Annotated in this window: 46 protein-coding genes and 2 riboswitches (1 of these 48 running past the window's edge); of the genes, 30 read left to right on the forward strand and 16 right to left on the reverse strand. The window is 41.0% G+C overall.

What is annotated here, in order from left to right; genetic code table 11:
* Positions 1-277 precede the first annotated feature (277 nt).
* The gene (locus CSV69_RS07845) at positions 278-1711 is read left to right on the forward strand and encodes a YfcC family protein (RefSeq protein ID WP_233192347.1); all 1434 of its coding nucleotides are present in this window, start codon (positions 278-280) and stop codon (positions 1709-1711) included.
* Between the two features lie 64 nt (positions 1712-1775).
* Here CSV69_RS07845 and CSV69_RS07850 read toward each other — a convergent pair whose 3' ends face one another.
* The 5 genes from CSV69_RS07850 to CSV69_RS07870 all read right to left on the reverse strand — a co-directional run bounded on the left by CSV69_RS07850 (position 1776) and on the right by CSV69_RS07870 (position 7663).
* Positions 1776-2003 carry a hypothetical protein gene (locus CSV69_RS07850; RefSeq protein WP_085428234.1) on the reverse strand — a complete coding sequence of 76 codons (228 nt, stop codon included), beginning with the start codon at positions 2001-2003 and terminating at the stop codon, positions 1776-1778.
* A 554-nt stretch (positions 2004-2557) separates the two neighbouring features.
* Positions 2558-3667, reverse strand: coding sequence for a mandelate racemase/muconate lactonizing enzyme family protein (locus CSV69_RS07855; protein WP_099693106.1), 1110 nt, complete (start codon positions 3665-3667; stop codon positions 2558-2560).
* Positions 3664-4815: a M20 metallopeptidase family protein gene (locus tag CSV69_RS07860; protein ID WP_099693107.1), complete on the reverse strand. Its 1152-nt coding sequence runs from the start codon at positions 4813-4815 to the stop codon at positions 3664-3666. Before CSV69_RS07860 ends, CSV69_RS07855 begins: the two co-directional genes overlap by 4 nt.
* 21 nt (positions 4816-4836) lie before the next feature.
* On the reverse strand, positions 4837-6228 hold the full coding sequence (locus CSV69_RS07865; protein ID WP_233192348.1) for a YfcC family protein: 1392 nt from the start codon (positions 6226-6228) through the stop codon (positions 4837-4839).
* 127 nt (positions 6229-6355) lie between these two features.
* The gene (locus tag CSV69_RS07870; protein WP_099693109.1) at positions 6356-7663 is read right to left on the reverse strand and encodes a hypothetical protein; all 1308 of its coding nucleotides are present in this window, start codon (positions 7661-7663) and stop codon (positions 6356-6358) included.
* Positions 7664-7944: 281 nt separating this feature from the next.
* Between CSV69_RS07870 and CSV69_RS07875 the strand changes: the two genes are divergently transcribed.
* Both CSV69_RS07875 and CSV69_RS07880 read left to right on the forward strand, forming a co-directional pair.
* Positions 7945-9132, forward strand: a complete 1188-nt coding sequence (locus CSV69_RS07875) for a hypothetical protein (RefSeq protein WP_099693110.1) — start codon at positions 7945-7947, stop codon at positions 9130-9132.
* 15 nt (positions 9133-9147) lie between these two features.
* A complete protein-coding gene (locus CSV69_RS07880; RefSeq protein ID WP_099693111.1) occupies positions 9148-10374 on the forward strand; it encodes a Zn-dependent hydrolase in 1227 nt (408 codons plus the stop codon).
* A gap of 69 nt (positions 10375-10443) precedes the next feature.
* On the opposite strand, the gene CSV69_RS07885 is transcribed toward CSV69_RS07880, so the two are convergent.
* The gene (locus CSV69_RS07885) at positions 10444-11055 is read right to left on the reverse strand and encodes a TetR/AcrR family transcriptional regulator (protein WP_099693112.1); all 612 of its coding nucleotides are present in this window, start codon (positions 11053-11055) and stop codon (positions 10444-10446) included.
* 246 nt (positions 11056-11301) lie between these two features.
* On the opposite strand from CSV69_RS07885, the gene CSV69_RS07890 reads away from it, so the two are divergent.
* From CSV69_RS07890 to CSV69_RS07900, 3 genes are all read left to right on the forward strand, one after another.
* Positions 11302-12210 carry an NAD(P)-dependent oxidoreductase gene (locus tag CSV69_RS07890; RefSeq protein WP_099693113.1) on the forward strand — a complete coding sequence of 303 codons (909 nt, stop codon included), beginning with the start codon at positions 11302-11304 and terminating at the stop codon, positions 12208-12210.
* 33 nt (positions 12211-12243) lie between these two features.
* Positions 12244-13758, forward strand: coding sequence for a CoA-acylating methylmalonate-semialdehyde dehydrogenase (locus CSV69_RS07895; protein ID WP_099693114.1), 1515 nt, complete (start codon positions 12244-12246; stop codon positions 13756-13758).
* 126 nt (positions 13759-13884) lie between these two features.
* Entirely contained in the window at positions 13885-15168 is a 1284-nt protein-coding gene (locus tag CSV69_RS07900) for a GntP family permease (protein WP_085428240.1), read from the forward strand.
* Positions 15169-15321: 153 nt separating this feature from the next.
* Here the strand turns inward: CSV69_RS07900 and CSV69_RS07905 are convergent, their stop codons facing one another.
* The 4 genes from CSV69_RS07905 to dapA form a co-directional block, all read right to left on the reverse strand.
* The gene (locus CSV69_RS07905; RefSeq protein WP_099693115.1) at positions 15322-16779 is read right to left on the reverse strand and encodes a CoA-acylating methylmalonate-semialdehyde dehydrogenase; all 1458 of its coding nucleotides are present in this window, start codon (positions 16777-16779) and stop codon (positions 15322-15324) included.
* A gap of 33 nt (positions 16780-16812) precedes the next feature.
* On the reverse strand, positions 16813-17988 hold the full coding sequence (locus CSV69_RS07910) for an iron-containing alcohol dehydrogenase (RefSeq protein ID WP_099693116.1): 1176 nt from the start codon (positions 17986-17988) through the stop codon (positions 16813-16815).
* Positions 17989-18110: 122 nt separating this feature from the next.
* Positions 18111-19832 (reverse strand): sigma 54-interacting transcriptional regulator, encoded by a 1722-nt coding sequence (locus tag CSV69_RS07915; RefSeq protein ID WP_158232631.1) that lies wholly within the window; start codon positions 19830-19832, stop codon positions 18111-18113.
* A 193-nt stretch (positions 19833-20025) separates the two neighbouring features.
* Positions 20026-20919 (reverse strand): 4-hydroxy-tetrahydrodipicolinate synthase, encoded by an 894-nt coding sequence (gene dapA, locus CSV69_RS07920; RefSeq protein WP_099693118.1) that lies wholly within the window; start codon positions 20917-20919, stop codon positions 20026-20028.
* A gap of 117 nt (positions 20920-21036) precedes the next feature.
* A riboswitch (Lysine riboswitch) is annotated at positions 21037-21214 on the reverse strand.
* Between the two features lie 237 nt (positions 21215-21451).
* Here dapA and CSV69_RS07925 point away from each other — a divergent pair.
* The 3 genes from CSV69_RS07925 to CSV69_RS07935 all read left to right on the forward strand — a co-directional run bounded on the left by CSV69_RS07925 (position 21452) and on the right by CSV69_RS07935 (position 26059).
* On the forward strand, positions 21452-23929 hold the full coding sequence (locus CSV69_RS07925) for a S8 family serine peptidase (protein ID WP_099693119.1): 2478 nt from the start codon (positions 21452-21454) through the stop codon (positions 23927-23929).
* A 237-nt stretch (positions 23930-24166) separates the two neighbouring features.
* Entirely contained in the window at positions 24167-24757 is a 591-nt protein-coding gene (grpE, locus tag CSV69_RS07930; protein ID WP_099693120.1) for a nucleotide exchange factor GrpE, read from the forward strand.
* Positions 24758-24841: 84 nt separating this feature from the next.
* Positions 24842-26059: a tetratricopeptide repeat protein gene (locus CSV69_RS07935; protein ID WP_099693121.1), complete on the forward strand. Its 1218-nt coding sequence runs from the start codon at positions 24842-24844 to the stop codon at positions 26057-26059.
* Positions 26060-26138: 79 nt separating this feature from the next.
* Here the strand turns inward: CSV69_RS07935 and CSV69_RS07940 are convergent, their stop codons facing one another.
* A complete protein-coding gene (locus tag CSV69_RS07940; RefSeq protein ID WP_099693122.1) occupies positions 26139-27218 on the reverse strand; it encodes a YARHG domain-containing protein in 1080 nt (359 codons plus the stop codon).
* Positions 27219-27551: 333 nt separating this feature from the next.
* On the opposite strand from CSV69_RS07940, the gene CSV69_RS07945 reads away from it, so the two are divergent.
* Positions 27552-29021 (forward strand): S8 family peptidase, encoded by a 1470-nt coding sequence (locus tag CSV69_RS07945; RefSeq protein ID WP_233192349.1) that lies wholly within the window; start codon positions 27552-27554, stop codon positions 29019-29021.
* Between the two features lie 62 nt (positions 29022-29083).
* On the opposite strand, the gene CSV69_RS07950 is transcribed toward CSV69_RS07945, so the two are convergent.
* From CSV69_RS07950 to CSV69_RS07960, 3 genes are read right to left on the reverse strand one after another with little or no spacing between them, the layout of a single operon-like run.
* Complete coding sequence (locus CSV69_RS07950) at positions 29084-30124, reverse strand: ABC transporter substrate-binding protein (RefSeq protein ID WP_099693124.1); 1041 nt, start codon at positions 30122-30124, stop codon at positions 29084-29086.
* Positions 30121-30873, reverse strand: coding sequence for an ABC transporter permease (locus CSV69_RS07955; protein ID WP_099693125.1), 753 nt, complete (start codon positions 30871-30873; stop codon positions 30121-30123). The genes CSV69_RS07950 and CSV69_RS07955 overlap by 4 nt, the downstream gene beginning before the upstream one ends.
* Positions 30870-31640, reverse strand: coding sequence for an ABC transporter ATP-binding protein (locus CSV69_RS07960; RefSeq protein ID WP_099693186.1), 771 nt, complete (start codon positions 31638-31640; stop codon positions 30870-30872). The genes CSV69_RS07955 and CSV69_RS07960 overlap by 4 nt, the downstream gene beginning before the upstream one ends.
* 84 nt (positions 31641-31724) lie before the next feature.
* A riboswitch (TPP riboswitch) is annotated at positions 31725-31823 on the reverse strand.
* Between the two features lie 185 nt (positions 31824-32008).
* Between CSV69_RS07960 and CSV69_RS07965 the strand changes: the two genes are divergently transcribed.
* Both CSV69_RS07965 and CSV69_RS07970 read left to right on the forward strand, forming a co-directional pair.
* Entirely contained in the window at positions 32009-32578 is a 570-nt protein-coding gene (locus CSV69_RS07965; protein WP_085428252.1) for a TetR/AcrR family transcriptional regulator, read from the forward strand.
* A gap of 39 nt (positions 32579-32617) precedes the next feature.
* The gene (locus CSV69_RS07970; RefSeq protein WP_099693126.1) at positions 32618-35674 is read left to right on the forward strand and encodes a YhgE/Pip family protein; all 3057 of its coding nucleotides are present in this window, start codon (positions 32618-32620) and stop codon (positions 35672-35674) included.
* Positions 35675-35802: 128 nt separating this feature from the next.
* Here the strand turns inward: CSV69_RS07970 and CSV69_RS07975 are convergent, their stop codons facing one another.
* Positions 35803-36132 (reverse strand): GRAM domain-containing protein, encoded by a 330-nt coding sequence (locus CSV69_RS07975; protein ID WP_099693127.1) that lies wholly within the window; start codon positions 36130-36132, stop codon positions 35803-35805.
* Positions 36133-36418: 286 nt separating this feature from the next.
* Between CSV69_RS07975 and CSV69_RS16640 the strand changes: the two genes are divergently transcribed.
* The 14 genes from CSV69_RS16640 (at position 36419) to CSV69_RS08040 (ending at position 50062) form a co-directional block, all read left to right on the forward strand.
* Positions 36419-37096 (forward strand): hypothetical protein, encoded by a 678-nt coding sequence (locus CSV69_RS16640; protein ID WP_158232633.1) that lies wholly within the window; start codon positions 36419-36421, stop codon positions 37094-37096.
* Positions 37051-38028, forward strand: coding sequence for a LacI family DNA-binding transcriptional regulator (locus CSV69_RS07985; protein WP_099693129.1), 978 nt, complete (start codon positions 37051-37053; stop codon positions 38026-38028). The genes CSV69_RS16640 and CSV69_RS07985 overlap by 46 nt, the downstream gene beginning before the upstream one ends.
* The gene (gene rbsK, locus CSV69_RS07990; protein ID WP_099693130.1) at positions 38028-38906 is read left to right on the forward strand and encodes a ribokinase; all 879 of its coding nucleotides are present in this window, start codon (positions 38028-38030) and stop codon (positions 38904-38906) included. The genes CSV69_RS07985 and rbsK overlap by 1 nt, the downstream gene beginning before the upstream one ends.
* Positions 38903-39292 (forward strand): D-ribose pyranase, encoded by a 390-nt coding sequence (gene rbsD, locus CSV69_RS07995; RefSeq protein WP_099693131.1) that lies wholly within the window; start codon positions 38903-38905, stop codon positions 39290-39292. Before rbsK ends, rbsD begins: the two co-directional genes overlap by 4 nt.
* 16 nt (positions 39293-39308) lie before the next feature.
* Positions 39309-40805 carry a sugar ABC transporter ATP-binding protein gene (locus CSV69_RS08000; RefSeq protein WP_085428259.1) on the forward strand — a complete coding sequence of 499 codons (1497 nt, stop codon included), beginning with the start codon at positions 39309-39311 and terminating at the stop codon, positions 40803-40805.
* Positions 40792-41733: a ribose ABC transporter permease gene (gene rbsC, locus CSV69_RS08005; RefSeq protein WP_085428260.1), complete on the forward strand. Its 942-nt coding sequence runs from the start codon at positions 40792-40794 to the stop codon at positions 41731-41733. Before CSV69_RS08000 ends, rbsC begins: the two co-directional genes overlap by 14 nt.
* A 15-nt stretch (positions 41734-41748) precedes the next feature.
* Entirely contained in the window at positions 41749-42684 is a 936-nt protein-coding gene (rbsB, locus tag CSV69_RS08010; RefSeq protein WP_099693132.1) for a ribose ABC transporter substrate-binding protein RbsB, read from the forward strand.
* 264 nt (positions 42685-42948) lie between these two features.
* Positions 42949-44202 carry a M20 family metallo-hydrolase gene (locus CSV69_RS08015; protein ID WP_099625104.1) on the forward strand — a complete coding sequence of 418 codons (1254 nt, stop codon included), beginning with the start codon at positions 42949-42951 and terminating at the stop codon, positions 44200-44202.
* 35 nt (positions 44203-44237) lie between these two features.
* Entirely contained in the window at positions 44238-44462 is a 225-nt protein-coding gene (locus CSV69_RS08020; protein WP_085428263.1) for a hypothetical protein, read from the forward strand.
* Positions 44462-45925 (forward strand): sodium:solute symporter family protein, encoded by a 1464-nt coding sequence (locus CSV69_RS08025; RefSeq protein WP_085428264.1) that lies wholly within the window; start codon positions 44462-44464, stop codon positions 45923-45925. Before CSV69_RS08020 ends, CSV69_RS08025 begins: the two co-directional genes overlap by 1 nt.
* A 39-nt stretch (positions 45926-45964) precedes the next feature.
* Positions 45965-47590 carry an amidohydrolase gene (locus tag CSV69_RS08030; protein WP_099693133.1) on the forward strand — a complete coding sequence of 542 codons (1626 nt, stop codon included), beginning with the start codon at positions 45965-45967 and terminating at the stop codon, positions 47588-47590.
* A 245-nt stretch (positions 47591-47835) separates the two neighbouring features.
* Entirely contained in the window at positions 47836-47991 is a 156-nt protein-coding gene (locus tag CSV69_RS17020) for a hypothetical protein (RefSeq protein WP_198166169.1), read from the forward strand.
* 15 nt (positions 47992-48006) lie between these two features.
* Complete coding sequence (locus CSV69_RS08035) at positions 48007-49605, forward strand: sodium/proline symporter (RefSeq protein ID WP_099693134.1); 1599 nt, start codon at positions 48007-48009, stop codon at positions 49603-49605.
* Positions 49577-50062, forward strand: coding sequence for a hypothetical protein (locus tag CSV69_RS08040; RefSeq protein WP_099693135.1), 486 nt, complete (start codon positions 49577-49579; stop codon positions 50060-50062). Before CSV69_RS08035 ends, CSV69_RS08040 begins: the two co-directional genes overlap by 29 nt.
* Before the next feature lie 126 nt (positions 50063-50188).
* On the opposite strand, the gene CSV69_RS08045 is transcribed toward CSV69_RS08040, so the two are convergent.
* Positions 50189-51817 (reverse strand): PucR family transcriptional regulator, encoded by a 1629-nt coding sequence (locus CSV69_RS08045; RefSeq protein WP_233192350.1) that lies wholly within the window; start codon positions 51815-51817, stop codon positions 50189-50191.
* Positions 51818-51962: 145 nt separating this feature from the next.
* Between CSV69_RS08045 and CSV69_RS08050 the strand changes: the two genes are divergently transcribed.
* The 4 genes from CSV69_RS08050 to CSV69_RS08065 all read left to right on the forward strand — a co-directional run.
* Positions 51963-53432 carry a CoA-acylating methylmalonate-semialdehyde dehydrogenase gene (locus tag CSV69_RS08050; RefSeq protein WP_099693136.1) on the forward strand — a complete coding sequence of 490 codons (1470 nt, stop codon included), beginning with the start codon at positions 51963-51965 and terminating at the stop codon, positions 53430-53432.
* The gene (locus CSV69_RS08055; RefSeq protein ID WP_099693137.1) at positions 53422-54822 is read left to right on the forward strand and encodes an aspartate aminotransferase family protein; all 1401 of its coding nucleotides are present in this window, start codon (positions 53422-53424) and stop codon (positions 54820-54822) included. The genes CSV69_RS08050 and CSV69_RS08055 overlap by 11 nt, the downstream gene beginning before the upstream one ends.
* A 163-nt stretch (positions 54823-54985) precedes the next feature.
* A complete protein-coding gene (gene ald / locus CSV69_RS08060; RefSeq protein ID WP_099625108.1) occupies positions 54986-56125 on the forward strand; it encodes an alanine dehydrogenase in 1140 nt (379 codons plus the stop codon).
* 209 nt (positions 56126-56334) lie between these two features.
* A protein-coding gene (locus CSV69_RS08065) for a glucosaminidase domain-containing protein (protein WP_158232634.1) crosses the window boundary here: on the forward strand, positions 56335-57671 show its 5' portion. The gene runs 328 nt beyond the window's last position; 1337 of the gene's 1665 nt are visible here — the first part of the coding sequence; its start codon is at positions 56335-56337; its stop codon lies off the right edge, out of view.

Consider the following 57671-nt stretch of genomic DNA (forward strand, 5'->3'; position numbering starts at 1 on the left):
GTACACTGCCAGGGAGGTAAACGTATAGAAATCATACAAGGATTTCTATACAAAAAGGGTTCGATCATCAAAAACCGATGATCGAACCCTTTTTTGGCTCACTTCTGGCTAATTATGTCCCAGCCTCTTTATTTAAATTTTACGGAATATTCATATTGCTATTATACTATTTTTATTATTTAAATAGAAAATTTAGAACATAGTGCACTATTGGTATGCAATATCAGATATACTGGACCAATACAATTTCAGTATAAGAAAGGAAGATCAACTGTATATGGTGACATCGAGAGAGAAAGAACATAACCCACATCCGAACGAGAGGAAAAAGTGGAAGCTGGAAATGCCAGATACATATGTAATTTTATTTTTAGTGTTACTAGTGGCAGTGGCCGCGACATACATAGTACCGGCGGGTTCATTTGAAAGAGAAACGATAGAGGGAGTGGAAAGGGTCATTCCTAATACGTACGCACAGGCTGACAAGGATCCTACTGGATTTATGGATATCTTTTTGGCGTTGCAAGAAGGAATGGTTCAATCTGGCGGCTTAATCTTTCTAGTATTATTCGCAGGGGGAGCATTTGAAGTAGTAGAGCGCTCGGGAGCGATTAAAGGTGGAATTTTGAGAGCGGTCGATAAAACGAAAGGTAAAGAGTTTTTATTGATTGCGCTCGTTTCGATTTTATTCGCGCTAGGTGGAGCAGTTGGTGCTGTTGCTAACTCTATCATTCCATTCGTTGCGATTGGTGTAATTATTGCAAGAGCACTAAAACTCGATGCGATTGTAGCGGTGGCGATTACATTTGGTGCTACATTTGCTGGATTTAACGTTGGGTTCCTAAACCCCTATACAGTAGGAATTGCACAAACTGTTGCGGATGTTCCACTGTTTTCAGGTATGCTGCTGCGCGTTGTAGCGTTTGTCGTAATTGTTGGTGTGACTATTTTATATACGTGGCGTTATGCAAAAAAGATTATAGATGATCCGTCGAAGAGTTTAATCGGTGTATTGGACGATAGTGATCCGAACGCCTCTGCAGAAGATTTGATAGCTCCTTTTACAGGAAGACATAAAGTAATCTTATCTTTTGTTGGCTTATGTTTAGCATTCTTTGTTTTCGCAACGATTAAATTCCAGTGGTCTATTGATCACATGGCTGCATTCTTCATTATTATCGGTATAGGCTCCGGTATCATTGCTAAAATGAATTACAATGAAATTACGATAACGTTTCTTGATGGGTGTAAAAATATTGTGTATGGTGCTTTAATTATTGGGGTTGCCAGAGCGATTTTGATCGTAATGGAAAATGCTCAGATTTTGGATACGTTTGTTCAAGCTCTTTCTGTGCCATTGGCAAGCTTATCTCCTGTATTTGGCGCACTTGGAATGTTTGTTGCCAATGGTGTGATGAATTTCTTCATACCTTCAGGAAGCGGACAAGCGATTATTGCAATGCCGATTCTATCACCTTTAGCGGACATGATTGGTGTAACTCGACAAGTCGCAGTTCAAGCTTATCAGTTTGGAGACGGATTCACGAATAGTATTTTTCCTACATCAGGCCCCCTAATGGCAAGTTTGGCTGTTGCGGGTGTGGCGTGGGTGAAATGGGCGAAGTGGATGTTGCCATTGTTGTTGATCTGGACAGTGATCGCTGTGATTATGTTGACGTTTGCGGTCATGATTGGATGGGGACCGGTGTAATATCGAGTAATAGATTCGATATATGTATAGACAGCCGCCATTTTTATAATGGCGGCTGTTTTCATTAGCGCTTACAAGAATAAAGCAGTCTTGAAAGTCCTTTTAAAATAATCGCCAAGGCAAATAATACGATGACGATGATTAAAATTCCCACAACGACTGTTAGTAACAAGTGTCCTGTGAGACATGCTAACAAAGTAGGGACGATTAAAAACAATCCCAATACTGCATATGCGGCTAAAATCCCAAAGAAAAATAGCCATTCATTACTTACGTTTACACATTTCGACATAAACTTCACCTCCATGCTGTACTGTATGTAGCAGCTCATGAGGCGATGTAATGCAATACACTCGGTTGTTGATGTAAAAGGGTATTTGTACATGGCAGATTTTGAAGTTATGTAAGTAATTGGATGTAGATGTGTAGTTTTTTATTAATATAGTAGTTTTACTTCTTTCTACTATTGTAGAGGACTAGATTGTTAACTATGGGAGAGAAAAAAGTGAGTTGTATTATATTACGTTTAGCAATATAAAACTAGCTCAACACAATAGTGTTGAGCACTTTGGTTAGTGAAGTGTTTATGATGAAGTGAAGAGCGCATTACTATGCGATGAATAATATTTATATAAGTAAGTCTTTCGTAAATATCAAAAGCAATATTAATAAATCCTCCAACTAAGTTAATAGCATTGGAGGATTTATTGCGTTTAAGCCTGATAATTATGGCTTTCACAATGGGAGCGCATGAAAAAACATGATTATTGGTACGAGGTATGATACATTAAAAAATGATAATATCGAAACATAAAAATTGCGAAAAAGTCTATTTTAAACAACACATCAATCAATTTTTAAATAGTTATAAGTAAGTTTTTTCAGAACTTCCTCATCAATATCAATTCCTAAACCCGGAACGTCGTGTAAATATACAAATGGAATCTGAAAGTCTAGCTTTGCCAAATCTTCACTGAACATGAGGGGACCTACTAGTTCATTACTCTTGATTCGTTTTTTTGCGAGTGAGATATGAAGCCCAGCTGCAGAGGCAATGGCGGATTCGACCATAGATCCTACCTGACAAGTGTAGCCGGATAGTTCAGCTTGATGAACGAGTTGTACGGCTGGAAAGAGACCTCCACACTTCATCAACTTAATGTTCATCATATCTACTGCCCGTTTCAATGTGATTTCATACATTTCTTTTGTTCCATGAAGACCTTCATCAATCATTACTGGGATATTTGTTTTTTGTTTAATTTCTAGTAACCCTTCGATATCAGAAGCTACAACGGGCTGTTCGATCCAATCAATTCTACAATCTTTGATTTGATCAAGAACATATAAAGAATCGGCACTTGTTTCCCATCCTTGATTAGCATCGACTTTAATAGCAACATCAGGACCCACTGCATCTCTTACTGCTTGTATTCTTTTAATATCCAGTTTTTTATCTGTTCCTACTTTTAGTTTCAGCATAGAATATCCTTCTTCGATAGCAGCTGTCGCTTGAGAAGCCATTATTTCAGGAGAAAGGATGCTGATTACCTTCGGAACTTCTAAATGATTATGATATCGTCCACCGAGCAAATTATACACTGGCTGTTGAGTTGCTTTACCCATGATGTCATAACAAGCAATGTCGATAGCAGCTTTTGCTGTAGTTGAGTTGATGATCGTTTTATTCATTACATCATGAATTTTCTCGATGTCAAATGGATTTCTGTGTAAAACGGCTGGTGCGATTGTTTTTGTGAGTACTTCAAAGACGCTTTCCCAAGTTTCACCTGTGACATGTTCGTCAGGAGTACCCTCGCCATAACCAATTAAACCATTGTCAGTATGCACTTTCACAATAATTGAAGGCATGTCATAGTAGGTGTGATAACTGATGATAAAAGGTATTTTCAAAGGAAGACGGATTGCAAATACTTCCACTGATGTGATTTTCATTTATGCCCCTCCTTCATATAATCTAATAGGCTTTCTGTAAAAAGTTTAACTCCTACAGCCAGCATATCCTCATTAATATCAAATTTCGGATGATGATGACCATATGGCGCATCTTCTTTACCAATCCCAAGAAATATATAAGAAGAGGGTATTTTATGTGAATAGTGAGCGAAGTCTTCACTACCCATAATACCGTCTATTCGTTTCACTTGATTTATTCCAACGTTATCTTGTGCATGCTTTTCTATGAATGATGTCAGTTTCGGATTGTTAAATAGTGGTGGATCTCCATGCTGATAATCCAATTTATAGGTAGCTCCATATGCGCTACAAATACCGTCTATAATAGCATTCATTCGTTTTTCAATCTCTTGTGAAGTATTTAGATTAAAATATCGTACTGTACCCGAAGCAAATGCTGTGTCGGGAATGATATTGTAATTTGATCCTGAGTGAAGTTCTCCTATACTTACTACAGCTTCGTCATTTGTTGCGAGACTTCTACTTACAATAGACTGTAATTGCATAATAACTGATGAGATGATAAGTGTGGGGTCAATCGTATCTTGTGGCATTGAGCCATGACCACCTTTTCCTTTGATGGTAATATTAAATTTGTCAGCACCAGCCATTGTTGCACCTTCACGTACACCAATAATTCCTGAAGGTATGGGTTGCCATAAGTGATAACCAAACATTGCTTCCACTCCATCTAAGAGATTGTGTGTGACCAATTCATTAGCTCCACCAGGTAATTCTTCTTCGGCATGCTGAAATACTAAAAGAATAGTTCCTGCTATTTCATTTGTCATTTTGATTAAGTTACGAGCAACTCCAAGAAGAATTGCCATATGACCGTCATGCCCACACGCATGCATTACATTAGCATTCGAAGACGCAAATGATAAACCTGTTTCTTCTTGAATAGGAAGTGCGTCCATATCGGAACGAATTGCTACTGTTTTCCCACGTTTTTCACCTTTAATAGTACCTATAACGTCTTTTCCAGTTAGAGAATGTGTGGGGATTCCTAATTCATTAAGTTGCTTTTCTATATAAGCTTTAGTTTTATATTCTTGATGCGAAAGTTCAGGGTGCTGATGAAGATAGCGTCTCTGTTTAATAACCCAATCGTTTATATGACTCATCACTCTGCACCTCCATTGATATTAGGAATAATTTATTAAATGAGCAATAGTGACAAAAATTGCTCCAAGCGTATAGTGTATTAGAATGAGTGGGAAAATCCATTTGACCCATTTAGACCATGGAATTCTTGCCAATGCTAGACCTGCCATGAAATATCCAGATGTAGGACTAAAGATATTTGAAATTCCATCCCCAAATTGAAACGCAAGTACGGCAGTCTGTCTTGTTACACCGACTAAGTCTGAAAGCGGTGCCATAATTGGCATTGTCAATGCTGCCTGACCACTACCTGAAGGAATTATGAAATTTAACACGCATTGAACCGCATACATTCCGACGGCCGCAAATACAGCAGGAAGTTCCCCAATTGCAGAAGAGAACGCATATAGAACAGTATCCATAATGCCACCCTCTTGCAATATAACTAAAATAGCATTTGCTACCCCTACGACAAGAGCCCCCATAACGAGAACCTTACAACCATCAATAAACGATTCTGCAATCTTATCGAAAGACATTTTTCCGACGAGCCCCATTGAGATGCCCATTAGTAAGAATAGGCCAGAGATCTCTGTCAGGTACCAACCATATTTGATAACGCCAATAGCTAATCCAATTAAAGAAGCCAAAAGTATGATGAAGATTATTTTATGGCGAGTATTCATTTCTTCTATAACTGCTGTTTTATCGAAGTCATGATCTTCGCCATATAAGGCACTTTTTGTTGGATCTTTTTTTATTTTAATTGCATAACGCATTACGTACCAGATGCTGATCCCAAGGAATATTGCCCAAAAAAGAATACGAAGTCCCATTCCTGAGAATATCGGCAAATCTGCAATGCCTTGTGCCACTCCAACAGTAAAAGGATTCATAAATGCTGCAGTGAATCCAGCAGATGTACCGAGTAGTACTACAGCCGCACCGACCATAGAGTCATAACCTATAAGCGCCATGAGAGGAACGAGGATTGTGATGTAAGGAATAGTTTCTTCAGCTAGTCCGAGCATCGCTCCTGATAAAGCAAAGAAAATCATCAGAATAGGAATCAACCAATATTCGCGCCCTGACATTTTCTTAGATATAGTACCGACTGCAGCTGAGATAGCACCGGTTGCATGTAGGATACCAAATGAACCGCCAACAATGAATATATAAAAGATGATGCCAGCGGTGTTCTGCATACCTTTATGAATAGACTGGAAGACTCCAAAGAAACTAGTTGGTGTTGATTCAACTTGATGATATGTACCATCTACAACTACTGTTCGATTATTTTCGTCAATAATTTCGTCGTACATTCCAGCAGGCACAATATAAGTAGCGATTGAAGCTAAAATAATAACAATAAAGAGAATGACGAAGACATGAGGAACATTAAACTTTCTTTTTCTATTTTTCATCTTTTCCATAAGTTGCCCCCTTGACATTATTAAGCGTCGCTATATAGACGCTAACTTAAATGATATATTAAAGGACGCTTTAGACAAAGTCAATGAAATTTTAGACTATTGGAAATCTATTAATAATTAATTGTATTTATTCTGGTAAATCTAATCGATATACGGAACGGGGACGACCATTCTGATAGGGTTGTTCTTCACCTATTACTTGTAACCAACCAACATCCATGTATTTTTTTAACATCCTCTCGGCGCTACGTCTGGTAATTTCAAAGTAGTCTGCCACGTCTTCAGAAGTGATTCGATTAACCGGTCTAGATTCTAATAACTGCTGCATCTTGACCAGATTAGTTACACTAACTTTCGCTATTTTTGACATATTGACAATCCGTTCATCTAAGGATGAGAGAGTTTGTCTTTTTAATCTTGCAATTGGATTCATCACCACTTTTTCCTCTGTCACAATAATGAATGAATTTCGATCTAATTCTTTATCAGTATAAGATAATGCAATGTTGGCGTTCTTTTTTGCTTCAACCATTGTCATTCCAAATCCCGATCCCACATGGATAATAACGGCATGTTGATTTGCAAGTATTATAAGTGATTCTAGTAAAAAAGGTCTATCTATAACGAATTGAATACTTCCTTTAGTGCCGAAGTATTCAAATTTTTCAGGGGTGATTTTCTGTATTTCTCCGTTTACTTTTTTAGCAAGATTCCGTAGTTCCAGCAATATCAAATGTGTAACTTCATCTGATATTAAACATTTTGCTTTCTTGGATTTCAGATTAATTATACTAACAGCGACTTGAGACAGCTGTGTTTTATTTAAGATACTGGCTTGTTTTGCAGATTGCAGAGAATCTATAATAGTTTTTTCAGCGTCAACCATTCGAATGCAAGGTATTCCAAGCTCGTTAAGTTGATCATAAACAGAGTGAATACTTGTGATTGCAAAATCTGTTTTTTGGGAACGGTAAAGGTCTATATGATATTGAAGGAGGGAGTCTATTTCAAAACTTTTCGTGTGTTCAGTTTTAATCCATGCGAAATCCTTTATAAACACCGGCTGAGGATCAATCTGTAACTGCTGAATAATTATATCCAGGTTCTTTCTGTCTGGAAGATCTACAGAGATCCTATCCAATGCAGCTAAATTATGATGTATTACAGTTAGTAAAGTTAGAGAAACATTTAATTCATTGTCCTGAATGTAGAGAGCAGGTTTATCGAAATTGCCTACTAAGTTTTTAGCGTGACTGTAAGATAAAATACCGGAAAATAAATAAACGTCACAATCCTTTGCGGTAGGAAGTAATTTTTTTATATCTAGTACGTCTGAATATTTGTAAGAGTGTAGTTGAATACCTTCGATTTTGCTCTCGTTTGATTTTACTAATTTTATAGTTTCTTCTGAACCAAACAATGCTATTTTAATCATAAGTGCTAACACCTCCAGTTGATTAGTATTTTAACATAAGCATACTTTGAAAAGATTTTTAATCTATATTATGTAAAACACTGTTTATGCTCACTTTTTATAATCTTACCATAAGTAGTGATATTGGTCTGAGTACAAAAAAACGTCCACAAAATATATAAGACTTTAACTTCTTTGATTGCTTCAACAAAAGTAAAAAGAATTATTTAAATAAATTAAATAATTAATAACTTATGTGATAAACTAGATAACGTCTATACAACTAGAGAGGAGTGGATGATATGCCACAGATGCTTGCTTTCGTTATTTTAGCAGGGATTTTATTCATCGGAGATTTTATTGCAGTTCGTACAAAAGCATGGATTCCATCAATTTTTGTCTGTGCGGTTTTAATGTTATTAGGATATTGGACATTTTTCCCCGAGGAAATGGTAGCTACTGCGGGTATACCGCCAGTCGTGGCTTCATTATTGATTTACTTGCTAATTACTAATATGGGGACATTGCTTTCTGTACAACAGTTGAAACAGCAATGGAAGACGATATTGATTTCGTTATCAGGAATAGTAGGTATTATCGTATTTCTTTTCACTATTGGATTATTATTATTTGATATAAAAACGATATTGGTCGCAATACCACCGTTAGTTGGAGGCATTGTTTCAGCCTTGATCATGTCTGAAGGTGCGACTGAAGCGGGCCTAGCTACTTTGTCAGTTTTTGCAGTAGTTATTTACGTCATGCAAGGTTTTGCCGGGTATCCTTTAACTTCAGTTGTGTTGAAAAAAGAAGGAAAGATGTTGCTTAGTAAATATCGTAATGGCGAACTAGAAATGAAGGAATATTCTCCTGGAGAAGAGCCGATTACGCATGCTGAACCGAAAATGTTCCGAAATATGCCGGAAAAGTATAATACTAATTATTTTAAGTTTTTCCGCTTAGCTTTTGTTGCCTTTCTCGCATACGGTACTTCTACACTTCTTGCGCCAATCGTCGTGATCAGTCCATATGTTCTTTGCTTATTATTCGGGATTCTTGCAACAAGTGTAGGTTTCTTGGAAAGACAAGTGCTTGAAAAAGGAAATGGATTTGGCTTTGCGATGCTTGCATTGATCTTGTATGTATTGGATGGCTTGAAGAAGGCAACACCTGAGATGATGATGGAGATTTTGTATCCGCTTGTTGGGTGTATCGCAATAGCCGTTGTCGGAATGTATATCTTCTCGTTCTTTATTGGAAAAGTACTAAAAGTGAGTAAGGAAATGGCGTTTGCCGTTTCACTAACCGCGTTGTATGGCTTTCCAGCAGACTATATTATCACCAATGAAGTCATTAATTCATTAACGGAGGATGAGAAAGAAAGAGAAGCATTAACGAGTCATATGTTGCCACCAATGCTTGTCGGAGGATTTGTCAGTGTGACGGTTGTTTCTGTTATCTTAGCCGGTCTATTCGTTGGATTCTTATAATATGGAGGGAATAGTATGACAGCAAATAAAGAACGAATCGAGCAACATATTGATGCGCTCAAACAATTTACAGCGACGCCTGGACAAGGTGTGACGAGATTGACATACAGTAAAGAAGATTTACAAGCACGGAATTATATTAAAGAAAAAATGACAGAGTATGGCCTTGTTGTGTCTGAGGATGGGTTTGGTAATATCTTCGGAAAGCTAGAAGGAACGTTATCAGATGCGCCTTCCGTTATAGTCGGATCACATTTTGATTCGGTTCCTAACGGGGGAGCGTATGACGGAACGGCGGGAGTGGTCGTTGGACTAGAAGTGGCGGCACTATTCCAAGAGTTGCAACTGAAGCCTACATATCCACTCGAAGTCATTGCGATGGTTGAAGAAGAAGGATCACGATTTGGCGGAGGTTTGATGGGCTCAAGGGGCATGACGGGCTTATTATCTGAAGAAGAATTTTATAAATTAGCTGATAAAGACGGCATTCTCGCTACGGATGCCATGTCCGCGATCGGGCTGGATTACTCTAAGGAGAAGGTGAGACCACCTGAAACCATTAAAGCGTTTCTTGAACTTCACATTGAACAAGGCCCGATTTTAGAAGAGAAGAAAATTTGCATCGGTGTTGTAGAAGCGATCGTTGGACTCAATCATCTAGAAGTAACTGTGCAGGGACGTGCGGGGCATGCCGGCACTACGCCAATGGATTATCGTTCGGATGCGCTTGTCGCTGCGGCCAAAATACTAGCAACGTTTCCGCAGATTGCAAAGGAAACAGGCAATGGAACAGTTATTACAACAGGTCGTCTACAAGTGTTTCCAAACGGCGCTAATGTAATTCCGGATAAAGTAGTCTTTTCAGTTGATATTCGCTCGGGTAAAGAAGAACAGATTAGCCAAGCGCGACAGCAAGTGGATGAATTATTATCTGCACATAATGGAGTGGATGGCATCACTATATCTGCTGAAGAGCAGCTGTTTATTGAGCCGAAAGAATTGGATCCTGAACTTCGTGGTTTGTTGAAAGAAGTGAGTGATGAGTTGTCGATCCCGTATTGTTCCATGAGTAGCGGAGCAGGGCATGATGCGATGGTTCTATCTGATTTCACAGCGTGTGGCATGCTATTTATTCCGAGTAAAGATGGACTCAGTCATTGTCCGGAAGAATGGTCAGATGCTGGCGATTTGGCGGATGGTACAGATGTTTTGTTTGAGACGATTAAGCGGTTAGTTATGTAAAGTTTTGCGTGGAAGTGATCTTGTGAATGATGAATGGACCTCAAACCTATAGTGGTTTGAGGTCTTGTTTTATTTAGTAGATTTTAATCCATCCAACACAGCAGAAGTCATACTTTGAATTTCTACTACCGGATCTAGACGATCTCTAAAAATAATCCAGTCATAAATCGTCCCGCGCATGCAACGTGTGATGAGCATGGATATATAATTAGCTGAAAAGTCTTGTCGGAATTCATTGCGTTCTATTCCTTCTTCGACAAAGGAGTGGATGATTTGATAAAGTTGTCGATTTTGATTCGTTAAATAGTGATCGTCGTCTATCGTTAAGGCGAGTGCGCTTGTGTAGATCGTTCGAATAAAGTCTTTTCCCAAGACATCCCGTAAATACGTCATTTGCCCTTGATAAAAGAGAATGATTTTTTCTGAAGCGCTTAATTCAGCTGGAATGCTAGGGACAAAAGATAAATAAAAATTATCGATGTCTTTAAATTTCTCCAGGAAAATGTCGTATTTCGAACTATAGTGAACGTAAAATGCCCCTTTTGAAACATTGCATGCTTTGGCAATACTTTCAACCGTTACGTTATCAAAACCTTTCTCATGGAAAAGCTCCAAGCCCTTTTCAAGGAGGCTTTTTTTAGTTTCTAATGCTTTTATTTGTCTAGCTGTTAGTTCTGTCAAATTCTATTCCTCCTCTACAATGCTTGTTAATTAGTACTATGATAGCATATTTAAAGAATTTCAATAAATTGGTTGACTATTTTGAAATTCATCGGTATTCTTAAGTGACTGCAGTATGTGACCGCGGTATGTGAAAGATCTATTCATACTGTACTAGAGATTTAAATATTGTCCAATACGTTTTTATATTTTTTTGCACTAAATGATAACGCTTTCATTTTCAGCAGACTAAAAGGAGGAGTATGTATGGCGAACGAAAAGAAGATTGGGTTTATCGGTCTCGGGAATATGGGTTTCCCGATGGCGGAAAATTTATTGAAAAATGGGTACACAGTATATGCATTGGATATTAATAAGGATTCCGAAAAACGATTTGCAGAACTGGGTGGGCATGTAGGGCTGACAACTGCTTCACTATTGGGAGAAGTAGATCTGGTTTTCACTAGTCTACCTACTCCTGCTATTGCTGAAAGTGTTTATTTAGGCGAGGACGGTATTGTACCTAACGGGACTAAGCCATTGGTCTTAGTAGATTTGAGTACGATCTCGCCTGAGTTAAATAGAACTATTGAGCAAGAAGCATTGAAGCGAGGGCTTGAATATTTAGGTGCTCCAGTTAGCGGTAGTGTCAGTGGAGCGGTGAATGCTACGTTATCGATCATGGTCGGTGGTAAAAAAGAAACCTTTGAATCGGTGTTGCCTTATCTACAAGCTATTGGGTCGAACGTATTCCATGTAGGCGAGGACTCTGGTGTCGGTACAATCGTCAAGCTCATTAATAATATGATGGCAGGTATTCACAATCAAGCCGTTGCAGAAGCACTGACACTAGCAAAGCTTGCGGGTGTGGATCAGGATATTGTCTATGACATTGTCAATGTGAGTTCAGGCGCAAGTACTATTCTTACTCGAAATTACAAAACGTATATTTCGCAAGATGAGTACAATAAAGGTGCATTCACCACTTCGTTATTATTAAAAGATTTGAAGCTTGCAAAGCATGTGTCCGACTCCCTTGAGGGCGAGTTACCGATTGCGTCACAGTTGATAGAGTACTATGAAGCAGAAGTAGAAAAAGGCCATGCACATGAAGATATGTCTTCTTGTTACTTGATGCTCCAGGATAAGTTAGCTAGACAAAAACAAAATTCATAATAAATTTGACTAAAAACTAGGAGGAATAGCGATATGCAAAAAACAAGTGTAAAGACGTTGACTCATTTTATTAACGGTGAAATGGTAGAAGGAAAGAGTGGAAGATTTGGTGATGTTTTTAATCCCTCTATCGGAGAGAAAATTGCTGAAGTACCATTGGCTTCGACAGAAGAAGTGAATGAAACGGTGCAATTGGCGAAAGAAGGATTTAAAAAGTGGTCTAAGATTTCAGTCGGCAAGCGAATGGAAGTTCTTCACAAGTTCCGAGCGCTACTTGTAGAAAACACGGATCGATTAACACGAGCGATAGGTGAAGAGAACGGGAAAACACTTTCTGATGCAGCGGGTGAAATTACACGTGGAATTGAGTCAGTAGACTTTGCGCTTGGAGCTCCACACTTGTTGAAAGGTGAGCACTCAGTGAATGTAGGAGGAGAAATCAATTCTTACTCTATGCACAAACCTTTAGGCGTTGTGACTTGTATATCTCCATTTAACTTCCCGGTAATGGTACCTGTAGCGATGAGTACGATGGCTGTCGCAGTCGGTAACTCGATGATCTTGAAACCTTCAGAAAAAGTTCCTCATTCTGCGTTGATTCTCTCGGAACTCTGGGCTGAAGCAGGATTGCCAGCGGGTGTTTGGAATGTGGTCAATGGTGATAAAGAAGCCGTAGATGCATTACTGACGAACAAAGACGTTATGGCAGTGAGCTTTGTCGGTTCGACGAGAGTGGCGGAAGCGGTTTATGAAAAAGGAACGAAACATCATAAGCGCGTACAGGCATTTGGTGGCGGAAAGAACAATATGGTTATCATGCCGGATGCAGATATCAATACAGCAGTAAATTCATTCCTAGGCGCAGCATATGGTGCTGCATCACAGAGATGTATGGCGATTTCCACTGCAATTCCTGTAGGTCAGAAGACGGCTGATGCATTTGTTGCGAAGTTGACGGAGAAAGTGAACGAACTGAAAGTCGGAAAGTTCGACGATCAAGACGCAGACTTTGGCCCGGTGATCAGTGCAGAAGCAAAGGCAAGTGTCATCAAGTCTATTGATTTGGCAGTGGAAGAGGGAGCTGTTGTTGCTGCGGACGGACGTAACCCTAAAGTAGACAATGAAAACGGCTATTACTTAGCGCCGACATTGCTAGATCATGTGACAACGGATATGAATGTGTATAAAGAAGAAGTGTTCGGACCAGCTCGAATTGTCGTTAGAGTAGATACGCTTGAAGAAGCTATTGATCTAATCAATGAGCATGAATATGGTAATGGTGTAACGATCTTTACGGACAGTGGTAAAGCAGCGCGAATGTTCACAGATCAAATTGAAGTAGGAATGGTAGGCGTCAATGTTCCGATTCCAATTCCAGTTGGTTATCACAACTTTGGTGGGTGGAAACGTTCAAGATTCGGAGAAGGGCAAATGTTTGGTCCAGATACTGTACGTTTCTTCACAAAAACAAAAACTATTTCTGAGAGATGGTTTGATACTGCTTATAATGATGAAAGCAAAACAGATTTCGACTTCCCAAGTAGCTAATTAACCATAAGCAGGATCGTAGTGAATAATAAACTCCGATCCTGCTTTCTTTCTAGAATGCATTCGTTATGAAAAGATAAGCCCGAAATTCTTGTAGAGTGTATAGCCTAATAGAGGAGGGGTAGGATGTTAGGGATATTCATAGGCTTAGTGTTACTTATGGTATTGGCTTATAGAGGTTGGTCGATCATCTGGATTGCACCTGTTTGTGCAGGGATCGTCGCGTTATTTGGTGGATTGAACTTATTGGATGCGTATACAGATACATATATGACCGGTTTCGTGAACTTCGCGAAGCAATGGTTCCCCGTGTTTATGTTAGGGGCGATTTTCGGAAAGTTAATGGAGTCTAGCGGCATGGCTCATTCTGTAGCTATTGGGATTTCACGCGTATTTGGTAAAGAGCGCGCAATTATCGGCGTAATTGTTGCAGCAAGTGTCTTGGCTTATGGTGGCGTTAGTGTATTTGTTGTAGTATTTGCTGTGTATCCATTGGCAGTGAACATGTTCAGGGAAGCCAATATTAGTAGACGACTCCTTCCAGGAACGATCGTAGCAGGGATGATGACGTTTGCTATGACGGCATTGCCGGGTACTCCACAAATCCAGAATTTGATTCCGACGCAGTATTTTAATACGACTGCTGCAGCTGCACCGATTATCGGTCTCGTTTCATCAGCTGTCATGATCGTTTGCTCCATACTGTACTTGAATAGACGTGTGCGCGTATTGAGAGAAGCGGGAGAAGGATTTGAAGAGCGTAAAGAAGATGCGAATATGGAAGAAAGAACTAGTTATCCACATGTCATTCTTTCTCTACTTCCTTTATTGGCTGTAATCGTGACGTTGAACTTTTTAAAGTGGGATATCGTTCTCGCGTTAGGTACAGGTATTGTTCTTATATTAATTATTTCTTTCAAGGAATTTAAAGGCTTTACGAAAGCGATCAATAGCGGGGCGAGTGATTCCGTTATGGCGATGATCAATACAAGTGCCGCTGTTGGTTTTGGAACTATTGTGCGATCTGTTCCAGGATTTGAAAAGTTGAGCGATGCTATTTTAGGCATTAACGCCAATCCTTTAATTTCTGAAGCGATAGCTGTAAACGTTCTTGCAGGGGCTACAGGTTCTGCTTCAGGTGGACTCGGTATTACGTTGGAAGCGCTAGGCTCGCATTATTATGAAATTGCGACAACTACTGGCCCGTCTCCAGAAGCCTTTCACCGGATAGCATCCATTGCTTCGGGCGGGTTAGATTCCCTGCCACATAATGGGGCGATTATAACGATTTTAATTGTAACGGGGATGACGCATAAGGAGTCTTACAAAGAGATGGGCGTCATCGCAATTGTATTCCCTATGTTATCGTTGATTCCTGCGATTGCGCTTGGGATTATGGGGATTAATTAATAGTAGTTCCTGAAGTATGGACAGAATAGGTTTCTGCATGATCGTTAACTAATTAACTAATACTATACAAAGCAAAAAGACTTCTAATCCAAATTGGGTTAGAAGTCTTTTTGGAGTTTTATTTCATTGTAGACGAATCAGGAAGTTTGTTGATTATTCCCAACGACCTGTAAGTACTTTCTGACGCGTATAGAAGTTCAATCCGTCTTTACCATTCGCATGAAGATCCCCGTAGAATGAATCTTTCCAACCAGAGAATGGGAAGAATGCCATCGGTGCTGGAACGCCGATATTTAGTCCGAGCATGCCTGCATCGATGTTTTCACGGAAGTTGCGTACATTTCCACCGTCTCTTGTGAAAATACAAGCTCCGTTACCGAAATTGGATTTATTGGATAGTTGGATTGCTTCATCTAAGTCTTTAACACGGCTAATAGAAAGGACAGGGGCGAAAATTTCGTCTTGCCAAATTTTCATTTCGCTCGTTACGTTGTCGAAGATTGTAGGCCCGACAAAGTATCCTTTATCTTTCGCAGCATCATCTGTACGTCCGTCGCGAATCATTGTAGCGCCTTCTTTTTCTCCAGTCGCAATGTATTGTTCTGTACGTTCTTTATGCGCATCACGAATGACAGGCCCTAGGAAGATTCCCTCGTCCAAACCGTTACCGATTGTCAGTTCATTTGCTCGATTAAGTAATAGCTCAACAAACTCGTCTGCGATATCGTCTTCTACTGCAACGACTGAACAAGCCATGCAACGTTCTCCAGCGGATCCGAATGCTGCGTTGATGATCTGTGTAGCCGCATTGTCTAAGTTTGCGTCTTTTAATACGATCGAGTGGTTTTTCGCTCCTGCCAGTGCTTGAACACGTTTTAGATTATCTGTACCGCGTTTATAGACATATTCTGCAACCGGCTGTGATCCTACGAATGAAATCGCTGCGATCTTTTCGTGATCAAGGATGCCGTTTACTACGTCATGCGCACCGTGTACGATATTGAATACACCTTTTGGCAAGCCGGCTTCTTCAAGTAGTTCAGCTAGGCGGTTTGCTAGCATCGGTGTACGCTCGGATGGTTTAAGTACGAACGTGTTTCCCGTTGCGATTGCCATCGGGAACATCCAGCATGGTACCATCATAGGGAAGTTGAACGGTGTGATGCCGCCGATCACTCCGATTGGGTAGCGATACGTTCCAGATTCTAGACCCGTTGCGACAGATGGCAAGTTATCTCCCATCATTAAAGTAGGTGCTCCAGCTGCGAATTCTACACATTCGATTCCACGCAATACTTCACCATGCGCTTCGGTAAAGTTTTTGCCGTTTTCAACTGTGATAATTCGAGCAAGTTCATCCCAATGTTCAACTAGTAGTTGCTGGTACTTGAATAGGATACGTGCGCGACGTGGAACCGGTACTTCCTTCCACGTTACGAATGCTTCACTCGCTGCTTGTATCGCAGTGTCTAAATCTTCTTTTGTTGAAATAGGAACATGTGCCACTACTTCTGCTGTAGCAGGATTGTATACAGGTTCTGTCTGGTCCGTCGTAGCGGATACCCATTCACCGTTAATATAGTTTTGTACTGTTTTAATAGCTGTTGTCATGTATATGACCTCCTAGTGTAATTACGTGTCAAATTAAAATTGGTATTCATAGCACACTTGATACAAGTCTGCTATTTTGTCTTCTGAAGGAACTTTTGGGTTGTTACCGGGACTTCCACTATCGACCGCGTCTTTAGACATTTTTTCGAGAGCGTTTACAAATTCTTCGCGCGGGATACCCCATGTTTCAAGATTCGGAATGTCTAGTGCTTTACATAAGTCCTTAACGGATTGTACAGCTACTTCTGCCGCTTCTTCATCTGACAATTGTGCCGCGTCGGAAGAGAAGATACGACCGATATCTGCCAGTCTATCGATACATGAATCTTTACTATACTCTAGAACGGCAGGTAAGAGCATCGCGTTAGAGAAGCCGTGCGGTACATTAAAGAGTGCACCGATTGGTCGAGACATGCCGTGGACTAGACAAACAGACGCGTTTGAAAATGCGCTTCCTGCTTGAAGGGCAGCGAGTGACATGCCTTCTCTTGCTTCGATGTCTTGACCGTCCGTGAATGCTCTATATAAGTTCTTTGAGATTAATTGAATGGCGGATAAAGCCATTATATCTGTCATAGGATGTGCTTTTTTGGATATGTAGGCTTCAATCGCGTGACTCAGTGCGTCTACACCTGTTGCAGCCGTTACTTTTTGTGGGGAAGACAGAGTGAGCAATGGATCAACAATCGCTACATTCGGCATGAAAGCAGGCTGTTTGATCATCATTTTCACTTTAGTTGCTGAATTCGTAATGACCGTTACGTCCGTTGCTTCTGAACCCGTACCTGCAGTAGTTGGAATGGCGATATGAGGAACAGGCGCAATTTGCGCAACTTTCTTCATGCCTACATAGTCTTCGATGTTCCCATCGTTCGTCGCGACTACTGCAACCGCTTTCGCCGTATCGATACAACTACCGCCACCCAATGAAATAATGAGGTCGCATTTTTCATCTGTATACAATTGAAGTGCTTCATCTACATATTGATCATTCGGTTCGGAAGCTACACCGAGAAAGATAGCGCTTTCGACAGAATGAGAAGATAATTTCTGTTGGCATTCTTCTACGTAACCGAGTTTTTGCATGATTTGGTCGCTAATGATCAGCGCTTTTTTACCGAGGAGTGTGGCTTTTTCCCCAATCCGTTCGAAAGAATGTTGTTGATACAGAATAGTAGGGGGCATTTGAAACGTTTTGCAAGTTTCCATTAGGTCAGCTCCTTAAATTGTATTTCCTGTACTAGATTGTGCTTTTACAATAGAACAAGAAAAAGTGTAGCGTTAAGGCTACACTTTTATTTTGTAACCTGAGTGTAGCATCCGCGCTACACTCAGGTCAAGATATTAAATTTTCTTAATTTTTTATATAATGTAGTTCTGTGTATGCCAAGCAGCTCGGCTGTCTTGGATTTATTACCTTCTGTTTGATCCAATAAATTTACTATAATCTTTTTTTCTTCCGCCTCTTGTTTTTCTCTGAAGTCTTCTAACGTACTTAAATTTTGTCCATCCAGAATATGTTGCGGCAAATCTGTCTCATCAATACTATCGGAGTCAACAATGCTTACTAAGTCTTCTAGCACATCTATCAATTCCTCAATATTGCCTTCCCATTGATAATTCATTAAATACGTTACAGCGGTAGTAGAGAATGACTTCTCGGGTATTTTATGTGCGAAACATATTTCCTGCATATAATGTGACAGTAGATAAGGGATGTCTTCGTTCCTGTTACGAAGCGCAGGAATAGAGAGTTGCAGTGGATTTAATTTGGCATATAACTCGGAACTAAATGCATCTCTTTCGGCTAATTCGTGTAAGTCTTGTGTAGACGAAATGATTAGTTGAACAGGGAAATCTTCTGGAGCTTGTTTTAGAAACTCCAATAATTTCATTTGTGTATTCATAGATAAAGCATCTATATCTTGTAAATAAAGCGTGCTTGGTTTTCCGGAATGGAGGATTCCATGTGGGCTGAAAAGTTGTTCTTCTATATTTTTCGATGCTTGGACTTTGCAATATATAGTTGTAAATGGTTTGGATGCGATCGGACTTAACTGATGGATACTTTCTGCAAATGCGTTTTTACCCGTTCCTTTTTCACCGGACAATAAAACGACAGCTTGTGTTCGAGCGGCAGTCCGAGCTTTTCTCTTTAAGTCGGATATCGCTTCGCTCGTCCCTATAATTTGATTGAGACTGGAAAAGCCTTCAGGAGATAGGGGAGGAAGTTCAGTATCAGCCATAATTTTCTGTAGTTGTAACCGCTCATAAATGCGATAAATGTCTGAAACGCCTTCGAAAATCAACATACCGATTGCTGCGACTACTTTCCCGTTTTTCCAAATGGGAATGCGGTGAACGACCATATCTTGCCCTTGAATATTTTGAAGAACGCCTCTTTCTGGCATGCCTTTCTGCACGGTTTCATGTAGATTTGTATTTTCAATTACTTCTGTGACATGTCGTCCAATTGCCTCTGATCTAGGGATACCGGTGAATTTACTATAAGCCTCATTGAATTCGATGATCGTACCCAATTCATCGACCACAGCAATTCCTTCATACGCTTTTTCCAGAATGACCGTTAAAATATCAGAGACCTTTTCATTTTTTATATAACTTTCCATCAATGCCGATAGCCCTTTGACGATTTCTTTTTGAGTTAACAAACCCATGAGGATGCCTTGTTTATTATTTACAACATAGACATTTGTATTGTCTGGATCGAAAGGGAGTTCATTCAATAATGTATGTTCGTCTATTGTAGCTACTTGCATAAGTACTATATGCTCTAGTGTTGTGTGCTTATTACGGCCATTGACGAATGCTTCGAGTATGTGTTCAGCAGTAATGATACCGACCGGCTTATATTGTGGATCAACGATAGGGAGAAACTCGATTTTCAATTCCTTCAGTACTTTAGCTGCTTCTAGCAACGTCTGATCTAGTTGGATAACTGGGGGATTTTCATTCATCCAATTCGCTACAGACATCCACTTTTTATCATTTTCCAACTGTATGAGTGTATTAATAAAAGAATCGTTAAACATAAAAGCCTCCATGATGTATCTATTTTCATCGATTATTACACAGTATAACGCATCTATTACATAGTTTGTACTGAGTTCGTTTTGAAGGGAGATACGTATCTTAAACAGGCTTTTACTTGTAGATGCAAAAAGCTGCCTCAGAAAATCTACAAGTAGTAGTTTTTTGAGGCAGCGTATTTTCTATTCGTTACTATTACAATCCAATCGTCGCATTGTCTTCAAGGGCTAACAATTCCTTCAAAGCCGCCACTTCGTTTTCAGGCAAAGCGATCATCGGTAAACGAACTCCGCCGACTGGTATGCCCAGTAAATTCAACGCAGCCTTTGTTGGAGAAGGGTTAGGTGCAGCAAACATCGCTTTCATGATTGGCAATAAACCACGGTAGATTTCCGCTGCTTGCTTTGTGTTACCCGTTTTAAAGTTCTGTACCATCTCTTGCATTTCGTTTCCTATAATATGCGCTGAAACCGACACAATGCCTGTTCCACCGATGGCTAATACAGGAAGTGTAGAAGCATCGTCACCTGTATAGACAAAGAACTCATCGCCCGTATGTTCAATTATGGCTGCAACGGCTTCTAGATCGCCGCTTGCTTCTTTAATGGACGTAATATTCGACACATCGTTAGCCAACCGAATAACGGTTTCTGGCAACATATTGACTGCACTACGACCCGGGATATTATATAGCATGACAGGTAATGTCGTAGTTTGCGCAATCGTCTTGAAGTGCTGGTAGAGTCCTTCCTGACAAGGCTTGTTGTAGTAAGGGACGACCAGCATAATTCCATCGACACCGGTTTCTTCCGCTTGGATCGTCAAATCGATAGATTCTCTCGTGCTATTCGTTCCGGTTCCAGCAATGACAGGTGCTCTGCCTGCTACGGTTTGGACAGTGAACTTGAATAGTTCCACTTTCTCTTCTGCTGTAAGCGTAGGCGATTCTCCTGTCGTGCCTGCAATGACTAATGCGTCTGTTCCATTGGCTAGTAAGTGATTGATTAGATTTTTCGTTGCTGGGTAATCGATGTCTCCTCTTTCATCAAACGGAGTTACCATCGCTGTCATAACTGATCCAAAATTCATTATTCTCCACATCCTATCATTTTATTAAAAAACATAGAGGTGGGGGCGATACGTAAGTGAACGCAAAAAGCAACAACGAGGGCTCGCTGTTGCGTTGAAATAATGAATTATTTCTTTGCACGAGATAGCCCACCATACAGTTTCCCATATGACAATCCTGCACTTGTTCAGTCCAGAATCAGCTTGGAGATCATGAGTGTCTCGCAGCTTCGGCAAATTCCCCTTTCAACAATCTTCACAGAACCTCATGATTCTCTGATTGTGTACTAATGGTTTTTGCGCCTCTATCCTTATTTCCGAATTATCGAAATAAGTGAAAGTTTAATTACCCCTACTGTACTTGGTATGTATGAAGAATGCAACCATTACTTTTCTATGGAGATAAGGAACATACGAATTTTGACTAATTTTATTAATATGGAATTACCTGTAGTCCTATTCGTTTCTAGGAGGTAGAATGGACTAAAGTCATCTATTCCATGCAACGATTGATGGATTGAAAATATGAACTTTATTAGGAAAGAGGGATGTTGTGAAGAAAAGTAGTTTACGTTGTCTACTGTTGGTACTGGTGTTTCTTGGATTCATTAATACTGAACCTATACATAGTAATGCGCAGTCACCGGTTACAGAGTTGTTGGTGGAATACGCAGAAGATGTCCGAATGACTTTTAGTGAAGAAGTGGAGATGCAAGTGGAAACGCGCAAGAGGATTTCTGATGAAGTGGAGTTATGGAGTTTGACAAAAGATGCGGACGTTGAAGCACTTCATCTCCAGTTGCAAGAGGATCCTGCTATCGCATATGTCGAGCTGAATGCAGAACGTGAAATGGCAGCAGACATCGTCGATCCTGGATTGAATGCTCAATGGTGGATATCACATGTTCGTCCGGAAATGATCTGGTCGCGTGTAGCAGAACAAAGGAAATCGATTAGTGTCGCAGTGATTGATTCAGGTATGGATACTAGACATATTGATTTGGAAAAAAGAGTTCTAACGGATGGCTATAACTTCTATGATAGTAGTACGGATGTTTTTGATGTAACTGGACACGGTACGAAAGTGGCAGGGGTAATTGCTGCTGAATATGGAAATGGCATAGGGGTCACAGGAATTGTAGGTCCATATGACGTGAAGATTTTACCTTTAAAAGTATTTGGCGAAGGAAATAAAACAAAGACTTCCTATATAGTGGCGGCCATTAATTATGCTGTTGCATATGATGTAGATGTCATTAACTTGAGCTTGGGTGGAGATTTGAAGTCAGATATAGAAAACAACGCGATCCAGCAAGCGATCAGGGCTGGAATAACGGTTGTGGCTGCGGCGGGAAATAAAGCAGAGGAAGGGAATCCACTGTTTTATCCCGCTTCCTACGACAATGTGATTTCTGTCGGTTCCGTGGATCAGTTGAATCAGCACGTGAAATCTTCTAATTACAATAACAGTCTAACTTTGGTGGCTCCAGGTACATCAATTTACACTACAAGCCCCAACCATGGATTTACTATGGGTGAGGGCACGTCGTTTTCCTCACCGATTGTGGCGGGAGCGGTGGCTATGTATAAATCGTTGCAACCAAATACCACACCGCAACAAATGAAAAACTTGCTGGAAGATACTGCGATGCCATTAGGTGGTTTGAATACACCTGCTTACTTCGGTTCAGGTTTACTGAATCTACGAGCATTGCATGACAGACTTCCGCCTAAAATAGTTCCAGTTGAACGAGTAGAATTGAATACGGAAGCTGTGACACTGGATTTGTCATTGGGCTATGCAACGAGTGAAGCAAAGGCTATTTCCGTAGAAAAAAAACAGTTAGCTGAGTTTGCTTCGTATGAAATGGAGCCGAACGATACAATTTCCCAAGCTAATCCTTTTTTAAATGAGAACTATGAAACTATGAGGGGAAGAATAAACAAAACTTCTAAGGACATAGATTTTTATGAATTAGTAAGGGATGAGCCAGGGATGCTTGATGTTGAAATATATTGGACAAAAGGTTATTCGCAAGATGGTTCTGATAATCAATTTTTAAATGTAGATTTATATGATGAAAAAAAGAAATGGGTTGCAAAAGCTGATTATCAAGAGTTGGCTAACGGTAGAAAAGGATTAGCTATGAAAGTAGAGTTGCAAGAAGGTTACTATTATATGAAGGTTCATCAAGAATCATCATATAACGAAAGATTTGTGGAACAGGAATATGAAATATCGAGTATCTTTATCCCGGAATATAGTGATGTAGAAATTCCTGATATTATATTGGACGAAGTGTCTATGAAAAGAGGAGATAGAGAATACTTTTTGAACGAAGAGGATAACCTCGTGGAGTGGAAATCATCTAATCCGGAAGTAGCTTACGTGGACTACGATGGGATGGTGGTAGCGAATTATCCGGGAAGTGCGACCATCACGCTTTATATTGGAAACGCTAGGAAAATCCTGCCCGTATATGTGGTAGATACAACGATCGAAGCAAAGTTTACAATTTCCGCAAAGGTTTTTCCTTATAACGCAAAGGATCAAAGAATTATATGGTCGTCATCAGACCCTTCCATAGCAGAAGTCGATCAGAATGGTGTAGTTACAGCGAAAAGTGTGGGTACCGTATTCGTCACAGCTAGAGCACGATTAGGTGGAGTGGCGGAAATTGCGACTGTACATGTTGTCAGAAACGGCAAAGGGTATGAATTTACAAGCGATTTTACAAATCCAGACGTCCCCATGGATAAAGTTTTCGGGGTCACCTTTACTCAGCCATTATCTCCGTTTAAAGATTATAGCCAAGATATTGTGATTTCCAGAAAATCAAATGGTGTAGGGCGTGTGAAAAGTTTTACTGCCAAAGTAAATCCCCTGAACTATAATCAACTACTGATTGAGCCAAATCAGTTCTGGCAGGAAGGTTATCATTATCTAACAGTGACAAAAAACGTTCAAAATACTAATTATCTTTCATTACGTAAGGAAAGTAGAATTATGTTTTATTCCTACTATAAGTAAATTAACGTTTATCAGAAGAGTCCTCCTACTGGGGGGCTCTTCTGTCTTTCCATGCCAAACCCTGTAAAAACCTGTCACCCCATGTATGCAAGACGTCCCATTCCTCCGACAATTCATGGCCCAGTATTGTGTTAGACCCCAAAAAGTGCTATCTTATCAGTATAATAGCCTGAGAGTAGACTGGGCTTTTCTTGCTTGATTGAGAATTACATATGTTTTTTCGAAAAGGGGAATTCGATGAGTACTATACATGAGTCCGCGGATAACAGGCCGGAAGAGTTGCAGCGTATATTGGATAAGGAATTATTGCAGCTAGAGAAAATAACTATTGAAGATTTTGAAGTAGATCCTATTGAGAAGCCGGTTACGCAAGAAGATTTGAAGCAGTTTCAGCAATTCACATCAACGAGTTTCCGGTCGCTAGAAGAATTGCTTGAGAGCAATCAAGCCGTCTTGCCGGTTGATGAAGCGATTACTCGTTTGCAGGATGAAGCGTTTGAAGACCGTGTACATATGGCGAAACGGGCAGTAGAGATCTTTACATTATTCGAAGACGTACGTCAGACGGTGGACCCGGAGTCGATCGATTTGATCGCGCAATTGGATACCGTAATCGATCAAGCGCATCATTTGCTTGAGGACATGGGTATACAAGAGTTACCGGTGTTTGATGAATATTTCGATGAAAGCTTTATGGAAGCGGTCGGCACTATACCTGCTGAAGAAGCGCCAGGAATTGAGCGATTTAAAGTAGCGGCTGTATTCCGCAGAGCCTTTTCAATAGAAGGACAAGTTATTCAAGATGCATTCGTGAAAACAGTTACGTAAAAGGGGGAACGTGTATGACAAGCATTACAATGGATCAATGGCTCAGTCACTGCGTCCGCCCATTAAGTAGGTGGAGGTGATTCGATGAGTTCATTCACTAACATTCCTATGTTGATTCAGCAAATGCAACAAGAGATACGCCAGAAGCGTTACACGATGGCGCTTGATACGATCCGAGAACTTGAAAAACTTAGTGTGAACCGAAAGCAGATACTGTGGCATAAAGCTTTGCTTGAGAGTAAAGTCGGCAATCTGCATGTAGCATTAGCGTACTTGAAGGAACTCGATAGCGAGGAGCCTCATTTCGCCAAGCTGGAAGAAGTGATTCTTAGTAATTGGGACACCTATACAAAGGTGATCGCTGAGTATAACTACGCTGTATCTGAAATTGAATTGGGCTATACCGGAAATATCCTACATATAGTAGATAACGCCATGGAAATGGCAGGAAAAATGCCGATTCCAATTGAATTATATCGTATGAAAACCATTCTGGTGGCACGTTATGAAGCAGGTACACTATCACGCTATACGGTTGGATTACCTTTGCATGTTCTCGACGATCCGACTATCAAACGTGTCGTGGCGGCAGAACCTCCACGTCCGGATATTGCGCGTCCAGTACCAAAACCGAAGCCGAAACGCAAGCTGAAAAAGGGTGCAGCGGCTTTATTCGCGGGCATTGCAACGGTTTTATTAGTCTTCGTAATATGGTTAATTGCCAACTTACTGGCACAGCCCGATACAGCTAGTGATTTGCCGACTACTGTGCCGGTTGAGAAACCAGCCATAACAGAGACTGAACCGGTGAAAGAAGAGCCAGTAGAAGTGCCTGATACAGAACCTGAAGAGGAAACTAAACCTGAATTCGTATCGAATGAAGAGGCGAGAATGTATTATAACGAAGGTTATAAACAGTATCTGAATGAAGATTTCCCTGCGGCAGTGGCCTATTTAGAGTATGCTGTGCGCACTGAAGAAAGTGATTACTTTACAGACGATGCGTCGTATTTTTTAGCATCAAGTTATTTACGCGAGCAGAAGTATGAAGAAGTCGTCAATACTGCGAAAGCTTTCTATAAAGAAGAAAGTGAGCATTATAAAGAGTCCCCTTATCGAGAAGGGATGCGCTTGCAAGAGAGTCGCGCATTATGGAAGCTAAATAAGAAAGCCGAGTCAACAGCGATTCTGGATGAATTGATTAGCAAACCGAATGTCGATTGGGTTACGTATGAAGCGAAAGCTATGAAGAAGTTAATAGAAGAAGGCGAGAGTAGTGAAGACGTGGAGCAAGCGAGCTAACTCGGCTTGTGTCCGCGCTTAACTACAGAAAACAGGAGCAATCAAGGAAGTCATTAGACTTTTTCGATTGCTCCTGTTTTTATTCATGCGACTTAATCAGTTCCACATTGTGTTTCTCCCACTTCGCCATCTTTCCGTTAAATGATGAATCGGGTGTATACCAAGATTGCGAACCAAAGTAGTCTTGCAATTCCTTTGATTCAAAGACATAGCCGTGTCGCGCGTATATTTCATTGCGCGCCAAACGTAAATCGTCTTTAGATAATCCTTTTAAATCGGATTTATCGAGGTACACGTCTCCGCTGTATGAAATAATGAAATGGTCCTTTGGAACGTCAGCTGGAACTTCTTTAATAATCTCTTTGACAATGACTGTCTCGACAGGTTCTTCTTTTACAATATCGTTTTGAACAACAGGTAGATCATTATCCTTTTCTACATCTGTGTTGGCCGCGGTAGCCAATTCTTTAATGGAATCAAAATCTAGATGAATAGTTTGTTTCGCCCCAAAGACATTCGCTTGAATTTCTTCACGTACTGTATCGTCATCGAGAGTCGTCGTCATTTTAATTGGATAGATTCCCGCCATGAAAGGGCCGAATTCAGCCTGTTCTTTCCGCTTTTTGATATAGCCCATTTCCGCATCATGGATGGACAGTACCGTTTCGTCCCCGATGGATTGTACTTTGACGATATAGCCTACTGGATTGATTGTGTAGCGCGGGAAAAGACCCAATCGTTTACCAGCTGCACGAATGGAAAACATGCCGTCTTCGGATTTTTCGTGTAAGTGGTTTTCCACTACTTGTACGATCGAAGGGTTTTTCTCAACCAACGTTAGCAGCGCTTGCAAACTATCTGCGTTAATCGCAATCCGACTGTCTTTCGGTACAATCAATTCTTGCAATGTGTCGCGATCCTGCTCGATCAAAGCGGTAATGAATTTCTCTGTTGTAGCATTCCGCCCGTATTTACTTTCAATAGTGTAGTAGCCAATGATCGCTACAAGCACGACAACAATTAATACAATTGGGTAGTGTGGTGTTTTCCATATAGAACGTTTTTTATTCAAACGACGTGACGCAAGAGATGCTTTACAGTTTGTACAAAACTCTTGCTGCTTATCATTCATTTCATTACAAATTGGACATTTTTTCATTTGAATTCTCCTACTTCATGCTATGGCTCTCTCTTTTGGAAACTAGAGTAGATACCAATGTAGTCAAAATTATACTATGAACAGCGGGATTATTCTAGATGTAAGGAAAGTTGTTATATAAGGATAATGAGTAAATGGTATGTTTGTGAAATTGAAATTTAAAATTATGTTTTTTACGTAGTACTATATTCAGTGTTTGCTGTATATAATTAGAAACGTACAAGCTATAATAGTATAAAAGAATCCTATGTTTCCAAGGTAGGGGCTAGGGAAGAGAAGAGGATGCATATGAGAGAGAAGCGGCATATCGTGTTGGTTTTTTGCATCGTATGGATGATGGTACTAGGATTTCAAGGAGTGGTCAATGCGGATGTAGTACCCAATGAACTATTGGTTGAGTATGAAGGAAATCGACAATCGTTTTCTATTGATGAAGGGCTACCAGGCGTTGAAAGCCGTGAAACTATATCAGATGAAGTGGAATTATGGAGTTTTACAGATTCGGCAGAGATGCTGTTAATGAAAGAACAACTACTTGAGGATCCAAACGTGTTACATGTTGAACCAAATTACGAGCGCTATTCGCATATCGTCCTCAATGATCCTATTTTCGTGAAGCAGTGGTGGATTCCGCAACTGAAGCCGCAGTTAATTTGGTCAAGAGTGACAGAACAAAAGAAGAATGCGGTTGTGGCAGTTATCGATTCAGGTATTGATATCCAGCATGAAGATCTACAAGGAAGAATTCAGCCAGGTGGCTATAACTTTTACGCTAACAACGCAAACGTTCAGGACGTCAATGGACACGGAACGGCAGTAGCGGGTGTCATTGCTGCGAGGGCAGGGAATCACATAGGTGTGGCAGGTCTAGCGGGAACATACGACACGAAAGTCTTGCCATTGAAAATTTCGCACTTGAATGGAACTAGCAAAGTATCGGATAGTATCAAAGCGATTGATTATGCGATAATGAAACAAGTCGATGTGATCAACATGAGTTATGGTAGTAGCCAGCCGTCCCAACTGGAAGAAAAAGAGATTCAACGAGCAATCGAGTCGGGAATCACCGTCGTGGCATCTGCAGGAAACGATGCGGTAAAAGGGAATTCCGTGATGTTTCCTGCATCCTATCCTTCCGTAATTTCAGTAGGGGCAACCGATAGCAAAAATCAACGCGCTTCGTTTTCAAATTTTAATTCTCAAGTCAGCTTAGTTGCACCAGGCGCGGTGATTTCTACCACGTACATTAATAACACGTATAAATCAGTGAGTGGAACTTCTTTCTCAGGGCCTATGGTGGCAAGTGCAGCAGCTTTGGTGAAGTCCTTGCAACCGGAAGCTAAGTCAACTGAAATTAGAGAGTTACTTGAAATGACTGCGACAGACTTAGGGCAACTCGGTAAAGACGATCATTTCGGTGCAGGACTACTAAATTTAGAACGACTTAGCTATGCGCTGCCAACTGCAGCCAATCCAAATCAGCCAAAGGATTTTGTTGGTGATTTCCCGGACTTAGTCGTGAAAAAGAACAAAGTATTCAAAATCAAATTTACTAATAAACTAGTACTTGGCAAAGACTACAGCGAGCATATTTATATTACACATCTACCAAATAGCACAGAACGCATAGAAGGATTTACCGCGAAATTGAATCCTTTAGATTCTCAGCAATTACTCGTCACACCTCATAATGAATGGCAACTAGGTGTTCATTACTTACGCGTGGATCAAGGATTGCAGAATACAAAAGGTGTGGCACTGAAGAAATCAGTTGTTGTGAAGTTTACGGTCGTGCCGGATTAATCCTATAGAACCAAAAAAGCTATTGCAATAAGTCATGTAGACTTACGCAATAGCTTTTTATATTACTTTGTTACGTTAGAAAATATTTCTTTAGAACTGATATCTATGATCATATCTTCCACTTGTGGTTTCGTCTTGATCAATTCCATCTCATGAAGCCAATCACGTACTTCTTCCCATGACTTTTCATCAAGCTGGCCAAAGGGTTCTCCACCTGTTTCCATCTTTGGCAATAAAATACTCAAGCTTTCCATCTCAATGGCTTTATCGAGTGGGAAGTTCGCTTGATCTTGGTTGCTAAGCAATAATTCCAGTGCTTCTTCAGGCTGTTCCACCATGAATTCATACCCTTTTTGTGCGGCTCTCCAAAAGGCCAAGATTGCGTCATGTTCCTTCTCCCACGTATCGTTACCCGTTAACAAAACAATTTCACTGTAGTTTGGAACGCCGTATTCTACGGGATTAAAATAGCGTGTTTTGAACCCTTTAGCATTCATAACAGGTACTTCATGATTAATGAATGTTCCCGTCACAGCGTCAACCCGTTCAGAAACTAATGAAGATTCTAGTTCGAATCCAACATCAATCATTTTCACTTTATCGTAATCGCCACCATCATTTGTGATCATGGTTTTGATCAAGGCTTCGTTGAGTGGAATGCCAGGATAACCAATCGTCAGATCTTCTAGATCTTTCGGCGATTGAATGGGACTGTCCTCCAGCATGACCGTGTAGTTCAGTGGTTCACGTACGACAGATGCGACCGCTTTGATAGGGATATCTTCATTCGCTTGAGCCAAAATGACATCGGGTTGGTAGTACAATCCAAGTGTCACTTTTCCTGCAGCAGTCAAATTCATTGGATCAGTTGGATTGGCAGGGAATTGAATATCAACTTCGACATCCTCATCATTGAAATAACCTTTTTCCTGTGCCACATAAATATAGCTATGTACTGCGTTTGGGTACCAGTCGAGCATAATACTAACTTTTTTCTTATCATCGTTCTGTGACTCTTCCGTATCTACTGCGGTTGCATCATTATTGCAGCCAGCGACTAACAAAAGAAGAAAGGTCACTCCAAGTAGCAAACGTTTTTTCATTCGTGGTTCCTCCATTGTAAAAAGTATTTTTCCAATAAAACGACAAGTAGAAAGAAGATAATGCCTACAGCAGATAGTAAGACGATCGGTGCAAATACAGCCGCACTATCGAATTGAGTCATCATTCTTCTGCTGAAATATCCAAGGCCCGCCTGTGCGCCAAGCCATTCTCCGATTGCAGCACCGATCACGCTGAGTGTGACCGCCACTTTAAGTCCAGAGAAAAAGGAAGGTAGGGCGGAAGGTAGATCCAGTTTAAAGAAAATATCTTTTGCAGACGCGCCCATCGTGAGCATTAATTCACGTAAGTTTTTATCCGATGAACGTAAACCATCGAACACACTGACAGTGATGGGGAAAAAGGTGATCAGTACAGTGACTGCAACTTTTCCCCAAATGCTGTAGCCGAACCACAGCACGAAAATCGGTGCAAGCGCAATGACGGGAATCGTCTGTGACGCAATCAAAAGTGGATAAAACGCTTGCTCGATAGGCTTCTTGCTATACATCGCGATCGCAAGCGCCGATCCGATAAGTATCGAAATAATTAGGCCGATTACTATTGTTGCAGCTGTCGGAGGTAAATGGTGGATAAACAGCTCCGACTTTAGTTCCCATAACTTGAGTAGAATCGCAGATGGAGACGGGAATAAGAAGCTTTTATCATAAAGACGCGCTCCGATTTCCCATATGCCAAGTAGGATCACGACGAAAAATATGGAACTACTATAAGAAGTAATCTTTTTCATAGTGGTGCCTCCGAACGTAGCTCCATGATGAGTTGTTGCTTTAATTCAACCAGTTCTGGGCGTGCCAAGTCTCTCATCGTACGTGGTCGATCAAGAGGAACGACTACTTCGCGGATTGTCCGCACAGGTTTTTCAGCAAGTACAAAGATACGATCAGATAGAAATAATGCTTCGTCGATATCATGGGTGATGAAGACAATGGTTTTATCGAGCCTCTTCCACTGATCAATTAGCCACTCTTGCATCGTCAAGCGGGTAATGGCGTCGAGCGCACTAAAAGGCTCGTCCAGCAATAAAATATCAGAGCCGGTTAGAATCGTTCGTAAAAAAGAAACACGTTGACGCATACCACCTGATAAGTTGCCAGGGTAAGAGTTTTCTTCACCAGCTAGCCCAAAATCTGCAAGGAGCTGGATCATCTCATCGGAAGTCGTTTTGGCACTTTGGAGTTCCACTGGCAATCGAACATTTTCTAGAATGGTTCGCCAAGGCATGAGTAAATCTTGCTGCGGCATGTAACCGACTTTTCCTAAACGCCTCGTTACGACTTCACCGTTCAATGAAATTTCTCCACTGTCAGGATTCTCAAGGCCAGTAACTAATCGGAACAACGTACTCTTCCCGTAACCACTTGGTCCAATGATGCTGACGAATTCGCCTTCATTTACATGCCAATCAACTTGGTCAAAAATAGCCGTCGGTTTTGAAGCTTTGGTTGCTTGATAATGAAAGGATACATCGGTAAATTCTAAAATTTTATTAGGCATATTCTTTTCACATCTCTTTTCTTCAAAAATCCACACAAAAAAACCACTTCTTTTGTGCGAAGCGGTTGCATAGTTCGGCCAAGACCGGTCATATGTCCACTTCCCTCCGCTAGCATTATCTAGAGCAGGTTTAAGGGTTAAGGCAAATAGCCTCTCTCAGCAAAAGCACCCCTAGTGTTTATCCATGTCTTATCGTTTCATATTCTAGTAAAGTAGTCAACTTTAATTCAGTAAATATTTTGAATGTCGATAAAACTATTCTTTTCACTCATTAATAGCAAGCATCTTGCATTTCATTGAAAATCTATGTAGTATAATGACTATCAGACCGAAATGGTATTACGGTCAATTTCGAAGGGTGTGGCAAAATGGATCGTAGGGAAGAAATCATGTTGGCGGCTGGAAAATCGTTTACGATGTTTGGCTATAAGGCGACGACAATGGACCAAGTAGCGAAAATAGCGAATGTGGGGAAAGGTACTATCTATACGTTTTTCTCGAATAAAGAAGAATTATTTCATTCGATCGTCTGGAATATGGTGAACGAAATGAAAGAGGCGTCGGAAAGAACGGCTATAGAAGGGGCATCGTTTCAAGAGAATGCCCATGCGCGTATTATGCAGTTATTGAAGTTTCGTGAGACGCATCAGTTATTCATTAAGCTGATTGAAGAGGAAAAAGAGTTACGCACACCAGCTGTCGGGGATGTGTTAACTTCTATAGAGAAGGAAATATTGCAGTTTATTGCTAGTAAGATTGAACGCGGTGTTGCCAAAGGTGAATTGAAGCCATGTAATAGTGAACTGATCGCGTATCTATTATTCAAATCTTATTTGGCGTTAGTAGTGGATTGGTCGAAAACGCATGATGACCAGCTGACTGAGGAGCAAATCACAGATGTGTTGAACTATACGATTTTCTCTAGTCTATTGGTGTGATATGCGAATGTCGGAATACAGAGCGAGGGTTTATACTAGATGAATAAAATATTGTTTATAGTCAAACGGGATCTCCGGAATATATTCAAGAATAAAGCGGCGCTCATCGTCATTGCAGCCATTGCATTTCTACCGTCGCTCTATGCCTGGATGAACATTTTGGCTTCGTGGGATCCATATTCCAATACGAAAGGCGTATCAGTAGCGATTGTTAGTGAAGATCAAGGCGCAGAAATTGAGGGTAAGGAATTCAATGTCGGAGACGAAGTAATCGTTTCGCTGACCAAGAATGATGATCTCGGTTGGCAGTTCGTGACGAAAGACGAAGCCTTAAAAGGTGTTAAGCACGGCGATTACTACGCTGCGATTATCATCCCCAAGAATTTCTCGGAAAATTTAAGCAGTATCGTTACAGACGATATTAAACAACCGACATTGGATTATTATATCAATGAAAAGATTAATGCGATTTCTCCAAAAGTAGCAGGCAAGGGCGCATCTGCTATAGTAGAGAATATCGATAGCACGTTCGTTGAAGAAGCGAACAAAGCAGTGATCAAGGTATTCAATAATCTAGGAGTGGAACTGGAAAACAATCGTGTCAATATTGAAAAACTACGCGATTTAGTTTATCAACTAGAATATGATATTCCCGACATTTATTCGAAATTGCAGCTAGTGGATAAAGGGTTAAATTTCGCGGATTCTTCTATTGATCGTGTGGATCTGGTATTGGACGATGTCAATTCGGTGCATGAGAATGCGAAAAAACTGAATGCACGATTGATCAGCAAGTTGCAAGAGAATGAAAAGACCGTGGATAATACATTGCGGGTCATTACATCCAACTTGGAGAGTGCGCAAACCGCATTCCGTAAAGTGCCTGATCTGACAAGTGAATTGTCAGGTAAAGGGGAAGATGTGGATCGTATCGTCGATTCACTGCGCGATAAGCAAGGTAAATTGGAAGATACAAATGCTAGGTTAGATGATATTTATGATTATTTGAAGAAGCAGGATCAGAATTTAAAAGATTCATCCAATATTAAAGACTTGCAGAGTTCTTTGAGTGACAGCGTGGCGGATTTAAGTCGTCTGAAGAAGAACTTGGAAACTATCATTTCAGATTTACAAAGTGGTAAGAATCCAGCGACGGATCTGATCACACAAACACAGGCGCTGTCAGACAAGCTTGCTGAAGATATGGATAAAATCAAAGGTAATTATGAAAATATATTGTCTCCTCAAACGGAAAAGTTGATGAAGCAGTTGAAAGAGCTTTCTGTGAATATTACAAGCTTGCTGGACCGTGCAACGGAAGTGAATACGAATGCGCAGAAAGTTGTGCAAGGCTTGATCGATAAGCGGGAGTCAATTGATTTCAGTCAATTCCAAGAACAGCTCGACAGTATGTCCACTGCCATTGAAGATCAAATCGGTAAAACGGATACAGTGATTTCAGTTCTTGAAGCCGCTGGAAAAGTAACCGGTAGTGACAAAATTGCTAGTTTGGGACAGAGATTTGTTTCGTTAAGAGAACAGTTAGTATCGACTAAACAAGTCATTGACAAAGTGCAAGCCGCCATCAATAAAGGCGAAAAGCCAAGTCTTGAGTTGTTGAATCAATTGAAAGGACAGTTGGAAGCTAGCGAGCAAAAGATTGTGGATGCGCGAAATCAATTTGATGCGAATAGCCAAAAGGCGATTACTGATGCAATTGAACAACTGCAGACTTTTGATGAGGGATTACGTGATCGATTCAATGAACTCCAAGCCTCAAAGACAGAAATTGATGAGAAGCTTGCAGGATTGTTAGGGACAGCAGAAGATCCAAAGGTTACGATTGGCGTACTTCAAACGATGGTAGATCGTATCGATAATGGGCTGTCAGCAATTGGATCGATTACAAGTGGACTAACAGATTTAGAGAAGTTCATTCATTCCGATAAGCTTTCTGGAGAGATTGAACGCATCAAAACGGTGCAAAATAGTTTATCATCTGCCAATTCATCTGTAGACGGATTAGTTGGTCGAATCAATGAATCAAAAGCAAATGGAAAGAAACATTTGGCTGAAGTCGATCGCGTATCCGGAGAATTGGATCGCTCGGTTGGGGAAGCTATTGATTTCGTCAACAGTGATTTGACAAGAAAGTATAAGTCGGCGATGCGTGACGCAACAAATGCTTTATATGATGTGTCCGACGTATTGGATGAAGTGAATGGACGGATTCCACGTTTGCGTATGGCACTTGAAAAGGCAGAAGCAGGGGTTGCGCTAGGGAAAACGGATTTAGCGAAAGCGGAGAAGTACTTCCCAGAAGCGCGTGAAACGATTGAAACGATGGCGGAGAAAATCCGCAAATTAGAAGAAGACGGCGACTTGGATAGATTATTGGATGTTCTCGCAACAGATCCTACTGGTGTTAGTAAGTTTTTCGCTGAACCGGTAGTATTGGATGAGCACCAGCTCTATCCGATTCCGAACTACGGTTCCGCAATGAGCCCGTTCTATACAACGCTATCATTATGGGTCGGTGCGTTGTTAATGGTCTCCACGTTAAAAGTGGACATTCGGGAGAAAACACGGTTCAAGAGTTACCAAACGTATATTGGACGGTTAATCATCTTCGCCGGGATCGGGACGATTCAATCATTGATCGTCACGCTAGGTGAGATATTTATCATGGACGTCTATGTGGTGAATAAGCTGCCATTTGTGATATTCGGTGTGATCATTAGTGTTGTATTCGTTACTATTGTCTACACACTCGTATCCGTATTTGGTAACACTGGAAAAGTCATCGCAATTATTTTGATGGTCATGCAGCTCGGTGCGTCAGGCGGAACATTCCCGATCCAGATGGCACCCGAATTCTTCCAACGCATTTCTGCATTCATGCCGTTCACCCATGCGATCACTTTATTGCGTGAATCCATTGGGGGCATTATTTGGGCAGTGGCTTGGAAACAAATTCTCTACCTGTTCATCTATTTCGCTTTATCGCTAGGTGTGGGAATAGGATTGAAGAAATTCTTTAATAAATCGAGTGATAAGTTTATTGAGAAAGCGAAGGAAAGTAATATTGTGATGTGATGAAATGGTAACCGCACGGAGAGTTGGTATTCTAACTTTTCGTGCGGTTTTTTGATATGAAAAAACCGCGCTACTTAGTAGCAACTACTTAAAAAGTTGTCCACTAATCGGCACGGCAATCTTCATGTTTATTTATTCTCCATTAAACTCCAAACGGTTTTGATAATATCATCACACTTGACGAACAATGTACTCTCCAAAACGAAGGTATTTATAGTGCCGTCATTCAACTCTACGGTAATGCCATTCGGTACGATGCCTAATACATATGACGAATCAATATTATTGATATCCTGAATAGTAAATTCCATCGCGTCTCTTTTGAAATGCATATTTCGTGGCTGGAAAAGAAAGCGTTGATCTGTAATAAATAAATCCCCACTAACGTAATCTATACTTTTGCGTAAATCTACCGGGATTTCATATAGGACATTTTCATTTTCATGAGAAACTATCATACCGATCTCTCCTTTATGGATAGTAACGAAGACTCCATTTCCATTTTACCTATATAAATATGTATAAACAAGTGATGTTGATTCTTTTAGCGAAGAGGTGAGTGGGGGTAGTCGCTCTATGCTGGCCCGGGTTCGCTCTATCATGCGCGCTATTCGCTCTATGTAAGTCTGTGATCGCTCTATCCACCGCGTTATCCGCTCTATGTGAGTCCGCATCCGCTCTATCAGCCGCGCTATCCGCTCAATGCGAGATCGCGCCCGCTCTATTGGCTGGGATATCCGCTCTATGCGAGCCCGCGCCCGCTCTATCGGCCGTGATATTCGCTCTAACAGGGTCCGCATCCGCTCTTATCGGCCGCGTTATCCGCTCTATGTGAGTCCGCGCCCGCTCTATCGGCTGGGATATCCGCTCTATGCGAGCCCGCATCCGCTCTATCATCCGCGCTATCCGCTCTATGCGAGCCCGCATCCGCTCTATCGGCCGCGCTATCCGCTCTATGCGAGCCCGCGCCCGCTCTATCGGCTGGGATATCCGCTCTATGCGAGCCCGCGACCGCTCTATCAGCCGCGCTATCCGCTCTATGCGAGCCGGCATCCGCTCTATCATCCGCGCTATCCGCTCTATGCGAGCCCGCGCCCGCTCTATCGGCTGGGATATCCGCTCTATGCGAGCCCGCGCCCGCTCTATCAGCCGCGTTATCCGCTCTATGCGAGCCCGCGACCGCTCTATCAGCCGCGCTACCCGCTCTATGCGATTCCGCGCCCGCTCTATCCACCGCGCTATCCGCTCTATGCCAGCCCACGACCGCTCTATTTCCCTATTGACACTAAAAAACCTTGTCTGTTATCATTATGTGTAACCGGTACCACATATGAATGTGATACCGGTTACATATCGAGAGATTGTAGGTGGAATAGTTGGCTAATATACGGGATGTCGCGCAACATGCAGGGGTTTCAGTAGCGACTGTTTCACGTTATTTAAATAATAAAGGATACATAAGTGAAGAAGCGAAACGAGTCATTGGCAAAGCCGTTGAGGAATTGAACTATGAGCCAAGCATGATCGCGCGTTCGCTCAGTACGAAGCAATCGACGTTTATTGGATTGATTGTGCCAGATATCGTCAATCCATTTTTTCCGGAACTTGCACGTGCGATAGAAGATATCGCGTTAGCTTATAGATACACTGTCATCCTATGCAATTCAGATGAAGACTTGGAAAAGGAAATTAATTATGTCCGAACGCTTCAGCAGAAATATGTAGCCGGTTTTATTGTGGCGACGAGTCATGTAGAGGCTGAACATTACACCGGTTTGGACGTTCCGATCGTAGCGATTGACCGCAGAATTCATTCGTCGATTCCGTATATTGCGACGGATAACCGCGAAGGTGCGCGCATTGGAACGGAGCATTTATTACAGAGTGGCTGTAAAAATATTCTTTGTATGCGAGGGCCATCGGGATTAGGTCCTGCAGATGATCGATTTGCTGGGTTCAATGATGCTGTGAACGGGAAAGATATAGAAACTCATATTATTGAATGTCCCTTCCATTTTGAAATAGCTGAGACGATGGTGAAGAAGGTGTTGCAAGACGTGCCGATCGATGGGATTTTTGCAAGTAGTGATGTCACCGCGGCAGGTGCAATGAAGGCTGCGTATTCTTTAGGCATACACGTACCGGATCGGCTTCAAATCGTAGGGTATGACGGAACGATGTTAGCGAGCCAATTAACGCCAGGCCTAACAACGGTTGCTCAGGACTTATACAAAATTGGTGCGATGGCAGCAAGAATGCTTATTAAATTAATTGAAGGGCACGAGCTGACGGAGCGTGAAGTACTAATTCCGGCAGAGTTGCTCATTCGTGAGACGACAAGGAGTGAGACGTGATGATAACGGTCATTGGCAGTGCCAATATGGATTTGGTAGTTGGCACGGAGAACTTTCCGGATCAAGGCGAGACGGTTCTTGGAAATGTGTTCGATACGGTGCCGGGTGGAAAAGGCGCGAATCAGGCAATTGCGGCAGCGCGACTAGGTAGCGAAACGCATATGGCGGCTTGTGTTGGGAATGATATGTTCGGTACGAGTATATTGAATAATCTAGAGCAAAACAAAGTCGGTGTCACAGGTGTTCGTGTGGTTGAAGGAGCTTCCGGTATTGCGAATATTTTACTTTCGGAGGGAGATAATCGGATTATCGTCGTTCCGGGTGCCAATTCTTCGTTGATGCCTAGTTATATTGACGAAATTGAGGAACTCATCAAGCGCAGTAAACTGGTGATGCTTCAATTGGAAATTCCTATTCCGACCGTTATCTATGCGTTGGCGAAATGCCAAGCACTCAATATTCCCGTGATGTTAAATCCTGCACCAGCAAGCGGCTTTGAGCTCGATATGATGCCATCGATCAAGTACTTGACGCCGAATGAAACGGAATGTGAGCAGATCTTCGGCATGGATATGGTAAGTGCATTAGAAAAGTATCCGAACCGTTTGATTATTACGCTAGGTAGCGATGGTGCGCGGTTCTTTGATGGAGAAAAGCATGTGATCGTAGAGAGCTTTAAGACAAATGTTGTGGATACAACAGGCGCAGGTGATACGTTTAACGGAGCGCTTGCACATGGTATTGTAACCGGCATGGAGTTGGAACAAGCAGTTCGTTTTGCGAATGCAGCGGCTTCGCTTTCCGTAGAGAAGTTTGGCGCACAAGGTGGCATGCCTTCATTTGAAGAAGTGGAAGCGCGTTTGGAGGAAAGACGATGAAAAAGCAAGGTATGATCAATCGTGATATTGCGGCGGTGCTCGCTAAGATGGGGCACACGGATCAACTAACGATAGCTGATTGCGGTCTACCAATTCCAGAAGGTGTTCCTTGTATCGATCTTTCGTATACACTCGGAAAACCTTCATTTACTGAAGTACTAACTGAACTATTACAAGACTTTCAAGCAGAAAAAGTATATATTGCTGGTGAAATAAAAGTAGAGAACCCGACAGTTTATAATGAAATCACACAAATAGAATGTCCGATAGATGAGCTGACACATGAGCAATTGAAAGAACAATCAAGTCGATCAAAAGTAATTATTCGTACAGGAGAAGCGACACCTTACGCCAATATTATCGTGCAGTCGGGCGTCATATTCTGAAAGTGGGTGAGCAGAGATGATTGCGATGAGCGGGATATCGAAAAGTTTTAATGGAAATAAAGTGCTCGACAATGTGGAGTTTAATGTGGTGAAAGGTGAAATCCATGCGCTTATGGGTGAGAATGGCGCAGGGAAATCGACGATGATGAAGATTTTGACAGGGATTTATACGCGTGATTCAGGTGAGATCTACGTCAAAGGTGAGAAAGTAGAGTTCAAAAGTGCTAAAGAAGCCGAGGCTGCAGGCATTGCGGTTATTCACCAAGAGCTTAATATTTTACCTGACTTAACCGTTGCGGAGAACTTTTATTTAGGTAAAGAAAAGACGTTCGGCAAGACTGGGATTTTGAAGACGAAGGAAATGAATCGTCAAGCAGAAGAGATTCTATCGAAGTTAGGATTGAATGTTGATGCACGTACCATCACGCGTGAATTATCTGTCGGCAAACAGCAGATTATTGAAATTGCAAAGGCGGTTTCTTCTAATGCCGAACTGATTGTGATGGATGAGCCGACTGCAGCACTGACGGATCGTGAAATCGAAACGTTATTTAAAACGGTTCGCGCATTGCAGGCAGAAGGCGTTTCATTCGTTTATATATCACACCGCATGGAAGAGATTTTCGCGATGTGCGACCGCATTACCATTTTGCGAGACGGTCAATACGTCGGTGTTCGAAATATTAAAGATACGACGTTTGAAGAAATCGTCCAGATGATGGTCGGACGTGAATTGGGTGAACGATTCCCAGCACGTGCTTGTGAAATAGGCGATGTGAAATTGAAAGTAGAAAACCTCTCGCGCAGTGACTATTTTGAAGATGTATCATTTGAAGTGCGAAAAGGTGAAATCGTCGGTATTGCCGGATTGATGGGTGCCGGGCGTACGGAAGTGATTCAATCTATTTTCGGCTTTAAGAAGCCAACTGCAGGTAAAGTTTTCATTGATGGAAAGCATGTAGTAATTTCGAATCCTTTACAAGCGAAAAAGCTTGGGATCGGATACGTTACGGAAGACCGGAAATCTGAAGGGTTAATTCTTGAATTTTCGGTACGAGAAAATATGTGCCTGACCAATTTCAATCGTATTTCTAACTCAGGAGTCATTCAACGAACGAAAGAAAATCAGTTGTATGACACGATGTCTCAACGTCTCGGTGTTCGCACATCTGGACCTGAACAAAGCGTCAAGTCGTTGAGCGGTGGTAACCAGCAAAAGGTAGTTATCGCGAAATGGCTTGGGATTGAGCCGGACATTCTATTCTTGGATGAACCGACAAGAGGCGTCGACGTTGGAGCGAAGAAAGAAATTTACAGCATCATCAATGAGTTGGCTGAGCGTGGAGTTGCGATTGTGATGATTTCATCTGAACTACCAGAAGTGATCGGTATGGCGGACCGCGTGCTCGTCATGCACGAAGGCCAGTTGATGGCCAACTTGCCAAAAGAAGAAATGACACAGGAACGGATTATGCATTTTGCAACAGGAGGTGACAAAGTTGTCCAAAACTAATATGAAATCGTCCATACAGAAATTGGGGCCGGTCATTGGTTTACTTTTGATCATTGTCATTATTTCAGTTATGAGTCCAAGCTTTTTAACGTTGAACAACTTGTTCAACGTATTGCGTCAAGTTTCAATTAACGCCTTGATTGCGTTCGGGATGACGTTTGTCATTTTGACAGGCGGAATCGATTTGTCGGTCGGATCGATTCTCGCGCTAACGGGTGCTGTAACAGCTGGCATGATGTCGGGCGGTATGGATCCAATTTTGGCTATGCTACTCGGTGTATTATTGGGTGTTCTGCTCGGTGCAATTAACGGATTGATCATTGCGAAAGGTAAGGTCGCACCATTTATTGCAACACTTGCGACTATGACCATTTTCCGCGGATTAACGTTGGTCTATACTGAAGGCCGACCGATTTCAGGACTTGGTGATTCATTCACTTTCCAAATGCTCGGTAAAGGATATATTCTAGGTATTCCCGTTCCGGTCGTTACGATGGCTATCTCCTTTGCGGTGCTGTACTTCATATTGAAGAAAACAACGTTTGGACGCCGCGTCTATGCGGTAGGTGGCAACGAAGAAGCGTCACGTCTTTCTGGAATCAACGTCGATCGAATCAAAATTTATGTGTATTCATTGGCGGGTGGATTGACGGCCATTGCTGCATTAATTTTGACGTCACGCTTGAATTCCGCGCAGCCGACAGCTGGTAATATGTTCGAACTCGATGCCATCGCTGCTGTAGTACTTGGTGGGACTAGCTTGACTGGCGGTCGTGGTTGGATTGTTGGTACGTTAGTCGGCGCATTGATTATTGGTGTATTGAACAATGGTTTGAATTTGATTGGCGTATCCTCTTTCTTCCAACAGGTCGTAAAGGGTGCAGTTATATTAATCGCAGTGCTCTTGGATCGCAAAAAAACAGCATAAGGAGATGAGAAGTGTATGAAGAATATTAAATGGTTATTGCTTATGGCAGTCGTGTTCGTAATGGCAGCTTGTTCGTTGGATCAGCCGGGTTCAGAATCTTCATCAGGTAACAACGGAGATGCAGCAAAAGACGAGGACAAAGCATATAAGATCGGTCTTTCTGTATCCACGTTGAACAACCCGTTCTTCGTAACATTGAGTGACGGAGTGAAGGAGCAAGCAAAAGATTCAGGTTCAGAAGTTATAGTAGTAGATGCACAAGATGACGCATCTAAACAAGCAAGTGATGTAGAAGATTTAATTCAACAAGGTGTAGATTTACTGATCATCAACCCGACAGATTCTGAAGCGGTTGTATCTGCAGTAGAATCAGCTAACAGCTCGAACATTCCGGTCATTACAGTAGACCGTAGTGCAGAAGGTGGAGAAGTGGTTTCCCACATCGCGTCGGATAATAAAGCAGGCGGCGTGTTGGCAGGAGAATATATGCTTGAGTTACTTGGCGAAGATAATGCACAAGTAGCAGAGCTTGAAGGTATCGCAGGGTCATCGGCAGCACGTGACCGTGGAGCCGGCTTTAACGAAGCGGTAGAAGGTAAAGTAAATATCGTTGCAAAACAAACAGCGAACTTTAACCGCGCAGAAGGATTGACGGTTATGGAAAATATTTTGCAAGCAAATCCAGACATCAAAGGTGTATTTGCACATAATGATGAGATGGCGCTAGGTGCATTGGAAGCGATTCAGTCGGCTGGTAAAGATATTCAAGTAATTGGATTCGACGCTACGGACGACGCAGTCAAGTCTGTTCAAGATGGCAAGTTGTCAGCGACGGTTGCACAGAAGCCTGAGGAAATCGGGAAGAAGGCAATGGAAGCGGCGGTTGCTACGCTAAATGGCGAGGACGTAGAAGCGGACATTCCAGTTGAGTTAGAGTTAATTAAAGAGTAAGTATAGTTTAGAGAAGCTCCCCAGCTATAATTATGGCTGGGGAGTTTTTTTGCGAAATAAAGTATTAATCCTGCTTTGACAACTCATTGTCTCAATGACTACTCTACTTGTAAAAACAGATTTAATTTAAAAGTAAAAAGATTAGACTATTTGTATGTCTTTATATTCGAAATATTTACACTATGTCAAGTGAGCATAGACAGATTTGAATATATAATCAATAATAGAGCTGGAATAGAATTATAAGGTTGAAGGAGTGTTGAAATGAAAGCGTTATCAAAATCGATTAATGCAGGTAGATTGAATGATAATCTTCAAAGTTTAGCAGAGATAGGTAAAATCGGTTCGACAGGGGTATCAAGACTCGCACATTCACCTGAAGATAAACAAGCTGTCTTACACGTTAAAAAGTATATGGATGGAATAGGATTGCATACAACAATTGATCATTTTGGAAACTTGATTGGCAGAATGGATGGATTAGCAAATGATGCGCCAGCATTAGTCATAGGCTCTCATATAGATTCACAGCCATACGGTGGAAGATATGATGGTGCGCTCGGCGTGATGGGGGCATTAGAAGTACTGGAATCTTTTTATGAAGATAAAATCATACCCGAGATCCCTATTATTTTAATTGCCTTTGCTGATGAAGAGGGTTCTCGTTTCAATAAAGGATTATTTGGTGTTAGAGGCATCCTAGATAAGCTAGAAGAAGGAGAACTAGATCGTCAGGATAAGACAGGTATGACTAGGCGTGAGGCACTCATTGAATTTGGAGCGGATCCATCAAAGTTTACAGAATGTCTAATAGATACTTCAAAGATCGCAGCATTTTTAGAACTACATATTGAACAAGGGCCTGTGCTAGAAGCAAAAGATGAGCCGATTGGTATTGTGACAGGCATCTCAGGTCCGTTATGGATGACGGTTGAAATGGAGGGGCTTGCAGGACATGCTGGATCTGTTCCTATGTCGATGCGGCAAGATGCATTAGTTGGCGCTGCTAAAGTCATTGTAAAATTAAATGAATTAGCACAAGAAATTCCTGAGGCACCGACCGTTAGTACTGTAGGAAGCTTGCAAGTATTTCCTGATTCCCGCAATATCATTCCCGAAAAAGTTACTTTCACTGTAGATCTTCGTGATATTGATGAGAATAGACGTGATAAAATCGAGAAAGTTTTACGACAGCATATAGATGAAATTGCAGAAGAACACGGCTTGACCTATAAAATCAGTGAAGATACGAGGAACGAGCCACGATTCTGCAACGAAAACATTATGCAAATCATGCGAGAAGAAAGTAGTGAAATGGGTTTAACACCACCTGAGTTAATGAGTGGACCATTTCATGATTCACTTCAAATGTCCTATGTATGTGATTATGGAATGATTTTTGTTCGCTCCAAAGATGGTATAAGTCACAATCCAAAGGAGTATAGTTCACCAGAAGATATTGCATTAGGAGCAGAATTACTCTATAAGACCGTATTTAGAATGGCTTGTCAAAAGTAATAGATTACAAAATAAAGTATTGATGGAGGAATTCAATGAGTAGGAAAAAGTTTAATACCATTTATGTTATTACTGTTACTATCCCTTTTCTATTGCTAATATTTCCGTTGTTTGAGCTAGCTAATCGAGCAACGCCAATAGTTATGGGACTTCCCTTTTCATTCTTCTATATTATCTTAGTTATACTACTTACGTTTGTTGCAATAATCATACTGCATCAATTTGATCCAGATCGCGCGTTGGAAGAAGGTGATGAATAATGGAAAATTGGCTAATCGCATTAATCATTATGGTGGGTTACTTAGTTATTGCATTAGTAGTCGGGGTGTGGGCAGGTAAAGGGCAAGATTCCAGTTCTCTAGATGAGTTTGCTGTTGCAGGAGGTAAATTAGGGTTAATCGTTATGTGGTTCTTGATGGGTGGAGCTGTATTTAGCGCCTTCTCATTCTTAGGTGCACCAGGTTGGGCATATGAAAAAGGAGCCCCTGCTTATTATATTATCATCTATACAGCTTTTGCGATTCTTCCTTGGTATATCATCGGACCTAAGATATCTAAGATCGGTAAAAAGTTTAATTTGTATACGCTTTCATCCTTTTTGAGAATTCGATATAAAAGTAGATGGCTCGGTATTATTGTTGGTGTACTTGCTTTACTAGCATCCATACAATACTTAGCTACTCAACTGACTGGAATGGCACATATCTTTAACATCATGACTGAAGGGCGAATTCCATTTTGGCTGGGAGGACTCCTTGCATATGGCATTGTTGTTGTCTATGTAGCAACAGGAGGATTGCGTGCTGCAGCTTGGTCAGACGTATTCCAGGGACTATTGATGATTATCATTTCATGGGTCGTAGGATTGGCTATAGTAAATCAGTTGCATGATTCAGTTGGTGTGATGTTCACGAATATCGCTACAGAAACACCTGAATTTTTACAGATTGGAAAAGAAGGGTCAAATATGGGGACTATACCATTCACGACTACTATTCTAGTCTCTGTAATCGGATTTCTTATGTGGCCGCATCTATTCACAAAATCTTATGCGACAGGTCCTAGAGTCATAAAGAAAACGGTTCTGGTTTATCCGATTTTCGCATTATTCCTAGTACCACTATTGCTAGTAGGATTTGCGGCTAAAGGAATTGTAGATGCGAACTTGATTGAAAGTGCGGATCAGATTCTACCATTCTTAATCACAACTGTCATGAATTTGCCAGGCTGGGTATATGGATTAGTTGGTGCGGGTGCACTTGCTGCTGCGATGTCATCTGCTGATGCGATTACACACAATGCTACACTGGAAACGACAGATGGGATTATTCGCGCTATATTTAAAGATCTGCCTGATAAGACGGTATTGACTATCATGCGCGTAGGTGTCTTTGTAATCGGAGGATTGGCATATATTATCACGATTTTTGGTGGGCAAGGATTAATTGTCTTGCTATTAGGTGCTTATGGGGCGATCGTTCAATTCGCACCAGGTGTGTATAGTGCGTTATATTGGAGACGTGCTACCGCAGCTGGCGTCATCAGCGGACTAGTAGTGGGAGCGGCGTTGAATTTCTACTTCCAATTGGTCGCAGAATCCACACCATTTGGAATGCATGCCGGAATCATTGGATTGATTGCTAATGTGATCATCATGATAGTTGTAAGTCTATTTACGAAGACTGCTGGGAATGAAGAGGAAGACATTTATCTTCGCAGCTAACTATCATATGTTCATTTAAATTTGGAGAGGTGGCTAATTATGCACGCAGACATAGTATTTACTAATGGAGAAGTACTGACAGTTGATCAAAACGAAACTATTGCAGAAGCCGTGGCGGTGAAAGATCATATTATTGTCGCTGTAGGCAAGAACGATGAGATAGAATGTTATATTGGAGAAGAGACTAGGGTTATTGATTTGGAAGGCAAATCTCTCCTCCCAGGGTTTATAGATCCGCACTTGCACCTGACTATCTATGGAACAAACTTACTAGGTATTAGTTGTGCAAGTCCTGACATTCATTCCTTGGAAGATTTGTTTGCTGAAATTAAAAAACGTGCTACATCCACTCCTAAGGGTGAATGGATTCGTGTGACGAGTTTTAATGAAAGTGCTGTGAAGGAGGAGCGTTTTCCTACTATACAGGAGCTTGACGCGATTTCCACTGAACATCCAATAGTGATTATTAGAGTATGTAATCATACGTCTATTGCAAATAGCAAAGCAATGGAGCTTGCAGGGATTACAAGAGAAACTGTGAATCCAGCTGGCGGAGAAATAGAACGAGATTCATCAGGTGACTTGACAGGGAAAATGATTGAAAACGCACATATGCAATTATTCAGCGTAGCAGATTATAGCGAAGAGGAAATTGCACAAGGACTAAAGCTAGCATCCCAAGTATTCGTGGAATCTGGTATCACGAGTCTCCATGACGCAGGCAGCTACGGATGGGGACCGGATATTTTACAATTGATTAAAAAAGCAATAGATTCTGGCGATGTGAAAAACAGAGTTTATACTCTCATTGGTTCATTGACGGATTCGGAGTCTTTCGTTCGACATATGATCGATGAAGGAGCGGTAACTGGAGATGGCGATGAGTGGCTCAAAATTGGACCGGCTAAACTCTTTACAGATGGCAGTAGTACAGGACCAACATTAGCCACTCGCGAGCCATACGATAGTGATCCAACAGATACAGGCATTCTGTATTACGAACAGGATAGAATGAATGAAATACTTGGGGAAGCACATCGCAAAGGTTATCAAATCACTGCACACGCTCAGGGAGATAGAGCGATTGAAATGTTGCTGAACTGTATAGAAAATGCATTAAATGAAAATCCGCGTTCCGATCACCGCCACCGCATTGAACATGCGGGGATTGCGAGCCCTGATCTTCAAGAGCGAATGAAGGAATTAGGAGTTGTCATTATTCCTAATCCAGCTTTCATCTACGCAAATGGTGATTCCTATATTAAAAACTTTGGGGATCGTGTAAATGTAATGTATCCAGCAAATGATTACTTAGAAAAAGGAATTCCATTTGCATTCGCTTCTGATACGCCAATAGTAGATCGTAACCCACTTCTTGGCATCCATGCAGCTGTCAATAGAAAATCTATTTCAGGACAGGATGTAGGAGTAAGCCAACGAGTAAGTGTGCAAGATGCGATAAAGGCCTATACCTATATGGGGGCCTATGCTAGTTTTGATGAAAAAATAAAAGGTAGTATAGAAGTCGGGAAATTAGCTGATTTGGTTATATTGGATGAAAGTATACTTTCATTGGATACAGAAAAAATAAAAGATGTGTCCGTGGTCATGACGATTATCGATGGGGTAGTCGAGTATGAAAAGCCCCTTAGCCATGTGAAATAAGAAGTAACTTCAATTTTATAATTAATGTACGCAACAAAATGAGGACTATAGAAAGCTCTTTTATGAAGGGGCTACTCTATAGTCCTTTTTTATGTGTAACTACTTACAGAATATCCATGAATTACAAAACATCTAATCTCTATTGATATTTCATTACACTATGTCCAATGTGTTACAGCTGATTTACAAATATAATAGATTAAATAGTCTGATAACATTTTCGGATCTAATGAGGAGGTGAAAATATGCTTGGATTTCCTGCTGAAACATTTTGGTGGTTTGTACCATGGCCTTTTATTTGGGTAGGATTGGCTGTAATCATATACTTTAAATTAAAGCGAGAAGATGATCTAGAAGATGAAATGGACGAACATGAAAAACAACAACAAAATATGCAGTAACAATGGGGGGATTCAATGAGTATCGATGGGATTATTTTTATTGTCTACCTTGGCGTTCTATTAACGATTGGTTTATGGTTTTCCAGAAAATCATCATCCTCGACAGAACAATATTTACTTGGTGGTCGTTCTCTAGGGCCTGCTGTTACTGCAATGACCATGCAAACGACTGCAATGAGCGGGTTCATGTTTATGGGTGCTCCTGCTATGGCCTTTAAATACGGCTGGTATGCTATTTGGTACGCTATTGGAGATGCGGGTGGATCCATCATCAACCTATCCGTTTTAGGTAAACGGATGAGAAGAATGTCTGAAATTATGGGAGCGCTTTCACCGATTGAATATTTAGAGAAACGCTTTGAAAGTCCGAGCGTTCGTGTAGTAGGATCGATTATCTCCATCGTCTTTTTATTCGGTTATGTTTGCGCCCAGTTTATTGCAGCTGGAAAGGCTATGGCTACACTAACAGGCTTCACGTATGAACTGTCTTTAATTATCGGTATTAGCGTCATTATCGTCTACACGGTAGCTGGAGGCTATTTAGCTGTTGCGTATACCTCATTTGTACAAGGATTGATTATGGTGTTTGGCGTTGTAGGTATCGGTTTCCTTGCGTATTTCCATGTAGGGGGATTGACTGGATTGAACGTTGCCTTAAAAGCTATTGATCCTACCTACTTGAGTATCTGGGGTAAAGGTTTGGCATATTATGGGCAATGGGGAATGGTGATTGGTGCAATCCTTATCTATTCTATAGGCTATATGGGACTCCCACACGTAGTCGTTCGCCATATGTCTATGAAGAGTACGAAAACAGTAAAAGGAGCAGTCATGATCAGTGCTATTTGGAACCAATTTTTCATTTTCGTTCCTTATATTTTAGGATTGATCGGTATCATTTTGCTTCCTACAATTGCAGATCCTGAAATGATTATTACTGAACTGGCCTATACGTTATTCCCAGGAATCTTTGCAGCATTATTGCTTTCGGCAATTATGTCTGCTGTTATGTCCACTGCAGATTCTATCTTGATGCAAGCGGGATCTATTCTTTCGCGTGACGTGTATCAACGGTTCATCAACAAGAATGCTAGTCAAAAAACTATGATTCTCGTATCCAGACTGTGTATTTTAATGGGAGGTATTGTAGGTGTAATTGTAGCGATCTATGAGCCGCCATCGGTATTTGCATTAGTTCTGTTTGCGTTCGGTACACTAGGAAATGCTTTCTTAGTTCCATATGTTTCATCCGTCTACTATAAAAAAGCTAATTATATAGGCTGCTTATCTGCCATGATCGGTGGAGCGATGACAAATATTATTTGGACTTCCATGTCATTGGAAACATCGACTGGACTTCATCCGTTTTTGGCAGGTCTAATTGTATCTATTCTAGGTATGATGATTGGAAGTCAATTTGGTCGACAGCCTTCAGAAGAAGTACAAGAAGCATTTGAACAGTCTAGGAAAAAGCGCTATTTTTCAAAGGAGTTTGATCGCAACATTACACGCGATCTGGCGCCAGAGGCGAGTAATGTATCTAAGTTTTTGATGAACGATAAATATTTCGCGGGAGTAGATAGTTATGAGCACCCTGTTAGTACAAGAAATTGATTTTTCGGAAGAAGAAGTATTGCTTGGGTTGCAACAATATGAAAAACAAACGCTGTTTCACATTCAAGATTTAATTTACTATCCCTATTACTTCTTTGAATATCAAGTAAGCGCAAAAAGTTTGCTGAAGTTTAAGGGGAAAGTGGCCTGTACGGTAGACGCACTTGGTGGAAGAGGTTCACTTGTAGACGTCAAACCTATGTTTTTTGAACGGACAGTAGAAACTGGAAGAATTCCTCAGCCTGTCATTGCAGAGGAAGATGCCATTAGTATAGCGGAGCGATTTGTTTTTGATAATGCTTCCTCAAAAGCAAAATTCGTAACAATGCCTAAAATCATAGAAGTACAAAGAAATCTTTTTTATCGCCCTTTTTGGTTGACGGATTTCAAGTTGCCGAATAATAAGCAAGGACAACTTATTGTAGATGCAGTTAGCGGTAGTTATCATCCATTATGACGCAGGATAGAACTAAATAAACTAGCTCTTATTGCAGGGGGAAGTAGTAGTTCTTGAATACGAAGAGATGTCATGCACTTACAGCCACTACTTGTATAGTCCAGGAAGTAGCAGCTGTAAGTTATATTAATCATTTTTGACTAAAATTTGTTTGGCCATAATAGCCACTTCGAGCGCAATGCGATTTAGGGGAGACATGAAATTCGGACCAAGTATCGTTTCGATTTTTTCCAGTCGGTGATATAGCGTTTGCCGAACAATAAAGAGACGATCTGCCGTTTCTTTTTTTGAGCCTCCACACTCAAGATAAATACGTAGAGTTTCAAATAACTCACTGTCTGTTTTAGTGTCATAGTCAATTAAAGATTGGAGATAATCTTCTACATAGTGATCAAGGTATCCTTCATCTTTAATCAATAGAAGCAATCTATAAATACCTAAGTCTTCATAGTAATCACTTTCAAATGAAAAACTTTGCTTAATATCCACTACTTTTTTGGCTTCCATATAGCCAGTTGGAATCTTTGAAGGGTCTTGGTGTACAGAGCTAATACCAAATTTATACGTACGACCGTTAGAGAAAGCATTATCATCCGTACTCTGGATCTGCTTGATTAGCTGAGTGAAGCGATTTGTATCTTTTATACGCTGATCGGATGCAATGAAGGAGGCAACGATTGTGATTTCATTTTTACTAACTGTAAGAGCGGGGAAAATACTGTGTCGCTTACAAAGTGAACGAATGATCATAGCCTGCTGCGAACGGATTTCTTCCCAATTATAGTCATCTATTACGGAGTCATGAGTATCCATTTGAATCATTAAAATACGATAATGTGTATTACGACTTTTCGTTGGTAAATAAAATTGATAATCCTCTTGTTCTACTGAACGACCATGTAGTAAATTACGAACAAATTCATCTTCATAATGTTGGTTTCTCTCTTGTATAGTACGATTTCGAAGTAATATTTGCGCAATGGCTAGAGAGGCTCGATCTAAAATTAAATAAATAAAGTCATCAGCCAGCGATTGTGGTAGATGTAAACACAGATAACCTAAGTCTTGGCCTAAACCACTTGTTGACAGCAGTGCGAATGGTTCTCCGTTTACCATGTATACGTCGTGCTCAAAAGTTTCTGTACGATTATCATTTAAGAAACGCTGCAGATCATCTTTCCAAGTTTTTGATTCAATAGGGTAATAATAGGATCTTTCATCGTCAGAAATAAACAACACATCTTGTTTAAAATGCACTTGTATCTCTTGTAAGATTTTTAAAATTCCATTAGGCATTAAGCTCAACTCATTAAATTTCCGAGATAGTGTATCGATTTTTGAAAGCATCTCATAATGCCGATTAATGATTACTGTATGCAAGTCTTGTGAAATATCAACAAACTTTACAGACTTCTCAAAAATAATGATAGGAAAGTTTTGATCATCAGCAAAGTCAATAATATCCTGCTGCACCTCACTAAGGTGAACTCCAATTTCAACACATAGACATGCCACATTCAATTCAATTAACTGTTTTATATAGTGTAATTGTGTTTCTGTATCAAGCTGTAAATGTATGCCCGTTGTTAAAATGATTTCACCTCCGTTGACCAATGAGCTGAAATCGCTTACTTCGAGTATGTGTGACCATCTAACTTGACGATCTAAGCCGTTTTTTCCTGCTAAGAGTCTTGCATGCTTAAAGGTGTCGCGGGCAAGGACGTCTTGAACAGTCAAAGAAAGTTCGTTCATCATTACAGACCTCCATAACGTAAAAAAATACTTGGAACAATGTTACACAATGTAAAATGAAAGTTATTAGAATAGTCGTTAAACTATAGATAGTAGCTTAGCTCAAGTCTTGCTCTAAAGCAAGGTTAGAAGAAGGGGAGGAAGAAAAATGAATACATTGGTTGTAGAAAAGAAAGCGCTTTCTAATTTTATTAATGGACAATGGGTAAAATCACTCACGGATAAATATGAAGAGGTGCCAAATCCTGCCACAGGCGAAATTATTGCGGAAGTACCCGTTTCAACTGCGGAAGATCTACAAGTTGCCGTAGATGCAGCCAAAAAAGCTTTTTCTTCATGGAAGAAAGTTGCGGTACCGCAAAGGGCTCGTATTCTATTTAAGTATCAGCAACTTCTTGTGGCTCATTGGGAGGAGCTGGCACAACTAATTACAATAGAGAATGGAAAAAACTATGCAGAAGCTTATGGAGAAGTTCTGCGTGGGATTGAGTGTGTGGAATTTGCTTCAGGGGCACCAACCTTGATGATGGGTTACCAACTACCCGATATTGCTACCAACATTGAATCGGGTATGTATCGCTATCCTTTAGGAGTTGTCGGGGGGATTACACCGTTTAACTTCCCCATGATGGTTCCTTGTTGGATGTTCCCACTTGCCATTGCAGCAGGTAATACGTTCATTTTGAAACCTTCAGAGCGTACACCTCTTTTAGCGAATAGATTAGCAGAGCTATTAACTGAAGCGGGACTACCAGATGGAGTTTTCAATATCGTTCATGGAGCACATGATATCGTTAACGGAATTTTAAGCCATCCAGACATACCGGCAGTTTCATTTGTAGGATCGCAGCCGGTTGCAGAGTATGTATATAAAACAGGAACTGCTAATGGTAAGCGTGTTCAAGCACTAGCAGGTGCTAAGAACCATTCGATCGTTATGCCGGATGCAAATATGGATTTAACAGTTACGAATATCACCAATGCAGCATTTGGTTCTGCTGGTGAAAGATGTATGGCTGCTGCTGTCGTGGTCGCAGTTGGAGATATTGCTGACGAACTTGTGAAACGATTAGTTGAAGAGGCAAATAATATGACGATTGGAAATGGTTTGGAAGAAGGAGTGTTCCTTGGACCTGTTATTCGTGAGTCGCATAAAGATAAGACACTTTCTTACATCGAAGCAGGTATTGAAGAGGGCGCTAATCTCGTTCGTGATGGCCGTGGCGATCAATCTACTTCAGAAGGCGGCTATTTCGTAGGACCGACAATATTTGAAGGCGTTACGACCGAAATGCGAATTTGGAAGGAAGAAATCTTCGCGCCGGTACTCTCGGTGATCAGAGTAGAGACATTAGACGAAGCGATTCAACTTACAAATGAGTCAGATTTCGCGAATGGTGCTTGTTTGTACACAGATAGCTCGAAGGCTATTCGTCAATTCCGAGAAGAAATCGATGCAGGAATGCTCGGTATTAATCTAGGTGTACCAGCGCCTATGGCATTCTTCCCATTCTCTGGCTATAAGAAGTCATTTTACGGCGATTTGCATGCAAACGGCCGTGATGGAATTGAATTCTACACACGCAAGAAAATGTTGACTGCACGTCATGAATATTGAGAAAAGGGAGGAACGCATATTGAAAACTATACATGAACAGGATCAAAATAATAAACAGTCATTGACAGAACAAAATCGAGATAAAGTATGGCATCATATTTCTGCTTATAATGAAAAGAATCCACCGATGATTATTGAGAGTGGAGACAATGCATGGATTACAGATCATAAAGGAAATCGTTATTTAGATGGCATGTCAGGATTATGGTGTGTGAATGTCGGTTACGGAAGAGAAGAAATTGCAAAAGTTGCATATGAGCAAATGAAAAAACTAGCATATGTTCCGATGACACAAAGCCATGAACCGGCCATTCAACTTGCTGCTAAATTAAATGAAATGTTGGGAGACGACTATAAAATCTTCTATTCTAATAGTGGATCGGATGCGAATGAAGTAGCATTTAAACTAGTACGTCAATACCATCAGCAAAATGGGCAACCATCCCGATATAAATTCCTTTCCCGCTATCGTGCGTATCACGGAAGTTCAATGGGTGCATTATCTGCTACAGGCCAAGCACTTCGAAAGTATAAGTATGAACCACTAGTGCCAGGATTCTTGCATGTAGCGCCTCCGGATAACTATCGAAAACCAGAAGGGATTTCGGTGGAAGAATACAATATCCAGCGTGCTTTAGAGCTTGAAGAAAAGATTATTTGGGAGCAAAAAGAGACAATCGCAGGAATCATTATGGAGCCACTTATTACAGGTGGTGGGATTTTGATTCCACACCCGATCTACTTAGAGAAGGTGCAAGAGATCTGTACACGCCATGGCGTTCTATTAATTATCGACGAAGTAATTTGCGGATTTGGGCGTACTGGAAAAGCATTTGGACACCAACACTTCAAGGTGAAACCTGATATTGTGACGATGGCAAAAGGTTTGACTAGCGCATACTTGCCGTTATCAGTTACCGCAATCCGAAAAGACATTTACGAAAAGTTCGATACGGGCGAAGAGCATAGTCATTTGCGCCATGTGAATACATTTGGAGGCAATCCGGCAGCTTGTGCAGTCGCACTAAAGAACTTAGAAATTTTGGAACGTGAAGACTTAATCAATCGTTCTGCTGAACTTGGCGATCGTTTGTCGGATGAGCTGGCTAGTTTGAAAGATCACCCGTATGTAGGAGACATCAGAAGTCTTGGATTCTTAATGGGTATTGAGATGGTAGAAGACAAAAATACTAAAGAGCCTGCTTCAAATGCTCGTATTACAAAAATCATTGGAGAATGTAAGGCGAACGGACTTATTGTTGGCCGAAACGGCGAAACAGTAGAAGGTTTCAATAACGTGCTTGCACTATGTCCGCCACTTTCCTGCACAGATGAAGACTTTGACTTTATTGTATCTGTTATTAAAAAAGTCTTTAAAGAGAATGAGTAAATAGTGAGTCTATCCTTTACATGCATAAAGAAGTACCTCTTGTCTACTTGATGTAGTGAGCAGCTAGAGGTGCTTCTTCTATGCAATACTTTCTATTTCTTTACTAGCGTTATAACAGCCGAAAACTACGTAATGTTTATCTTTTATTCGAGGAGGAATGAGCATGTTAATTGGTGTACCGAAGGAAATTAAAAATAATGAAAATCGGGTAGCGATGACTCCGGCAGGCGTTTTCACACTTTGTACGTCAGGCCATGAAGTACTTATTGAAACGGGAGCGGGTCTAGGATCTAGTTTTACAGATGAGAGCTACGTTGAAGCAGGGGCTAAAATTGTCCAGACAGCAGAAGAAGCGTGGAATGTAGACATGGTGATGAAAGTAAAGGAACCGATCGCTTCTGAATACCGCTTTTTCCGCAAAGGATTAATACTGTTCACGTATTTACATTTGGCATCTGAAGTAGAGTTGACGAATGCACTCCTTGAAAATGAAGTAGTAGGTCTTGCTTATGAAACGGTTCAGCTACCTAATCATTCATTACCTCTGCTCGCTCCAATGAGTGAAGTGGCTGGAAGGATGGCTACACAAATTGGCGCTCAGTATCTTGAGAAAACAAAAGGTGGAAAAGGTGTTCTACTAGCTGGCGTGCCTGGTGTGTCTCGTGGAAAAGTCGTAGTGATTGGTGGAGGGCAGGCGGGTGCTAACGCGGCTCGTATTGCTGTAGGCATGGGTGCTCACGTAACGGTTCTAGATCTATCAGTCGATCGTTTACGTCATTTGGATGAAATTTTCGGTAATAGTATACAGACACTCGTTTCCAATCCATTTAACATCTCAGAATCTGTTAGAGAAGCAGATCTGGTGATAGGGGCAGTACTCATTCCAGGAGCCAAAGCACCTAAGCTTGTATCTGAAGAAGCGGTTCAATCGATGAAACCTGGATCCGTTTTAGTGGATATTGCCATCGATCAAGGAGGCATTTTTGAAACGTCGGATCGAGTGACAACACATGATGATCCAATCTACGTTAAGCATGATGTAGTGCATTATGCAGTTGCTAATATGCCAGGTGCTGTGCCACAAACATCTACTATGGCATTGACTAATGTAACGGTTCCTTATGCACTCCAAATTGCTAATAAAGGGTTTAAGCAAGCGCTTCTAGATAATGAAGCACTACGTAAAGGGTTAAATACAGTGAATGGAAGCGTAACATACAAAGCAGTGGCTGAAGCGCAGGATCTGCAGTATGTATCTGCAGAATCCATTCTGGAAAACAGTGATTTAGTTACAAGTGTATGAAATGAACACGTTATGTTAGTAAGCGAAATAATATAAGTCGTAATAGAAAAACCACTTACTTGAGACACACTTTAGAAATGAAGTGTGTTTCAAGTGAAGTGGCTTTTTGTGTCTATCAAAGTATTGCGGAGATAGTTGTTTTATTTAATAAGATTTCTAGTAACATCCTGTATAATTATCGAAAAGGGAGGTTACTAGAATTGAAAAACATGACAAAACATATCACAACTACTGCAATCGCCTTTCTGGTTACGTTTTCCTTGATGTTCGTAGCCGAAGCTGCAACTTGGCCGGATCATTCGCCCAATCAGGAGCCGGACAAGTCTTGGACGATCACGTTCAATAAACCGGTAAAGCGTGAAACAGTGCCAGGCTCGATTTATATCACAGATTCTCAAGGGAAAATACAGGAGAATGTGCTGTCCTATTCTGACAAAGATCAAAAAATACATATTGCACCGCCTGTAGGCAATTACCGTTACGGTGAACACTATACATTGGTTATCACTCAAGCCGTAGAAAACACGGACGGCCAATCATTAAAATCACCGATTACGAAGACGTTTTCGATCAAAGCGGGGGTAACTTATGATCTAGCGAATGTACAAGCCAATGGTACAACATCCATTATAGAAAGATTTCCAAGTTTTGAAACTGCTGCAAATCGTATGAATAGCAATCAAGTGGTATTGTTACAAAATAACATTATTCATATGCCAGCAGGACTTGTCTCGACTGTAGCATATGGAGGGAGTTCATTGACGATTTTATATGCCAATGAAGCTTTAACTACACAAGAAACGTATGTACCAGCTGATACGGAGCTTCTTTACGTTGATTCAACAGCGAAATCTGTGAAGGTTGAACTGGCGGGAAGAAACTTCTACATTAAACAACAAAATGCGAGGCTATTGCCAAGTCAAACGGTGACGGATCGCACGTACTACAAAGTGTCGAAAGGTTCGCTCTATCACTTCATTTATTCACATAACGCCAAAAAATTTGCTTCATATGAAATGGGCGCGGCACCACGTTTTATGCAAGAGGGTGCCAAGTATTATAGCACGGACGGAAGCCATTTTCGTGATGTGGCAGGCAAAGCGGTCGGTACAGCCCATCAGTACTTCCAATACTTGCCGATGCGCAGTATGACACGCTATACAGCAGATGAACTTGATGCGTATATTATGGATCAGTTAAGAAGACTTGAAAATGCCAAACCGCAACCTACGATCTACAAAAATGCGACGACTAGAAGCAAGTTGATTGGGATGGGGGCGGAGTTGAAGCGTATAGAACGAGAAAGTCATATTAACGCGATGCATATCCTTGCGCTGGCACTGCATGAAAGCCAATATGGGCTCAGTTCATACGCACTGAATTATAATAATTTATTCGGTATGTATGTGACGGATGATAATCCACAAAATAAATATTTTGCTTCTGTAAGTAAGAACATCCAGGAACTTGTCGATTCATTTTTGAATAGAAACTACTTACCACCAGGCGCCAAATATGCGAATGGAACGAATTTCGGCAATAAAGC

The organism is Sporosarcina sp. P26b (assembly GCF_002743245.1).
GTDB classification, from domain to species: domain Bacteria; phylum Bacillota; class Bacilli; order Bacillales_A; family Planococcaceae; genus Sporosarcina; species Sporosarcina ureae_C.

Excerpts from the sequence above, each read along its gene's own strand:
- CSV69_RS07845 (WP_233192347.1), top strand. The coding sequence starts at position 278 with ATGGTGACATCGAGAGAGAAAGAACATAACCCACATCCGAACGAGAGG.
- CSV69_RS07850 (WP_085428234.1), bottom strand. The coding sequence starts at position 2,003 with ATGTCGAAATGTGTAAACGTAAGTAATGAATGGCTATTTTTCTTTGGG.
- CSV69_RS07855 (WP_099693106.1), bottom strand. The coding sequence starts at position 3,667 with ATGAAAATCACATCAGTGGAAGTATTTGCAATCCGTCTTCCTTTGAAA.
- CSV69_RS07860 (WP_099693107.1), bottom strand. The coding sequence starts at position 4,815 with ATGAGTCATATAAACGATTGGGTTATTAAACAGAGACGCTATCTTCAT.
- CSV69_RS07865 (WP_233192348.1), bottom strand. The coding sequence starts at position 6,228 with ATGGAAAAGATGAAAAATAGAAAAAGAAAGTTTAATGTTCCTCATGTC.
- CSV69_RS07870 (WP_099693109.1), bottom strand. The coding sequence starts at position 7,663 with ATGATTAAAATAGCATTGTTTGGTTCAGAAGAAACTATAAAATTAGTA.
- CSV69_RS07875 (WP_099693110.1), top strand. The coding sequence starts at position 7,945 with ATGCCACAGATGCTTGCTTTCGTTATTTTAGCAGGGATTTTATTCATC.
- CSV69_RS07880 (WP_099693111.1), top strand. The coding sequence starts at position 9,148 with ATGACAGCAAATAAAGAACGAATCGAGCAACATATTGATGCGCTCAAA.
- CSV69_RS07890 (WP_099693113.1), top strand. The coding sequence starts at position 11,302 with ATGGCGAACGAAAAGAAGATTGGGTTTATCGGTCTCGGGAATATGGGT.
- CSV69_RS07895 (WP_099693114.1), top strand. The coding sequence starts at position 12,244 with ATGCAAAAAACAAGTGTAAAGACGTTGACTCATTTTATTAACGGTGAA.
- CSV69_RS07900 (WP_085428240.1), top strand. The coding sequence starts at position 13,885 with ATGTTAGGGATATTCATAGGCTTAGTGTTACTTATGGTATTGGCTTAT.
- CSV69_RS07905 (WP_099693115.1), bottom strand. The coding sequence starts at position 16,779 with ATGACAACAGCTATTAAAACAGTACAAAACTATATTAACGGTGAATGG.
- CSV69_RS07910 (WP_099693116.1), bottom strand. The coding sequence starts at position 17,988 with ATGGAAACTTGCAAAACGTTTCAAATGCCCCCTACTATTCTGTATCAA.
- CSV69_RS07915 (WP_158232631.1), bottom strand. The coding sequence starts at position 19,832 with ATGTTTAACGATTCTTTTATTAATACACTCATACAGTTGGAAAATGAT.
- dapA (WP_099693118.1), bottom strand. The coding sequence starts at position 20,919 with ATGAATTTTGGATCAGTTATGACAGCGATGGTAACTCCGTTTGATGAA.
- grpE (WP_099693120.1), top strand. The coding sequence starts at position 24,167 with ATGAGTACTATACATGAGTCCGCGGATAACAGGCCGGAAGAGTTGCAG.
- CSV69_RS07935 (WP_099693121.1), top strand. The coding sequence starts at position 24,842 with ATGAGTTCATTCACTAACATTCCTATGTTGATTCAGCAAATGCAACAA.
- CSV69_RS07940 (WP_099693122.1), bottom strand. The coding sequence starts at position 27,218 with ATGAAAAAATGTCCAATTTGTAATGAAATGAATGATAAGCAGCAAGAG.
- CSV69_RS07945 (WP_233192349.1), top strand. The coding sequence starts at position 27,552 with ATGATGGTACTAGGATTTCAAGGAGTGGTCAATGCGGATGTAGTACCC.
- CSV69_RS07950 (WP_099693124.1), bottom strand. The coding sequence starts at position 30,124 with ATGAAAAAACGTTTGCTACTTGGAGTGACCTTTCTTCTTTTGTTAGTC.
- CSV69_RS07955 (WP_099693125.1), bottom strand. The coding sequence starts at position 30,873 with ATGAAAAAGATTACTTCTTATAGTAGTTCCATATTTTTCGTCGTGATC.
- CSV69_RS07960 (WP_099693186.1), bottom strand. The coding sequence starts at position 31,640 with ATGCCTAATAAAATTTTAGAATTTACCGATGTATCCTTTCATTATCAA.
- CSV69_RS07965 (WP_085428252.1), top strand. The coding sequence starts at position 32,009 with ATGGATCGTAGGGAAGAAATCATGTTGGCGGCTGGAAAATCGTTTACG.
- CSV69_RS07970 (WP_099693126.1), top strand. The coding sequence starts at position 32,618 with ATGAATAAAATATTGTTTATAGTCAAACGGGATCTCCGGAATATATTC.
- CSV69_RS07975 (WP_099693127.1), bottom strand. The coding sequence starts at position 36,132 with ATGATAGTTTCTCATGAAAATGAAAATGTCCTATATGAAATCCCGGTA.
- CSV69_RS16640 (WP_158232633.1), top strand. The coding sequence starts at position 36,419 with ATGCGAGCCCGCGCCCGCTCTATCGGCCGTGATATTCGCTCTAACAGG.
- rbsK (WP_099693130.1), top strand. The coding sequence starts at position 38,028 with ATGATAACGGTCATTGGCAGTGCCAATATGGATTTGGTAGTTGGCACG.
- rbsD (WP_099693131.1), top strand. The coding sequence starts at position 38,903 with ATGAAAAAGCAAGGTATGATCAATCGTGATATTGCGGCGGTGCTCGCT.
- CSV69_RS08000 (WP_085428259.1), top strand. The coding sequence starts at position 39,309 with ATGATTGCGATGAGCGGGATATCGAAAAGTTTTAATGGAAATAAAGTG.
- rbsB (WP_099693132.1), top strand. The coding sequence starts at position 41,749 with ATGAAGAATATTAAATGGTTATTGCTTATGGCAGTCGTGTTCGTAATG.
- CSV69_RS08015 (WP_099625104.1), top strand. The coding sequence starts at position 42,949 with ATGAAAGCGTTATCAAAATCGATTAATGCAGGTAGATTGAATGATAAT.
- CSV69_RS08020 (WP_085428263.1), top strand. The coding sequence starts at position 44,238 with ATGAGTAGGAAAAAGTTTAATACCATTTATGTTATTACTGTTACTATC.
- CSV69_RS08025 (WP_085428264.1), top strand. The coding sequence starts at position 44,462 with ATGGAAAATTGGCTAATCGCATTAATCATTATGGTGGGTTACTTAGTT.
- CSV69_RS08030 (WP_099693133.1), top strand. The coding sequence starts at position 45,965 with ATGCACGCAGACATAGTATTTACTAATGGAGAAGTACTGACAGTTGAT.
- CSV69_RS17020 (WP_198166169.1), top strand. The coding sequence starts at position 47,836 with ATGCTTGGATTTCCTGCTGAAACATTTTGGTGGTTTGTACCATGGCCT.
- CSV69_RS08035 (WP_099693134.1), top strand. The coding sequence starts at position 48,007 with ATGAGTATCGATGGGATTATTTTTATTGTCTACCTTGGCGTTCTATTA.
- CSV69_RS08040 (WP_099693135.1), top strand. The coding sequence starts at position 49,577 with ATGAGCACCCTGTTAGTACAAGAAATTGATTTTTCGGAAGAAGAAGTA.
- CSV69_RS08045 (WP_233192350.1), bottom strand. The coding sequence starts at position 51,817 with ATGATGAACGAACTTTCTTTGACTGTTCAAGACGTCCTTGCCCGCGAC.
- CSV69_RS08050 (WP_099693136.1), top strand. The coding sequence starts at position 51,963 with ATGAATACATTGGTTGTAGAAAAGAAAGCGCTTTCTAATTTTATTAAT.
- CSV69_RS08055 (WP_099693137.1), top strand. The coding sequence starts at position 53,422 with ATGAATATTGAGAAAAGGGAGGAACGCATATTGAAAACTATACATGAA.
- ald (WP_099625108.1), top strand. The coding sequence starts at position 54,986 with ATGTTAATTGGTGTACCGAAGGAAATTAAAAATAATGAAAATCGGGTA.